Here is a 54,214-nt window from a genome sequence, read left to right as displayed (position 1 = left end):
TACACCATCGGCCGTGCGATGGGCGATCTGCAAAGCCCCGAGTGGGTGGGGCAGGAGTGCGCCCGCCGCACGCTGGCGCGTCTCGCGCCGCGCAAACTGTCGACCATGAAGGCGCCGGTGCTGTTCGCCTCCGAGGTGGCCACCGGGCTGTTCGGTCATCTGGTGGGCGCCATCAGCGGCAGCAGCGTTTACCGCAAATCGACCTTCCTGCTGGACTCGCTCGGCAAGCAGATCCTGCCGGCGTGGTTGACCGTCGAAGAGCATCCGCACCTGCTGAAAGGGCTGGCGTCGACGCCGTTCGACAGCGAGGGCGTGCGCACCCAGCGGCGCGATATCGTCAAGGACGGCGTGCTGCAAACCTGGCTGATGACCAGCTACTCGGCGCGCAAGCTGGGCCTGCACAGCACCGGCCATGCCGGCGGCATCCATAACTGGCGCATTGCCGGGCAGGGCGCCGACTTCGCCGGCATGCTGAAACAGCTTGGCACCGGCCTGGTGGTCACCGAGCTGATGGGCCAGGGCGTCAGCGGCGTCACCGGCGATTACTCGCGCGGCGCCGCCGGTTTCTGGGTGGAAAACGGCGAGATCCAATATCCGGTCAGCGAGATCACCATCGCCGGAAACCTGAAAGACATGCTGCGCAACATCGTCAGCGTCGGTAGCGATATCGAAACCCGCAGCAATATCCAGTGCGGTTCGGTGCTGCTGCCGGAAATGAAGATCGCCGGTCAGTGATCCGCGGCGCGGCCGGCGCCCGCCGGTCGCGCGTTATCCAGTCTCAACCTTGCTTACAAATCTCCGGTTTCGGTTTTTCCCGGCCTTGCCTATGGTAACGGTGGGTTAATTAAAACAATAACTGGAAGGTGAGCAAACATGCAGAATACCCTGAAAGCGCTGGCGGCGTTGACGCTGCTGGCGGCCAGCTCGCTGGCGGTCGCCGCCGATCTGGGCGACGATATGGACACCCTGGCGGAAAACTACAAAACGGTGCTGAATACCGATTCCGCCGCCACCCTCAAACAGAGCCTGCAAAACATGCGCGCCGCCGCGCAGGACGCCAAACAGGGCACCCCGCCGAAGCTGGAAGACAAAGCCGCCGACAGCCCGGAGATGAAAGATTTCCGCAGCGGGTTGGATACTCTGATCGGCCAGATCGATCAGGCGCTGGCGCTGGCTAACCAGGGCAAAGTCGCCGAAGCGAAGCAGCTGGCGCAGGGCTTCAAGCAAACCCGCGACGCCAACCACAAGAAATTCCGCTAAACCGTCAACCGTCGCGCCCGTCTTCCGTCAGATAGGAGGAGGGCGCCTGCCCCAGCACGCGGCGAAACATGGTTGAAAACGCCGCGCTGCTGTCATATCCCATCTCCATCGCCACCTGCGTTACGCTGCGCCCTTCGGCCAGCAGCGCCAACGCCAGCACCACGCAGGCGCGCTGGCGCCATTGCGAAAACGGTAGGCCGGTCTGCGCGCGAAAGAAGCGGCTGAAGGTGCGAATGCTCATGTACAGACGAGGGGCCCACCGCTGCGCGGAGTCGTGGGCATCGGGGTGCTGCAAAAAGGCGCGGCACAGCTCGCCCAGCCGGGGATCGGCGGGCAGCGGAATGTGCAGGGGCAAGGGCTGCAGCCGAGCCAGCTCATGCAGCAACAGCGTCGCCAGCGCTCCGTCGCGCCCTTCTTGTTCATACTCCAGCGGCATATCCACCGCCGCCATCAACAGCTGGCGCATCAGCGGAGTGACGCTGACCACCTGGCACACTTGCGGCCGTTCGGCGGGCAACGCGCCGGGTTCGAGGTACAGGCTGCGGGTGGTGACGCCGACCATCCTCACCGCGTGCGGCATCTGCGGCGGCAGCCACACCGCGTGCTGCGGCGGGACGACCCAATTGCCTTGCTGCGTGAAAACGTGCATGACGCCGGTGGCGCCGTACAACAACTGCGCGCGCCGGTGGCTGTGCATCGGCAGCAGGTGCCCCGGCGGATAATCGGTGCCGATGGCGATCACCGCGCGCGTTACGTGGTCGATGTCATCAATGCGGACGTTGCGCATGTGTTCCCTTTGGCGGGCAGATTGGCCGAAACGCAATGATAGTTGGCCCTTCATATAAAGCAAGCCAACGGCCGTCGCCCTACTATCGGAGCAGAAAAATAACGCTTGTTCGGGGCGCCGCTATTTTATCGGCCATATAGCCCGTGCAAGTTTTCACACCGGGGTGGGACGAAGATTTTCGTTCTCGCAATACAAGAAGTTAATAAGGAATAAAGCGTCTTTTTATTCCAACACCTGAAGCAATAGTTCTTAGCGCAGTTCAATGACTATAAGGTGATATTTCATGTATAAGTTCGGTGTGGTTGGCGGCGGAGCCGCCGGGATCGCTTTTGCGTATAACTTTATAAAAAATAAGTCGGTTAATCATTGCAAAAGGCCGCTTTCCCTGACGGTGTTCGACAAGCAGGGCTTCAAGGGCGGTATGGCATACAGCAGCGATTTTGACAGCCATATATTAAATATGTCGCCGGAAAATATGTCGGCGGATATTTTCGACGATGCGCACTTCGTCGATTGGATCGCCATGCATTTCCCGCAATTTTGCCAGGATCGTTATCCGCCGCGCTGGCTGTATCGGGAATATCTCGATTTTATTCGCGACATGACGATTTATATGGCGGCGGACAGCAACGTAGCGCTGAATTTCATGACCGCCGAAGTGAATACCATCGCGCCGCTGGAGGCCGGCTACCGGCTGACCACCACCTGTGGCGGCGCCGAACAGATGAACGCGCTGGTGCTGTGTTCGGGGCACAACCCGCCGGAATGTCTCTATCCGGTGGATGGGGTGATTGCTTATCAGGCCCACCAGGATCTGCCGCCGATCAACCCTTATTCGAGCATCGGCGTGATCGGCTGCAGCCTGACGGCGATTGACGCCATCGTTGAGCTGATGGAGCGTCTGGGGGCGACCGACATCTGCGCCCTGTCGCGCTCGGGCCTGTTCCCCAGCGTGCAGCCGGCGCTGATGCGTCCGCCGCCGGAGGCGTTTGTGGAGGGGGTTCGGCGTTTTGTCGCCGGCCGCGATTTCATTGACGCGCACCAGCTGGTGCATGCGATCAACGCCGCGCTGGCGCGCCACTATCCGGGGCCGGAGCGGTTGACGGTGCTCTCGGCGCTGGGGGAAAGGCGCGATTGTTACCGCGATCTGGCGGAAAGCCTCGATCGCGCGCGTTTTGCCCGGGAGCATATCTGCAGCTATCTGGCGGCGATCCACCCGGCGGTGTGCGCCGCCTGGGTCAAGATGGATGCCAACAACCGGCAGGTCTTCATGCGCTTTTACAACTCCTCCTGGATGCGCAATCGGCACGCCATGCCGATCAAGAACGCCAACAAGATCGTGGCGGCGCTGGAGAGCCAACGCCTGCGCGCCTGTGGCGGCCTGGCGGATATCAGCAAGGGAACGGACGGGTTTATCCTTCGTTGCCATGAGGCGCGGGTGCATGCGCAGTATCTGTTCAACTGCACCACGCCGTCCTATCAACTGCCGCCCAACCGGCTGAGCCAGCAACTGCTGCAAGACGGGCTGGTGCAAGAGAACCTGTTCGGCGGCGTGAAGTGCAACCCGCACACGCTGAAAATCGCCGACCGGCGCGGCCGCGAGCAGCATCTCTACTCGCTCGGTGCGCCTGCCAAGGGCGATCTTTTTTACACCTCGGCGATGGAGTCCATCACGCGAGATATCAGCAAGATCGTGTTCAACAACCCTATTTTCAACGCAAAGAAGGCTGAAGCATGAAAAACGTAGCGCTCTTTGTCGGCAACGACATTTTCTCCTGGCTGGTGTGTCAGGATCTGATCGCCACCCTGAAGGGCGAGTGTGCCTTTACGGTGTATTTCCCCCTGGCGAAAAGCGCCGGGCGCACGCAGGAGCCGGCGGTTCGCCGCCTGGGGCTGTATGAGCGCGAAGTGCTTAACGATTTCGTGTTCCCGTTCGTTGGCCGCAACGCCGCCGCCTGCGAGGGGGCCTATCAGCCGCCGGCCCTGTTCCTGGCCGCCGCCGGGGTCAAAGCGCATCGCGTTCTCGACATCAATGACGCCGCGTTTATCAGCAGCCTGGGGCATATGGATGGGGTGATCTCCCTGCGCTGTTATCAGAAATTCTCCGCCGACTATGTGCGCGCCTTCAGCCGACGCGGCAAGCTGCTGTGGAACCTGCATCCGGGGGACTTGCCGCGTTATCGCGGGGTGATGACGCTGTTCCGCGCGTTGATGAACGGTGACAGGGACTGTGCGGTAACGCTGCATGAAATGGATGAGCACTGGGACGCCGGTCCGGTTATCGCCCGCCTGCCCGCCGAGCTGCGTCACGATCTGTCGTTCCTGGAAAACATGATGCTGTTGGGCGTGCAGAGTGGCTCCTTCCTGGCGCGTCAGCTGATGCGGGCGGAGCACAGCGAAGCGATAGCGGCGGAAAAGCAGGGCGATTCGCGCTATTGGGGCTTCCCGGACGCGCAGACGCTGGCGCAGGCGGAACAGGCGGGCATTGAGCTGGTGGACCATGACGCCGTGCGCGAGCAGTATCTGGGGCTGTTCGTCGGCGATCGTTTCCACCCGCTGGCGGGGCAGTTCTGCGCCGGGTTCGACGACTTCGTGCGGGCGCACGGCCATGATTGAAACCTTGATTGTACTGGGTGCCGGTTTTCTGACCGGCATCACCACCATTCTGTTCGGCTTCGGCGGCGGCTTTGTGGTGGTGCCCTTCGTCTATCACCTGATCTCCGCATCGGGCGAGCAGCCCGGCCAGGCGATGCATATCGCGGTGGCGACCTCGACGGCGGTGATGATCCTCAACGCGAGTTACGCCACGCTGACCAACTGGCGCAGCGGCAACCTGCTGCGCGAAACCATCGTGCCGCTGATCTTTTTCATCGGCATTGGCGCGGCGCTGGGCGCGTTCGCCTCCTCGCTGCTGGCGGACGGCGTGATCCGCGGGCTATTCGTGGCCTATATGGCGGTGACCATCGCCGACTGTCTGTTCCGCCGGGGTTTTTTGATCAAACCGGCGCGCGCCGAACTTTCCCCCGCCACGCTGTGGGGCGGCGGGCCGCTGATCGGCGGCATCGCCACCCTGCTGGGGGTGGGCGGCAGCGTGATGACGGTGCCGCTGCTGCGCCGCCATGGCTACGACATGAAGTATTGCGTCAGCGCCGCCAACCCGCTGTCGATCCCGGTGGCGGTGATCGGCGCGCTGATGTATATCGTGTTGGGGTGGCGCGAGATGAGCGGGCCGCAGTATCTGGGCTACGTCAATCTGAAAATTCTGGGGGTGCTGGTGGCCGCGGGAATTGCGGGGATCGTATTTGCCAGGCGCTGTTTGCCTAAGGTGAGCGATGCGCTGCATGCCAAAATCTACGTGCTGCTGCTGATCGCCGTGCTGATCGCTATCTGCGTCTGAAACAGAAAGGGCGGCCGGATGCCGCCCTGAGAACCGCTTAACGGTGGTATTCGCCCGCCGCTTCCGGCTGGTACAGCAACTCCAGCACTTCAATCCGCGCTTCTTCACCGTTCGGCAATTGCCAGGAAATCTGCTTGCCGACGTGCATGCCGAGCAGCGCTGCGCCCAGCGGCGCCATCACCGACAGCTGATCGTGGCTGTCTTTCAGCGATGCCGGGTAAACCAGCGTGCGCACGTGCTCTTCATCGGTGTGCAGATCGCGAAAACGCACGCGGCTGTTCATGGTCACCACGTTGGCCGGCATTTTCTCCGGCGGCAGGATTTCCGCGCGATCCAACTCGTCGTTCAGCGCGGCGGCGACGTCGGTGTTGGCAAAGGCCGGTTGTTCCAATAGCGCATCCAGGCGTTCCGCATCCAGCTCATTAATAGTAATGATGGGTTTGGTCATTCCACTCTCCAGTCAAATCAAAGGGTGCCAGTCTGTGCACCCATAAATTCGGAAAAACAACACAAAGCAACACCCCCGCGCCAGAGGAGCGGGGGTGTGGGTAATGTCGATTTGTCCCATTGATAGTAGGCGGTTGGGACGAGAAAAGAAAGAGATCCCGATCACGAAGGCTTTTATCGTCAATTGTGGCGAAAGAAACGGTTAGCCCGGTTATCTATTTGTTATCTCATTAACTTTTTCACCGCAGCGCCGTTTTGCGAAATGGATCCCCGCGCGTCATGCGATTTCCACTTCGAACTGGAAAAAACCGGTCTACACAGAAAATCCTACCGGGGGTAGGGTAAAGACATCACAGAAAGCGGGTTATTCAGGTGATGCGCTTTACGGCTTACTGATTAATGTGGGATCTAGGGGTACTGAAAAGTGAATGATGGATCTGCTTCGATAAAAGAAATTGAACAATCCGATGTCAGCGCAGCCGGTGAGATCACCGCTCGGGTGTTGGCGGATATTGCCGCGATGCTGAATGCTGAAAATATTTATACCAATGCGGTGCAGCAACAGATGCTGGAATCGCATATTCGCGCCATGGTGCTGCGTTCAATAACCGGCGAGCCGTTGCCGGAGGTGGATAAATCGTTGTTCGACGAAATCTCCGCCGAATCCATGCAAATGGCGGAGCGCGTGGTGAATCAGTTTGGCACATTGCCTATCGAAGAAGCCTATTTATTGTCAGTGCACTTCGAAGTGGCGAAAGATAATAACGCATAGCGGTTAACGCATCGATTTCAATCAGGAGAATATACCATGGGTCAAATTACCGTAGTGATCGGCGATCGTTTGGGTAAAGGGCAAAAAGTCGGCCAGGGCGTTGAAAACGCAGGCGGAAAAGCGGTGGTTATCCCCGGCGTGGCGGCGGATATGAAGCTGGGTGACGTCATGAAAGCGGAAAACGCGCAGCTGGGCATCTCTTTTTGCGGCAGCGGCGGTGCCGGCGCGATTACCGCGCAAACCAAACACGGCTACAAAGCCAAATACGGCATGCGTTCGGTGGAAGAGGGCGTGACGGCAATTAACGAAGGCTGCAACGTGCTGGGCTTCGGCTTTATGGATAAAGAAGAGTTGGGCCAGAAATTGGTGGAAGCCTACATCAAAAAACATGGCAATCCATAATGAAAGAGCAATATACCACATCGGTAAAGGTGGAGGGTAAAGGCGACAGCAAAGCGAAAGCTTTTGCTTCCGCCTTGGCTAATGTGCAGGGTGCGGTATTAAAGTCCACCAACAATATTCTGCTGCGTATCGAGCCGCAGGACGTCAGCGTCGTGAGAGCGGAAGAGAAAATAACTAAAGAGAAATTTCTTTTCTTCTTTTTGCCGCGTGAAAGAAAGAGTTATGCCGTTTCTCTGGAAATAACCGTGAACGTAACCATTATCAATACCGAGAAGGTTGTCTTCGTCACGAAATAAAAACGTTAGCATAAATGAAAGGGTATACTGATGTTTTTAATCATCTTATTTAAATCGATTATTATCGGTGGGCTGGTGGGGGTCGGCGTAGGGGCCGGCGCCGCACGCATGTTCCACGCGCCGACAACACAGGGCATGGGGGCGTTTCGCACCCTGGGCGAGCTGAATTCCTGCGAGGGCGATCCGGCTTCCCACTTCTCATTCGGTCTGGGCTTCTTCTTCAACGCCTGGGCGTCTTCCGTGGCGGCGGGTTCCTTCACGCAGGACGTCGACCACCGCATCATCCCGCACTGGGGCGCGGCGGCCCTGATGGTCAAGAACCGCAATCTGGCGCAAACGCTGCACGATCCGAAAAAAATGGCCATCGCCTGCGGCATCATTGGCATGCTGGTGGTGGCGTTCCTCAATACCACCGCTTCCGCCGTGCCGGCCGCGCTGCAGGTCACCGCGATCAAGGTGCTGGTGCCGGCGGCCAACCTGCTGGTGAACACCGTGATGCCGGTGATCTTCTGGCTGGCGGCGATCGACGCCGGGCGCCGTTCCGGCTTCTGGGGCACCATCTTCGGCGGCCTGGCGCAGCTGATCATGGGCAACGCCGTGCCGGGCCTGGTGCTGGGCATTCTGATCGGCAAAGGCGTGGAAGAGAGCGGCTGGAACAAGATCACCAAGATCATGATGGCGGTGATCGTGCTGCTGTTCGTGCTGAGCGGCTTCTTCCGCGGCTTCGACATGAAAGTTCTCGAGTCCTTCAGCCTCGGCGTGCCGGGCTGGCTGGACGCCATTCACAACACCCTGAGCGGTAAATAAGGAGCGGGATGATGGAAGAGCAAACCCAAAAAGGCTTCTGGTACGCCGACTGGTCATTCCCGATTTTTGTTGGCCTGCTGTCCTCCGGCGTGTTCGCCGGGACGCACATGTATTACCTGTACGGCATCGGCGCCTTTAACGAAGTGGCGTTCGTTTCCATGCTGCGGGCGGGGATGGATACCGGCGTATACGGCGCGGTGGCGGCGTTCGGCGCCAGCTTCCTGTTCGCGCGCATCATCGAAGGCTCGCTGGTGGGCATCCTGGACATCGGCGGTGCGATCCAGACCGGCGTCGGGCTGGGCGTGCCGGCGCTGCTGCTGGGGGCCGGCATCGTGTTCCCGGTCGCCAACTTCGCCGCTTCGCTGGTGACCGGCCTGGTCATCGGCCTGGCGATCGGTTACGTGATCATTCTGGCGCGCAAATTCACCATCAATCAGAGCAACTCCACCTACGGGGCGGACGTGATGATGGGCGCGGGCAACTCGTCGGGCCGTTTCCTCGGGCCGTTGATCATCCTGTCGGCGATGACCGCCTCGATCCCGATCGGCATCGGTTCGCTGCTCGGCGCGCTGCTGTTCTATATCTGGGGTAAACCGATCACCGGCGGAGCGATCCTCGGCGCGATGATCCTGGGGGCGATCTTCCCGGTAGCCATTTCTTGAGAGGCCTGCGCCAGGCGCCGCCCGATGCGGCGGCGCCCGGGCTAACAGGAGCAATGCGGTATGTATGACTTAGTAATCAGAGGCGCCAGACTGGCGGACGACACGCTGATCGATCTGGCGGTGAAAGACGGCAAAATCGCCTCGGTCGGGCGGCTGGCGGCGGACGTCAGCGCCGTTCGCCAACTGGATCTGGCGGGCAACTGCCGCCTGAGCGCCGGTTGGATCGATGCGCACGTGCACTGCTATCCCGACTCGCCGATTTACCATGACGAGCCGGATCGGGTCGGCGTCGCCAGCGGCGTCACCAGCGTGGTCGATGCCGGCAGCACCGGCGCCGACGATATCGACGCCTTTTATCAGCTGGCGCGCAGCGCCAAAACCAACGTGTTCGCCTTCCTCAACATCTCGCGCATCGGCCTGCTGCGGCAGAACGAGCTGGCGGAGTTGACGGACATCGACAAGCGCGAGGCCGGCCAGGCCATCGCCAACCATCCCGGCTTCATCATCGGCATCAAGGCGCGCATGAGCAGCAGCGTGGTGGGCAAGAACGGCACCCGGCCGCTGGTGTTGGCCAAAGAGATCCAGCGGGAAAACCGCCAACTGCCGCTGATGGTGCATATCGGCAACAACCCGCCGAATCTGGACGAGATCGCCGATCTGCTGACCCGTGGCGACATCATCACCCACTGCTACAACGGCAAACCGAACCGCATTCTGACGCCGGCGGGCACGCTGCGCGAGTCGATCCAGCGCGCGCTGCGGCGCGGCGTGTTGCTCGACGTGGGGCACGGCACCGCCAGCTTCAGCTTCGAGGTGGCGCGCCAGGCGATCAAGCTGGGCATTTTGCCGCACACCATCAGCTCCGATATTTACTGCCGCAACCGCATAAACGGGCCGGTGCACAGCCTGGCGACGGTGATGTCCAAATTTTTCAGCGTCGGCCTGACGCTGCCGCAGGTGATCGCCTGCGTGACGGAGAACGCCGCGTCGGCGCTGCAGCTCAGCGGCAAAGGGCGGCTGGAGCCGGGCTATGACGCCGATTTCACGCTGTTTGAACTGCGCCGCGAACCGCAGGTGTTCGCCGACGCCGAAGGGCAAACCGCCGAGGGCGAACAGCTGTTGGTGCCGCTGGCCGCGGTGGTGGCCGGGGAAATCCTATTAACCGAACAAGGGGAGGCAAGCGATGTCTTCGATTTATGAAAAATACGGTTTGAAGCAGGTGATCAACACCTCCGGCCGCATGACCATTCTCGGCGTTTCCACGCCGCGCCAGGATGTGATCGACGCCGTTGACTACGGCCTGAATCACTATTTCGAAATCAAGGATCTGGTCAACAAGACCGGCGCCTACATCGCCGATCTGCTCAACGTGGAGGACGCGGTGATCGTTTCCTGCGCCTCGGCGGGCATCGCCCAGTCGGTGGCGGCGGTGATCGTCAAAGATAACGCCAATCTGCTGGTGAACCTGCACTCGGCGCCGATCGCCGTGCCGCGTGAGATCGTGTTGCCGCGCGGCCACAACGTCAACTTCGGCGCGCCGGTGGACACCATGGTGGCGCTGGGCGGCGGCAAGGTGGTGGAAGCGGGCTACGCCAACGAATGTTCGCCGGAGCAGATTGAAGCCTGCATCACGCCGCAGACGGCGGCGATCCTGTACGTCAAATCGCACCACTGCGTGCAGAAAAGTATTCTGTCCGTCGAACAGGCGGCGGTGGTGGCGCGCAAGCATAACCTGCCGCTGATCGTCGACGCCGCGGCGGAAGAAGATCTGATGTGTTACTACCAGATGGGAGCCGATCTGGTGATCTACAGCGGCGCCAAAGCCATCGAGGGGCCGACCAGCGGCTTGGTTATCGGTAAGAAACAGTACGTCGAGTGGGTGAAGCTGCAGTCCGGCGGCATCGGCCGGGCGATGAAGGTCGGCAAAGAGGGCATCCTCGGCCTGACGCAGGCGATCGAAAGCTATCTGACGCTTGAGAAAACCACCGGGCAACAGATGGTGGCGCGGATGACGCCGTTCCTCGACAGCCTCAACACCCTGACCGGCGTCAGCGCCAGAACCGTCTGGGACAGCGCCGGCCGCGATATCGCCCGCGCCGAGATCGCCTTCGACGAAGCGGTGCTGGGGCGGTCGACCTATGACATCGTCCAGGCGCTGAAAACCGGCGACATCGCCATCTACTTCCGCGGCTACAAGGCCAACGAGGGCAAGATTGAGGTCGACGTGCGCAGCGTCGATGAGCAACAGCTGATGACCGTCTTTGCCTGTATCAAAAACCTGTTTACGGAGAAACAAGCATGAAGCTGCAGCCTAACTACTATCGTGACCGCGTCTGCCTGAACGTGCTGGCCGGCTCCAAAGCCAACGCGCAGGACATCTACGCCGCGGCGGAAGGCCATGTGCTGGTGGGCGTGCTCTCCAAGAACTACCCGGACGTCGACAGCGCGGTGACCGACATGCTGCGCTATGCGCGCCTGATCGACAACGCGCTCTCGGTCGGCCTGGGCGCCGGCGATCCGAAGCAGTCGGCGATGGTCAGCCTGATCGCTCAGCAGGTGCAGCCGCAGCACGTCAACCAGGTGTTTACCGGCGTTGGCGCTAGCCGCGCGCTGCTGGGCCAGAACGACAGCGTGGTCAACGGCCTGGTGTCGCCAACCGGCCGCGTCGGTTGGGTGAAGATCTCTACCGGCCCATTGAGCGCCGCGGCGCCGGACGGCATCGTGCCGGTGGAAACCGCCATCGCCCTGCTGAAAGACATGGGCGGCAGCTCCATCAAGTATTTCCCGATGGGCGGCCTGAAGTGCAAGGACGAATATCAGTACGTAGCCAAGGCCTGCGCCGAGCATGACTTTATGCTGGAGCCGACCGGCGGCATCGATCTGGAGAACTACGAGCCGATCGTCGAAATCGCGCTGGCGGCCGGCGTGAAACGCGTGATCCCGCATATCTACAGTTCGATCATCGACGCCGCCAGCGGCGATACGCGCCCGCAGGACGTGAAAACCCTGCTGGCGATGACCAAAAAGCTGGTGGGCTGAACGCGCAATGGGATGAGGTATGCCCTAAATAATTGGAGTTGCTTCCCGGCGGCAAGAGCATGAGTCCCCAGGAGCTTACTTAAGTAAGTGACTGGGGGGAGTGCTTGCAGCCAACACAGAAGCAACTTCAAGTATGACGGGGATAACGCTGGGAGGCGAAGGTTTTCCCGTGGCGCGGCATGCCGCGCCGCCGTTAGCTATAGCCTATAGCTTTCAAGTTGTAGCTAGGCGGCAAGCGCAGGAGCCCCAGGAGCTTACTTAAGTAAGTGACTGGGGTGAAAAATCTGCCGGGAGCAGATTTAAACGCTGCTTGCAGCGGCCCCGAAGGGGTGAGGCCCATGGATGGGCCGAGTAACTGCGTAGCCAACAACGCTGCGGCTTGAAAGATGACGGATATATACTGAGGATAACTATGCGAAACTGGCAGGCTCCAACCCGACGCACCGCGTTGTTCCTGGCGCTGCTGGCCGTGACCGGCCCGGCGCTGCATGCTGAGGATGCAATGAATTCCACGTCATCTCATTTCGCCTATATCGGCACCTACAATCCCAACGGCGAAGGCGTTTACCGGGTGCAGGTCGATCCGGCCAGCGGCGCGCTGAGTCACACTACGCTGGTCAGCAAAGTGCCGAATCCGGCGCAGCTGACGCTGGGCGCCGATGGCAAGACGCTGTATGTCGCCAGCGAAGTGGCCGATTTCAACGGCGGCAAGCACGGCGGCATCACCGCTTACCGGGTCAATCCGGCCGACGGCGGCCTGACGCAGCTCAACCAGGTGGATTCGCAGGGAGCGGGGCCGGTGTATCTCTCATCGACGCCGGACGGGCGCCATCTGCTGGTGGCCAACTACGTCAGCGGCAGCGTGGCGGCTTTCCCGATCGAAGCGGACGGCAGCCTGGGCACCGCCAGCTCGGTGCAGCAACAGCAGGGCCCGGCGGGCGCGGCCAAACCGGCGGCGGCGGTGAACGGCAGCTTCGCCATCAGCGATCACAATGGCCCACATGCCCATATGATCGCCAGCGATCCGAGCGGCAAGTTCGTGTTCTCCACCGATCTGGGGTTGGATCGCATCTACCAATGGCGCTTTGACGCCGCGAGCGGCCGGCTGACGCCGAACGATCCGCCGTGGATCGCCGCCTCTTCCGCCGGCGCGGGTCCGCGTCACTTTGTGTTCCATCCGGACGGCGAAACCGTGCTGCTGGTGAACGAAGAGGCCTCGACGTTGACCAGCTACCGTTTTGATCGCCAAAAAGGTACTCTGAAACAACTGCATGCGGTTTCCGCGCTGCCCGCCGACTATCAGGGCACCAGCTTCGCTTCGGGGCTGGCGCTCAGCAAGAACGGCGACACGCTGTACGTCGCCAACCGGCTGCATAACAGCATTGCCCAGTTCAGCGTGGGCGCCGGCGGTGAGTTGAAACCGGTGGCGGAAACCTGGACGCGCGGCGATTACCCGCGTTCGCTGGCGCTGAGCCCGGATGGCCGCTATCTGTATGCGTTGAACCAGCGCAGCGATAACGTCACCCGCTTCAGCGTAAACCCGACGGATGGCAAACTCAGCGTTGTGGGCGGCTATCTGCCGATCGGCAGCCCCTCGCAAATGGCGTTTCTGCCGCCGCCGAAGTAACCCGTGGCCCGCCCGGTTCGCCGGGCGGGTCGCCTGATTGACGGACACAGAATGGTGCGATTTCCTTACCCGCGTTTGGCTTACTTGTTCGATGCCTTGCAAACCGAGACTTTGCCGCAGGATGAGCTGGCGAAGCGTTTCGCCGTGTCCACCCGCACGGTGCGGGCGGACATCACCGCGCTGAACGAGATTCTGGACAAATACGGCGCGCGTTTCGTGCATAACCGCGGTGCCGGCTATCGCCTGCAGGTCGATAACGCCGCGCTGTTCAGCGCCCTGCAGCATCAGGAGCGCCGCAAGCATGCCACCCCGCGCAGCGCGCAGGAGCGTGTGCATTATCTGCTGGTGCGTTTTTTGACCTCAGCCTTCTCCCTTAAACTGGAAGATCTGGCCGACGAGTGGTTCGTCAGCCGCGGTACGTTGCAAAACGACATGGCTGAGGTGAGAGAGCGTCTGGCGCACTATCAATTGACGATTGAAACCAAGCCGCGTTACGGCATGAAGCTGTTCGGCACGGAGATGGCGATCCGCGCCTGCCTGACCGATCTGCTGTTCCAACTGCAGCTGGCCGACGCCGAGAACCCGCTGCTCAACAACGAGATCCTGCTGCAGCCGCAGGTAGCGGCGTTCGCCGGATTGCTGCACCCGCTGCTGTCGCAATACGCCATTCGCCTGACCGACGAGGGCGAGCAGTACCTGATCTTCTACTGCGCGGTGGCGCTGCGGCGCATCAACGACGGCTATCCGCTGCCGGACTTCGAGGTGGAAGACGGCGACGACGCGGTGCGCCAGGTATCGACCCGTCTGGCGGCGGAACTGCGTTCGGCCTCCGGCAAAGAGATCTCGATGGCCGAAGAGGCCTATCTGCGGGTCAATATCGCCGCGCGGCGCGTGCAGGACGTGCAGCCGACCGAGATCAACGCCGACGATGAAGAAGCGCTGGTGGACTACATCCTGTCCTACATCAACGCACACTATAACTACAACCTGCAGGGCGACGAGCAGCTGCGGGCCGATCTGCTCACCCATATCAAGACCATGATTACGCGGGTGAAATACCAGATCAATATCCCCAATCCGCTGTTGGCCAACATCAAGCAGCACTATCCGATGGCTTACGACGTGACGCTGGCGGCGGTCTCCAGCTGGGGCAAATACACCCCCTATACCCTGAGCGAGAATGAGATAGGCTACCTGGTGCTGCACATCGGCGTGGGGCTGGAGCGGCATTACAACATCGGTTATGAACGCCACCCGCAGGTGATGCTGGTGTGCGATACCGGCAACTCGACGGTGCGCATGATCCAGGCGCAGATTGCGCGTAAGTATCCGCAGCTGGTGATGACGCGCATCGTCTCGCTGCGCGATTACGAGATGCTTGCGCATATCGACGAAGACTTCGTGATTTCCAACGCCCGCATCGGCGAAAAGAACAAGCCGGTGGTGGTGATGTCGCCGTTCCCAACCGATTACCAGCTGGAGCAGCTGGGCAAGCTGGTGCTGGTGGATCGCACCCGACCGTACATGCTGGAGAAGTTTTTCGACGCCGAGCATTTCATGGTGCTCAACGAGCCGCTGACGCAGGCGGAACTGTTCAGCCGAGTGTGCGGCCAGCTGGAGCGGGAAGGGTATGTCGGCGCGGACTTTTATCCGTCGGTGGTCGAACGCGAGGCGATCGTCTCCACCTTGCTGGGCGAGGGCATCGCGCTGCCGCACTCGCTGGGGCTGCTGGCCAAAAAAACCGTGGTGGTGACGCTGCTGGCGCCGCAGGGCGTCGCCTGGGGAGAAGGTGAGGTCGCGCACGTGATTTTCCTGCTGGCGATCAGCAAGAGCGACTATGAAGAGGCGATGGCGATCTACGAGCTGTTTGTCACCTTCGTGCGTGAACGCTCAATGAGCCGCCTGCTGAGCAGCGACAGCTTCGACAGCTTTAAAGCGGTGGCGCTGGACTGCCTGAGCCGGAGCTGAGTGGGAGAGGATATGGGGGATTGGGCACAAAGGTGCGCCCTCAGCGGCTAATCTTCATCAAACCCGGAGTTGAACAGCTCGACGACCGCCTCCAGCGCGTTGACTTCGTCGGGGCCGGTCGCTTCGACTTCGATATGCCGGCCCTGGGCGGAGTCCAGCATCAGCAGCGCGATGACGCTGCTGGCCTCGGCTTCGGTGCCGCTTTCGTTGCGCAGCATCACTTCGGCGTCGAAGCTTTGCACCAGCTCGAACAGTTTCATCGCCGGGCGCGCGTGCATGCCCAGCTTGTTTTTGATTTCAACCGTCTGTTTGACCGTCATTGTTTGCGCTTTTCCAGCGTGCGGTGGCGCGACTGCACGTTCTTGCCGCGCGAGCGGAAGTAATCGGCCAGCTGTTCCGCCACGTACACCGAGCGGTGCTTGCCGCCGGTACAGCCGATGGCGACCGTCAGGTAGCTGCGGTTGTTGGTTTCCAGCATCGGCAGCCATTGCTCCAGGTAGCTGCGGGTCTGGTAGATGAAGTTGTGCACTTCGGTATGGCGATCGAGGAACGACGCGACCGGCTTATCCAGACCGGTCATCGGCCGCAGCTTCGGATCCCAGTGCGGGTTCGGCAGGAAGCGCACGTCGAACACGTAGTCGGCGTCGATCGGGATGCCGTGCTTGAAGCCGAAGGATTCGAACACCATGGTCAGCTCGCGCTCACGCTTGCCCAGCAGGCGGGTGCGCAGCATTTCGGCCAGCTCGTGCACCGACATTTCCGAGGTGTCGATAATCAGGTCAGCCCGCGAGCGCAGCGGTTCGAGCAGATCGCTCTCTTCGTCGATGGCGCTTTCCAGCGACAGGTTTTTGCTGGAGAGCGGGTGCAGGCGGCGGGTGTCGCTGTAACGGCGGATCAGCGTGTTGCGATCGGCGTCGAGGAACAGCAGCTGCGGCGAGAAGCTGTCCGGCAGCTGAGTCATCGCGTATTCGAACACTTCCGGCGATTCCGGCATGTTGCGCACGTCGATGCTGACCGCCGCGGAGATATTGCGTTCCGCCAGCGTATTGGCGAGCTGCGGCAGCAGCACCACCGGCAGGTTGTCAACGCAGTAAAAACCCATGTCTTCCAGCGCCCGCAAGGCGACGGATTTTCCGGAACCGGAACGGCCGCTGACAATCATCAGCACCATGTGGCAACTCCCCTGGCATCGCGGCGGCGTTCATCGCCACCGGTGGAAACTTTGTTATTCCGGCCGAGGCCGGATCCATCATCGTGAAACAGTAACGTTATCCGGGCTGGAAGTCACGCCGGCCGGGCATTACTCGGTGATGATTTGGTAAAGTTCTTCGTCGCTTTGCGCGGCGCGCAGGCGGCGGCATACGGTTTTGTCGGCCAGGCGTTTGGCGACCAGCGACAGGGTATGCAAATGGGTTTTGCACTGATCGGCAGGCACCAGCAGCGCGAACAGCAGGTCGACCGGCTGGTTGTCGATAGCGTCGAAAGCGATGGGTTGGTCGAGACGGATAAACACGCCAACGGCCCGCAGTGTGTCCTCTTCCAGTTTGCCGTGGGGAATGGCGATACCGTTGCCGATACCGGTGCTGCCCATGCGCTCCCGGGTGAGAACCGCGTCAAACACCACCTGCGGAGGCAGATTGAGCTGTTTGGCGGCCAGTTCGCTGATAATTTCCAAAGCCCGCTTCTTGCTGGTGCAGTGTACCGAGCTTTTGGTGCACTCGATGTTTAACACCGAGCTTAATTGCATATATTCGTTGTTCATCTCATCTTCACTTAAAACCGCGCCGCCGGGCGCACCCGGCAAGGCGGTTTTTCGTCGGTTTTAACCCTGATTACCGTTCGGCGCGTCACCCATGCGGGTCACGCGCCGAAGGGCGAGGCGGCGACGGATGCCGCCTCATGGAGTGGGTTAGGGTGTCAGTGTTGTTTCAATTTGTCTTTATGTTTGTTCAATTGACGTGCCAATTTGTCGATCAGCGTATCAATTGCGGCATACATATTCTCGTCTTCCGAGGTGGCGTGCAACTCGCCTCCATTCACGTGCACCGTTGCTTCCGCAATTTGCTGCACTTTTTCCACACTTAATACAACATACACCTGATTGATGCGATCAAAATACTGTTCGAGTTTGGCGAACTTGTTGTTCACGAACTCGCGCAACGGATCGGTGATTTCGATGTGGTGTCCGGTAATGTTGAGCTGCATAGTGTCTTCCTTCTCAATAGAGGTCAAACCAACTGTTTACGCTGGTTCGACGGCGGGATGGACAAAGACTCTCGGTACTTGGCGACGGTGCGCCGCGCCACGATGATCCCCTGATCGGCGAGCAGGGTGGCCAGCTTGCTGTCGCTGAGTGGCTTGGCGGGGTTTTCCGCCGCAATCAATTTCTTCACCAACGCGCGGATCGCCGTCGAGGAGGCTTCGCCGCCGCTGTCGGTATTCACGTGGCTGGAGAAGAAATACTTCAATTCAAAAATGCCGCGCGGGCTGTGCAGAAACTTCTGCGTGGTGACGCGCGAGATCGTCGATTCATGCATCTCCACGGCCTGGGCGATATCCGCCAGCACCATGGGTTTCATAAACTCTTCGCCCTGCTCGAAGAACGCCTGCTGTTGGCTGACGATGCAGCGGGTGACCTTCAGCAGCGTCTCGTTGCGGCTCTCCAGGCTTTTAATCAGCCACTTGGCTTCCTGCAGGTTGCTGCGGATAAACTGGCCGTCGGCTTCGCTGCGGGCGCTGTTGCCCAGCGCGGCGTACTGCTGATTGATCTTCAAACGCGGCACGCTGTCGCCGTTGAGCTCGACCGTCCATTTGTTCTGCGTCTTGCGCACCAGCACGTCCGGGATCACGTATTCCGACTCGCCGGTATTGATCGACTGCCCCGGGCGCGGATCGAGCGACTGAATCAGCAGCATCGCTTCTTTCAGTGTATCTTCTTTTAGCCGGGTTGATCGCATCAGGCTGCGAAAGTCGTGGTTGGCCAACAGATCCAGATGGTCGCTGATGATCAGCCGCGCTTCGGCCAGGTAAGGGGTGTCTTTGGCGTATTGGGAGAGCTGCACCAGCAGGCAATCGCGCAGATCGCGCGCGGCGACGCCGATCGGATCGAAACGCTGCACGCGCTTCAATACCGCCTCGACTTCCTCGAGGGTCACGTTCTCGTCGCCCAGGCTTTCCAGAATGTCTTCCAGCGGCACGGTGAGATAGCCGGTGTCGTCCACCGCATCGACGATGGAGGTGGCGATGGCGGCGTCGGTATCGGAGAACGGCGTCAGATCCACCTGCCACATCAGGTAATCCTGCAGCGTTTGGGTGGTCTCGCCCTGATAGACCGGCAGTTCGTCGTCGCTGTAGTCGGTGCCGGTGCCGGACGGCGTGCCGGCGGTGTAGATCTCATCCCAGGTGGCGTCCAGCGGCAGCTCTTCCGGCATGTCTTTCTGTTCCAGCGCCTCGCGGGTATCGAGCCCCTCGGTCTCCTGGGTTTCTTTGGCGTCGATTTCGTCGTGCAGATCGGTCTGTTCAAGCAGCGGATTGCTCTCCAGCGCCAGCTGGATCTCTTGCTGAAGCTCAAGCGTGGACAACTGCAGCAGGCGGATCGCCTGCTGGAGCTGAGGAGTCATGGCCAGCTGTTGGCTGAGCCTGAGTTGCAAACCTTGCTTCATAGTTTTCTGTCTACTTCCGTTAACGGTGTCGCCCCGCAGGGCGCGCTGGCGCTTAGAGGCGGAACTCTTCGCCCAGATAAACGCGTTTAACCTGCTCGTCGGCCAGAATAGCATCCGGCGTGCCGTGGGCAATCAGTTTGCCCTGGCTGACGATGTAGGCGCGTTCACACACGTCCAGCGTCTCGCGCACGTTGTGGTCGGTGATCAGCACGCCCAGGCCGCTGTCACGCAGGTGCTCGATGATTTTCTTGATATCGATAACGGAAATCGGATCCACCCCGGCGAAGGGTTCGTCCAGCAGTATGAATTTCGGGTTGGCCGCCAGCGCGCGGGCGATTTCGACGCGGCGACGCTCACCGCCGGACAGCGCCTGGCCGAGGCTGTCGCGCAGATGGGAGATATGGAACTCTTCCATCAGCTCCTTGGCGCGGTCTTCACGCTGTTCGCTGGTGAGGTCGGGGCGAATCTCCAGCACCGCCATCAGGTTGTCGTACACGCTCAGGCGGCGGAAGATCGACGCTTCCTGCGGCAGGTAACCGATGCCGCGGCGCGCGCGGGCGTGCAGCGGCAGCAGACTGATGTCTTCTTCGTCGATCACGATGCGCCCGGCGTCGCGTGGCACGATGCCGACCACCATGTAGAAGGTGGTGGTTTTACCGGCGCCGTTCGGCCCGAGCAGGCCGACGATCTCGCCGGATTTCACTTTCAGGCTGACGTCTTCGACAACTTTACGGCCCTTGTAGGCTTTCGCCAGGTTTTCTGCGATGAGTGTTGCCATAAGTGATTAGTTACTCTTTTTCTGCTCGTTTTTGTCTTGCAACTGCGACGGTACCAGAACCGTTGTCACGCGTTTGCCTTTGTCGCTAAACGCCTGCATTTGCTGCTGTTGCACCAGATAGGTGATGCGATCGCCTTTCACGTTGCTGTCGAGCTGCTCCAGATAGGCGTTGCCCGTCAGGGTCACCAGCTGGGTCGCCACGTCGTAACGCACTTTCTGCGCGTGGCCTTTGACCGGCTTGCCGCTGTCCTGCATCTGGTAGAAGGTTACCGGGTTGCCGAACGCTTCAATATAGGTCTTATTCTGATCTCCGCCCGGGCGGGTGACCACCACCTTGTCGGCGCGAATATCGATGGTGCCTTGCTTGATCACCACGTTGTCGGTGAAGGTGCTGACGTTGCTCTGCATGTCCAACGACTGCTTGAGCGAGTCGATGCTGACCGGCTGGCTGGAGTCGGATTTCAGCGCCAGAGCGGGGGCGCTGGCGGCCAAAACTAAGCTGCCGAGCAACAGGTTACGGAGTTGGTTTTTGGTTCTGAATTTCATAGTTGGTCTTAACCTTATCAATCAGCTCAGCGGTTTTGGTCCGCAGGTTCCCACGCATTTTCATGCCGTTAGAGGTAAAATTGGTCCCGTAAATCGTGACTTCGTCATCGGAGGTGACGTCCTGGGTGACCAGGTTTACCTGAGCGTTGTCCGTCTTGATTTTTTCCAGCTGCGAGGTGGTGGTCAGGCTGTTTACCTCGACGTGACCATACAGATACAGCATCCGGTCTTTAGTCAGTTTGGCGCGATCGGCGCGAACTGACCAGGTGGCCACCGCATTCTCATCGAACAGCGTCATTACCGGCTGGGTGAACCAGCTCAGCTCGCCGGCGGTGTAATACTTCGCGTCTTCCGCCACTAGTTTGTAATTCAGCTTGCCGGCCGGGTTGTACACCACGGTGACCGTGTGCTGGCTCTGGTAGGTCGGATCCTGATCGTTGACCGGGCCAGGGGCCGTGTCGTCGCTAAAATCCGTCATGTTCCAGCCGATCAGCGCCAGAACGATCACCGTCAACAGGATGGTGATCCACAGTTTGGTTTTACTCATATCGACAGCCCTTTGGCGTCCTCCAGCTTATTTTGAGCCAAAAGAATGATGTCGCACAGTTCGCGTACCGCGCCGCGGCCGCCGGCAATGCGGGTGACGTAGTGGGCGCGCGGCGTCAGCAGCGGGTGGGCGTCCGCCACCGCGACCGCCAGGCCGACCTGCGCCATCACCGGCCAGTCGATCAGGTCATCGCCGATATAGGCGACCTGATCCGCCGTTAACGACAGTTTATCCAACAGTTCGCGGAAGGCCAAAAGCTTATCGGACTGCCCCTGATACAGATGGGTGATACCGAGCGTCTGCGCGCGGTCTTCCAGCAGCTTGGCGGAGCGACCGGTGATGATCGCCACCTCGATGTCCGAGGTTTTCAAGCAGCGGATGCCGTAGCCGTCGCGCACGTTGAACGCTTTCAATTCTTCACCGTTGTTGCCCATGAAGATCAGGCCGTCCGACAGCACGCCGTCAACGTCGCAAATCAACAGGCGGATGTTCCCGGCACGCGCCATAACCTCTTGTTCTACCGGCCCGTAGCAGGTTTCTACCATACCCATTCCGTTCTATTCCTTAATTAAACGACGCCGGCGCGCAGCATGTCATGCATATGTACCACACCCAGCAACTGGTCGCCATCGGCAACCAGCAGCGCGGTGATGTGGCGTTGTTGCATCAGGTTCAATGCATCGACCGCCAGGATGTTGGGGCGCACCCGTACGCCGCCCGGCGTCATGACGTCGGCGATCTTCGCCTCGTGCAGGTTGATGCCCATGTCGAACACCCGGCGCAGGTCGCCGTCGGTGAAGATGCCGGCGATTTTCATCAAATCGTCGCAGACAACCGTCAGGCCCAGATTTTTGCGGGTAATTTCCAGCAGCGCGTCGCGCAACGAGGCGTCGGCACTGACGTGGGGCATTTCGTCGCCGCTGTGCATGATATCGCTAACCCGCAGCAGCAGTTTGCGGCCGAGTGCGCCGCCCGGATGCGACAGCGCGAAATCTTCCTGCGTGAAACCGCGCGCCTTCAGCAGCGCGACGGCCAGCGCATCGCCCATCACCAGCGTGGCGGTGGTGCTGGTGGTCGGCGCCAGCCCCAGCGGGCAGGCTTCCTGCGGCACCTTGATGCACAGGTGGATATCCGCCGCCTTGCCCATCGAGCTTTCCGGATTGTTGGTCATACAGATGAGGGTGATCTGCTGGCGTTTCAATACCGGGATCAGCGCCAGGATCTCGCTGGACTCGCCGGAGTTGGAGATGGCGAGCACGATGTCCTGTGGGGTGACCATGCCCAAATCGCCATGGCTGGCCTCCGCCGGGTGAACGAAGAATGAGGGCGTGCCGGTGCTGGCGAAGGTCGCGGCGATCTTGCAGCCGATATGGCCGGATTTGCCCATGCCCATCACCACCACTTTGCCGCCGCAGGCGGCGATCGTTTCGCAGGCGCGGGTGAAGTCTGCGTTGATGTAGCTGTCGAGCTGAGCCAGCCCTTCACGCTCTATCTGAAGCACTTCTTTGCCGGCCTGCTGAAAATCGAAGCCCGGTTGCAACTCAATGTTCGACATACTCATTCCCGTCGGTTTAGCCGAAAGTACTGAAAGGGTTAAAGAACAGCACCGCAAGATACGCAATAAAGCCACATAATAACAGAGCGCCCGCCAGGTGACCGATGCGATGCTTGCGGCCGATGCACAGTACGCTCAGCAGCACGCTGGCCGCCAGCATCACCCAGTAATCGCGCTGGAAGGCGGCGGCGTCTACGCTGCCCGGCGACAGCAGGGCGGGGACGCCCAGCACGATCACCGTGTTGAAAATATTGGAGCCGATGATATTTCCAATCGCCATATCATCCTCGCCCTTCAGCGCCCCGGCGATGGAGGTAGCCAATTCGGGCAGGCTGGTGCCGATGGCGATAATGGTCAAGCCGACCACCAGTTCGCTCAGGCCGAAATAGTGCGCAATCACCGTCGCGTTATCGACCACCATTCTGGAAGAGAGCGGCAGAATGATAAACGCCAGCACCAGCCACAGCACCGCCACGGTGTTGCTGCTGTCCTGCGGCAGCTCGGCGATCTGCTCCATGGTCAGGCTGTCGCTGCCCTCGCGCTGCGCCAGCCGGGCGATTTTCAGCATCAGCAGGATGAAGCCGGCGGCGGCGGCCAGCAGCAGCACGCCGTCCAGCCTGCTCAGGGTGCCGTCCATCAACACGAAACCGCACAATACTGTGACCGCTAACATCAACGGCAGTTCGCGCCGCAGTATCTCGGAACGCGCGGCCAGCGGGTGAATCAGCGCCGCCACACCCAGGATCAATAAGATGTTGGTGATGTTGGAACCTAATACGTTGCCAACGGCCATATCTATCTGCCCGTTCAGCGCGGCGGTGGTGGACACGATCAGCTCCGGCAGCGAAGTGCCGATGCCGACGATGGTCATGCCGATGATCAACGGCGGGACGCCGAGCGAGCGGGAAATCACGGCAGCACCATAAACTAAGCGGTCTGCACCATACACCAGTAGAAATAAACCAACGATTAATAATGCTATCGCGAGAAACATGCAGGGTCCTTTGTCGGGTATTATCCCGGTTCGTTGGTTAAAGCCGTCAATGCGGCGGTATTGCTTGCCCTCCGTTGCGCGCGCGTGAGCCGCAGCAACGGTTTTTCCCGGCTAATAGTTGAACAGTTTCGTTTTTTTCGTTATGGCGCCAATTTTGACCGGGTGGCGCGGAAAAGTAAAACCAATGGCACCATTGGTTGCGAAATGGCAGTAAGTTTTTGTAAAGATGAGACGGATTGCGCCCATTGCTTTAACATCACGGGTAGATTCAGCAAAAGATGAGTCGTAAAGGGTCCATTAACATGCTCCAAAAGGCAGATAATTTGGTCGAAGTGCGCGACATGAGCTTCTCGCGCGGCGACCGACGGATATTTGAAGACATCAACCTGACGGTGCCTCGCGGTAAGGTCACGGCGATCATGGGGCCATCGGGCATCGGCAAAACCACGCTGCTGCGCCTGATCGGCGGCCAGCTGGCACCGGACAGCGGGGAGATTTGGTTCGACGGCGACAACATACCCGCGTTGTCCCGCCGTCAGTTATACAACGCGCGCAAAAAGATGAGCATGCTGTTCCAGTCGGGCGCGCTGTTCACCGATTTGACCGTGTTCGAAAACGTGGCCTACCCGCTGCGCGAGCACAGCAACCTGCCTGAACCCCTGCTGCGCAGCACGGTGCTGATGAAGCTGGAAGCGGTGGGGCTGCGCGGCGCGGCCCAGCTGATGCCCAATGAGCTTTCCGGCGGCATGGCGCGCCGGGCGGCGTTGGCGCGCGCGATCGCGCTGGACCCTGAGATGATCATGTTCGACGAACCTTTCGTCGGCCAGGATCCGATCACCATGGGGGTGCTGGTCAAGCTGATCGATGAGCTGAACCATGCGCTGGGCATTACCTGCATCGTGGTGTCGCACGACGTGCCGGAGGTGCTGAGCATCGCCGACTACGCCTATATCGTGGCCGATCACCGGGTGATCGCCGAAGGCACCACGCAGCAATTGCAGAACAATCCTGATGCGCGCGTGCGCCAGTTTCTGGATGGTATAGCGGATGGGCCGGTGCCGTTCCGCTATCCGGCCGGGGATTATCAGACCGAACTGCTAGGCTTAGGGAGTAAATAAGCTCATGTTATTAAGAGCGTTAGCGTCGTTGGGGCGCAGTGGCATCAACACCAGCGCCAGCTTCGGCCGCGCCGGGTTGATGCTGTTCAACGCGTTGATTGGCCGGCCGGAACCCGGCAAGCAGTGGCCGCTGTTGTTGAAACAGCTCTACAGCGTCGGCGTGCAGTCGCTGCTCATCATCATGGTCTCCGGGCTGTTCATCGGCATGGTGCTGGGCCTGCAGGGCTATATCGTGCTCACCACCTACAGCGCCGAGGCCAGCCTCGGCATGATGGTAGCGCTGTCGCTGCTGCGCGAGCTGGGGCCGGTGGTGACGGCGCTGCTGTTCGCCGGCCGCGCCGGTTCCGCGCTGACGGCGGAAATCGGCTTGATGAAGGCGACGGAGCAGATCTCCAGCCTGGAAATGATGGCGGTCGATCCGCTGCGGCGCATCGTGGCGCCGCGCTTCTGGGCGGGGCTGATCAGCATGCCGCTGTTGACCATCATTTTCGTGGCGATCGGCATCTGGGGCGGCTCGGTGGTCGGCGTGGACTGGAAGGGCATCGACAGCGGCTTCTTCTGGTCGGCGATGCAGGGCGCCGTAGAGTGGAAAAAAGATCTGCTCAACTGCCTGATCAAAAGCGTGGTATTCGCCATTACCGTAACCTGGATTGCCATTTTCAACGGGTACGACGCCGTGCCTACCTCTGAAGGGATTAGCCGGGCGACGACGCGTACCGTGGTGCATTCGTCACTGGCGGTGTTGGGATTGGATTTCGTGCTGACAGCACTGATGTTTGGGAATTGATTCGATGCAAACGAAGAAGAGTGAAATCTGGGTTGGGGCATTTATGCTGATCGCGCTGTGCGCCATCGTGTTTATCTGCCTGCAGGTGGCGAACCTTAAATCGATCGGCAGCGAGCCGACCTACCGCATTTACGCGACGTTCGACAACATCGGCGGCCTGAAACCGCGTTCGCCGGTGAAGATTGGCGGCGTGGTGATCGGCCGCGTGGCGGACATCGAACTCGATTCGAAAACCTACACGCCGCGCGTGGCGCTGGATATCCAGAAAAAGTACGACCAAATCCCGGATACCAGCTCGCTGGCGATCCGCACCTCCGGCCTGCTGGGCGAGCAATATCTGGCGCTTAACGTGGGCTTCGAAGATCCTGATATGGGCACCGCCATCCTGAAAGACGGCGGCACCATTCAGGACACCAAATCAGCCATGGTTTTGGAAGACCTGATCGGCCAGTTCCTGTATAAAAGCGGCGGTCAGGACAGCGCCAAACCGGGAGACGCGGCCGCTGAGCCGGCTGCCGGTGCCGCACCGCAACCCGCTGTTCCAAATCATTAAGAGAGGATACCTGCATGTTTAAACGTTTACTGATGGTGGCTCTGCTGGTGGTTGCACCGCTGGCGAGCGCAGCCGACCAAACCAATCCTTACAGCATGATGCAAGACGCGGCGCAGAAGACCTTCAGCCGTTTGAAGAACGAACAGCCGAAGATCAAGCAGGACCCGAACTACCTGCGCTCCATCGTGCATCAGGAACTGATGCCGTTCGTGCAGGTGAAATACGCCGGCGCGCTGGTGCTGGGGCGCTACTACAAAGAGGCGACACCTGCACAGCGCGAAGCTTACTTCACCGCCTTCCAGGCTTACCTGGAGCAGGCTTACGGCCAGGCGCTGGCGATGTACCACGGCCAGACTTATCAGATCGCGCCTGAACAGCCGCTGGGCAATGCCGACATCGTGGCCATTCGCGTCACCATCATCGACAACGGCGGCCGCCCGCCGGTGCGTCTGGATTTCCAATGGCGCAAGAACAGCAAAACCGGCTATTGGCAGGCCTATGACATGATCGCCGAAGGCGTCAGCATGATCACCACCAAGCAGAACGAGTGGGCGTCCACGCTGCGTACTCAGGGCATCGATGGCCTGACCAAACAGCTGCAGGCCGCCGCCGCGCAGCCTATCACGCTGGACAAGAAAAACTGATGTCGGCAGCGCTCAGCTTCGAATCAGAGCAGCAGACGCTGATCCTGCGCGGTGAACTGGACCGGGAAACGCTGCAGCCGCTGTGGCGGCAGCGCGACGCGCTGATGGCGGATAAAACCGCGATCGACGTGGCGCAACTGCAGCGCGTAGACTCCGCCGGGCTGGCGCTGTTGCTGCATCTGCAGGAAGAGCAGCGCGAGCGCGGCGTCGCGCTGAAAATTTTCGGCGCCACCGAGCGCCTGAAAACGCTGATTGCGCTCTACAACCTGCAGGCGATAATGCCTGTCGATACCGCCGGTTAGCGGCGTTTTACGCCGCCCTTGCGTGGTAAAACGATACAAAGCCCCTGTTATGCAGGGGCTTTTTCTTTAGTTTAAGAAAACATCGTATTCCACTAAGATACTAGGCTGTTTATGATCCTTTAGCGGCAGAACTGGATACTATGGAAACCAACGAGATTAAAGACGTGCTGATGCAGGCATTGGCACTGGATGAAGTACATGTGACGGGCGACGGCAGCCATTTCCAGGCGATCGTGGTCGGCGAATTGTTCGCCGGCATGAGCCGCGTCAAAAAACAGCAGACGGTTTACGCACCGCTGATGGAATACATTGCGGACAACCGCATTCATGCCTTGTCTATCAAGGCGTACACCCCTGAAGAGTGGCAGCGAGACCGCAAACTCAACGGATTTTAAGGCTGTTTGCCCTGCCGGGCGGGCAGCTTCAGATTAGATAACAGAGAGTAGTCAGATGGATAAATTTCGTGTGCAGGGTCGGACCCGCCTGAGCGGTGAAGTGTCTATTTCCGGGGCCAAAAACGCCGCCCTGCCGATCCTGTTCGCCGCCCTGTTGGCGGAAGAGCCGGTCGAGCTGCAGAATGTCCCCAAGCTGAAGGACATCGACACCACCATTAAACTACTCAACCAGTTGGGTACCAAGATTGAGCGCAACGGTTCGGTCTTCGTGGACGCCAGCGGCGTGAACGATTTCTGCGCCCCTTACGATCTGGTGAAAACCATGCGCGCTTCCATCTGGGCGCTGGGGCCGCTGGTGGCGCGTTTCGGCCGCGGTCAGGTTTCCCTGCCGGGCGGCTGTGCGATCGGCGCGCGTCCGGTCGATCTGCACATCACCGGCCTCGAGCAGCTGGGTGCCGAGATCAAGCTGGAAGAAGGTTACGTCAAGGCGTCCGTCGAGGGCCGCCTGAAGGGCGCGCACATCGTCATGGACAAGGTGAGCGTGGGCGCGACCGTGACCATCATGAGCGCCGCGACCCTGGCGACCGGCACCACCGTTATCGAGAACGCCGCGCGTGAGCCGGAAATTGTCGATACCGCCAACTTCCTCAACACGCTGGGCGCGAAGATCAGCGGCGCCGGCAGCGACAAAATCACCATCGAGGGCGTCGAGCGTCTGGGCGGCGGCGTGTACCGCGTGCTGCCTGACCGCATCGAGACCGGCACCTTCCTGATCGCCGCCGCGGTTTCCGGTGGCAAAGTGATGTGCCGCAACACCCGTCCGGACACGCTGGATGCGGTGCTGGCCAAGCTGCGCGAAGCCGGTGCCGATATCGAAGTGGGCGAGGACTGGATCAGCCTGGACATGCACGGCAAACGCCCGAAAGCGGTCACCGTGCGCACCGCGCCGCACCCGGGCTTCCCGACCGACATGCAGGCCCAGTTCAGCCTGCTGAACCTGGTGGCGGAAGGCACCGGCGTCATCACCGAGACCATCTTCGAAAACCGCTTCATGCACGTGCCGGAACTGATCCGCATGGGCGCGCACGCGGAAATCGAGAGCAACACCGTGATCTGCCACGGCGTTGAGCAGCTGTCCGGCGCTCAGGTGATGGCGACCGATCTGCGCGCTTCCGCCAGCCTGGTGATCGCCGGCTGCATCGCCGACGGCGTGACCGTCGTCGATCGCATCTATCACATCGATCGCGGCTATGAGCGTATTGAAGACAAGCTGCGCGCGCTGGGTGCTAACATCGAGCGCGTGAAAGGCGAGTAAGTCATTAGCGCCGGCGCGGCTGCGTCGGCAGGATGAAAATCAAAGGGCCGGCTATCAATGCCGGCCCTTTTTTAATTGTTGTCTTCCGGGAATTCGCCCACCGTCATTTTCAACGTAATGCGCTTGCCGTCGCGCAGCACGATAACCGGTATCTCGGTGCCCGGCCGGATCTCCGCCACCTGATCCATGGTCTCCAGCACGGACACCGCCGGTTTGTTATCCACGTTGATGATGATGTCGTTGATCTGGAAACCGGCGCTGCTCGCCGGGCCGTTCGGCGTGATTTCGGTCACGATGATGCCCTGCAGGCGATCGATGCCGGAATTGGAGGAACGCAGCGGAATGATCTCCTTACCCTGAATGCCGAAATAGCCGCGGATCACGCGGCCGTCGCGGATCAGCTTGTCCATGATTTTGGTGGCCAGTTCGATCGGAATGGCGAAGCCGAGGCCCTCCGGCGTTTCGCCGTCGGTGATTTTGTCATAGGTCAGGGTATTGATGCCGATCAGCTCGCCCAGCGAGTTGACCAGCGCGCCGCCGGAGTTGCCGCGGTTGATTGAGGCATCGGTCTGCAGGAATGTCTGCCGGCCGGTGGTGCTCATACTGATGCGCCCGGTGGCGCTGAGGATGCCCTGAGTCACGGTCTGCCCCAGGTTGTATGGGTTGCCGATTGCCAGCACCACGTCGCCGACGTGGGCAACGCGATTTTTGTTGGTCGGGATCACCGGCAGGTTGCCGGGATCGATCTTCAGCACCGCCAAATCGGTCAGGCCGTCGGAGCCGACCAGCAGCGCTTCGTAGCGGCGGCCATCCTGCAACACCACGGTGATCTGCTGAGCGTCTTTGATCACGTGGCGGTTGGTGATGATATAGCCGCGTTCGTTCATGATCACGCCGGAACCGAGCGACAGCACGTTGGCGGCGCCGTTCAGGTTGCGGTTGTAGATGTTCACCACGGCGGGCGCGGCGCGGCGCACCGCTTTGTTGTAGCTCACCGGCGTTTCGTCGCTGGTATTCTCGGTTTTCTCTGCAAACAGGCCGTTGGAAGAGCGCAGCACGGGCAGAGCGGCCAACAGCAGGCCGGCAACGATGAGACCGATAACGACAGAACGCAAGAGCTTAGCAAACATGGAGTTTTCGTGGTGTGGTGAACGATGTTCGGAGGATAGCATGAGTTAACCGGGCGCAGTATGTCACCGAGCCCGGTTTTTGCACAAATTAACGCAGCAGCAGATAAATGGTTTCGTTACCGCGCACGATATTGAGCGCCATCACCGGCGGTTTGGCTTCCAGCACCTTGCGCAGCGCGGTGATGCTGTCCACGCGCTGGCGGTTGACGCCGATGATCACGTCGCCTTTTTGCAGGCCGATTTGCGCCGCCGTCGAGCCTTTATCCACGTTCTCCACCTTCACGCCCTTGTCGCCGCTCGGGAGCGCGCCGTTGCTGAGGGAAACCCCCTGCAGCGCCGGAGACAGCGTTTCGGCATTGGTCGAGGCGCTCTCGCTGTTGTCCAGCGTGACCGAGACTTCCTGCGGTTTGCCGTCGCGCAGCAGGCCCACCTTGAGGGTTTTGCCCGGCGCGGTGGTGCCGACCTTGGCGCGCAGTTCGGCGAAGCTGTTCACCGGCTTGCCGTCGACGGAAACCAGAATATCCCCGGCTTTGATGCCGGCCTTGGCGGCGGCGGATTTCGGCAGCACTTCGCTGACGAAGGCGCCGCGCTGCGCGTCGGTGTTGAAGGCTTTGGCCATGTCCGGGGTCATTTCACTGCCCTTGATGCCGAGCAGGCCGCGTTTCACTTCGCCGAATTCGATCAGCTGCTGGCTCAGGTTCTGCGCCATATTGCTCGGAATGGCGAAGCCGATGCCGACGTTGCCGCCGCTCGGCGCCAGAATGGCGGTATTGATGCCGATCAGCTCGCCGTTCAGGTTGACCAATGCGCCGCCGGAGTTGCCGCGGTTGATCGAGGCGTCGGTCTGAATGAAGTTTTCCAGCCCTTCCAGATTCAGGCCGGTGCGGCCCAATGCCGAGATGATGCCGGAGGTGGCGGTTTGGCCCAGGCCAAACGGGTTGCCGACCGCCACGGCGAAGTCGCCGACGCGCAGCTGATCGGAATCGGCCATCTTGATGGCGGTTAGGTTTTTGGTGTCGCTGAGCTGCAGCAGGGCGATGTCGGATTGCTCATCGCGGCCGACCAGTTTGGCGTCCAGTTCGCGGCCGTCGTTCAACTGCACGCGGATTTTATCGGCGTTGTTGATGACGTGGTTGTTGGTCAGCACGTAGCCTTTGGCAGCGTCGATGATGACGCCGGAGCCCAGCCCTTCAAACGGGCGAGAGCTCTGCTGCTGACCGGGGAAATTGGGGCCGAAGAAGCGTCTGAACTCTTCCGGCAGCTGTTGACGCTGCACCTGGGTGCCGGCGACATGCACGCTCACGACGGCGGGCAAGACTTTTTCCAGCATCGGCGCCAGGCTCGGCAGCGGCTGCCCCTGAACGGCGACGGGCAGGGCCGCGTTGGCCACCGGTGCGGCGCTGAGCGCCAGGCCGAGGCTCATTGCCAATGCACTAAGAATTAACGACTTTTTCTTCATTGATGATAACTCTCTCAATACCTGCCGATGAAAATTTGATGATAAGGCAATCACCTTGTCATAGTGAAGGGTAAGACCGTGAATTTGCGTGCAAAGTTCAGTAAAGGTAATGCGAAGGAAGGTCAATAAGGCACAAACGGGGTTAAACCCGCGGGTGGCCCCGCGGGTGAAGAAGAGATATCAGTCGCGGCGCGCGCTTTGGCCGCGCAGCAGGCCGGAGGCCCCTTCAGAATAGTCGCGCGGCATTTCCACCGGCGCCTGATCGTTGTCCGCTTCCGCTTCGGTCAGGCGATAGCGGAACGGGTTCTCCTGCATCGGCAGATCCGGCAGCAGGTTGTTGGAGCTTTTCGCCATATGCTGATACAGCTGACGATAATCGCGCGCCATGTTGTCCAGCAGCTCGGCGCTGCGGGCAAAGTGGCCGACCAGCTCCTGACGGTACTCTTCCAGCTCGGTTTTGCTCTTGTCCAGCTCGTTCTGCAGGACTTGTTGTTGACGTAATTTACGGTTGCCAAAACGCATCGCCACCGCACCAATCACGATACCGACGACCAAACCAATCAGCGCATACTCCCAGGTCATGATGACTCCTATTTTGACTTCGTTGTTCCGCAGGGATTTTTCACTTAATAATATCCACTATAACCGTTAACCTTGTCAGAGTGGAATCCTGATGCGCTTCCACCCAGTGTTTACAGGGTTTTCAGCGGTGCCCGCAGCGGGCATTTGTGGCGATAACGGTGCGAATCGGCATCAACTTGCCGCCAACGTTGGCTAAATAATTTCTAAGCGTTCTTAGGGAACATCGAACAGATGCAGGCACTATCACCGTTATCTCGCTACCAGCAGGCGCTGGAGGCGGGGGAATATCAGGCCGATGAGGTTCAACGCCGGGCCGTCACTCAACTGGATCGCATTTATCAGGCCTTGCTGCAAAAACCGGCGGCGAGCGCGCCGGCCGGCGGGCTGCGCGGCAAGCTCAGCCGTTTGCTGGGCAAAGGCGGCGAAACGGCGCCGCAGCGCCCGGTGCAGGGGCTGTATATGTGGGGCGGCGTCGGGCGCGGAAAAACCTGGTTGATGGACATGTTCTTCCACAGCCTGCCGGGCGATCGCAAAATGCGTCTGCACTTCCACCGCTTCATGCTGCGGGTGCATGAAGAGCTGACCGAACTGCAAGGGCAGGAAAACCCACTGGACATCGTCGCCGACGGCTTCAAGGCCGAAACCGACGTATTGTGCTTCGACGAATTCTTTGTGTCCGACATCACCGACGCCATGCTGCTGGCCACGCTGCTGCAGGCGCTGTTCGCCCGCGGCATCACGCTGGTGGCTACGTCGAACATCCCGCCGGACGATCTGTATCGCAACGGCCTGCAGCGGGCGCGTTTCCTGCCGGCTATCGATCTGATCAACGAGTTCTGCGACGTGATGAACGTCGACGCCGGCATCGACTATCGTCTGCGCACCCTGACCCAGGCTCACCTCTATCTGACGCCGCTGAACGACCAGACGCGCGCGACCCTGGATCGGATGTTCGTCAAACTGGCGGGCAAGGCGGGGGAGGAGGCGCCGGTGCTGCAGATCAACCATCGGCCGCTGCAGGCCATTCGTTCGGTGGACGGCGTGCTGGCGGTGGATTTCCATACGCTGTGCGAAGAGGCGCGCAGCCAGCTGGATTACATTGCGCTGTCGCGGCTGTATCACAGCGTGATCCTGTATAATGTGCAGGTGATGGGGCCGTTGAAAGAGAATACCGCGCGCCGTTTCCTGGCGCTGGTGGACGAATTCTACGAGCGGCACGTCAAGCTGGTGATCGGCGCCGAGGCGTCGATGTTCGAGATCTACCAGGGGGAGAGGCTGAAGTTCGAGTACCAGCGCTGCCTGTCGCGCCTGCAGGAAATGCAGAGCGAAGAGTACCTCAAGCTGCCGCATCTGCCCTGAGTCCGCCGGGCCTATCGCCGGTTGCCTGCCGCCGGCGATAAATTTATTTTCCATTCAAAAACCGTTCGATCTTTGTGAGCGACTTCTCTATAATCTTGCGACCCCACGTTACAACAAAGTTTTTTTTCCCAAAAACTTTATAGTGCCGGCAATGGCTATTCGAAGGGGTAGGTTTGCTGGACTTGTATGGTCGTGTGAGCCTCAACTGTTTTCGAGCGTTTGGGTGTTCACCAACGTGTAACTAATTATTGGGTAAGCTTTCTAATGAAAACTTTTACAGCTAAACCAGAAACCGTAAAACGCGACTGGTACGTTGTTGATGCAGATGGTAAAACTTTAGGCCGTCTCGCTACTGAACTGGCTCGTCGCCTGCGCGGCAAGCATAAAGCGGAATACACCCCGCACGTGGATACCGGTGATTACATCATCGTTCTGAACGCTGACAAAGTTGCTGTAACCGGCAACAAGCGTACAGACAAAGTGTACTACCACCACACCGGCCACATCGGTGGTATCAAGCAAGCGACCTTTGAAGAGATGATTGCCCGCCGTCCTGAGCGCGTGATTGAAATCGCGGTTAAAGGCATGCTGCCAAAGGGCCCGCTGGGTCGTGCTATGTTCCGTAAACTGAAAGTTTACGCGGGCACCGAGCACAATCACGCGGCACAGCAACCGCAAGTTCTGGACATTTAATCGGGATTAATGGCAATGGCTGAAAATCAATACTACGGCACTGGTCGCCGCAAAAGCTCCGCCGCTCGCGTCTTCATCAAGCCGGGCAACGGTAACATCGTTATCAACCAGCGCAGCCTGGAACAGTACTTCGGTCGCGAAACTGCCCGCATGGTAGTTCGTCAGCCGCTGGAACTGGTCGACATGGTTGGCAAACTGGATCTGTACATCACCGTTAAAGGTGGTGGTATCTCCGGTCAAGCTGGCGCTATCCGTCACGGTATCACCCGTGCACTGATGGAATACGATGAGACTCTGCGTTCTGAACTGCGTAAAGCTGGCTTCGTCACCCGTGACGCTCGTCAGGTTGAACGTAAGAAAGTCGGTCTGCGTAAAGCACGTCGTCGTCCGCAGTTCTCCAAGCGTTAATTTTCGCTGCTTCGGCAGTGCGATTTACGCAAAAAACCCGGTGCTTCACCGGGTTTTTTTATGCCTGAAATCCGCCATCCCCGACTAAAATCTGTGGCATATCAGACAATTCAACATGAATTCGCCGCACCGCCCCCACAAAACAAGCAAAATCTGGTAAACTATCACCCACTTTTGCGCCTGTTCGCCGTGCAGTTGACCCCCTGGGCCGGTTTTTCATGGGCTCGGGTCGCGCTGCGTGCTGCCGGCCTGCGGCAAGATTATTCAGGATAGCAGCCTGTCAGTTGGCTATTCGCAGTATTTTCTAGATAACTTGGAGGTTTTCATGGCTGTCGCTGCCAACAAACGTTCGGTAATGACGCTGTTCTCTGGCCCGACCGACATTTTTAGCCATCAAGTACGCATCGTACTGGCGGAGAAAGGTGTCAGCGTCGAGATCGAGCAGGTCGAAATGGATAACCTGCCGCAAGATCTGATTGACCTCAACCCTTACCAGACGGTGCCTACGCTGGTCGATCGCGAACTGACCCTGTATGAATCCCGCATCATCATGGAATACCTGGATGAGCGTTTCCCGCACCCGCCGCTGATGCCGGTTTACCCGGTTGCCCGTGGCGAGAGCCGTCTGATGATGCTGCGCATCGAGAAGAACTGGTACTCGCTGATGGACAAGATCGAGAAGAGCAGCGGCCAGGAAGCGGAATCCGCCCGTCGCCAACTGCGTGAAGAGCTGCTGGCGATCGCGCCGATCTTCGGTCAGACGCCGTATTTCATGAGCGAAGAGTTCAGCCTGGTGGATTGCTACCTGGCGCCGCTGTTGTGGCGTCTGCCGCAGCTGGGCATCGAATTGAGCGGTGCCGGCTCCAAAGAGCTGAAAGGCTACATGACCCGCGTCTTCGAACGCGACGCCTTCCTGGCTTCCCTGACAGAAGCCGAGCGTGAAATGCGCCTGCAGACCCGGGGCTAAGCGCGATGGACATGTCTCAGATGACGCCGCGTCGCCCGTATCTGCTGCGGGCGTTCTACGACTGGCTGCTGGATAACCAGCTGACGCCGCACCTGGTGGTCGACGTGACTCGCCCGGACGTGCAGGTGCCGATGGAGTTCGCACGTGACGGCCAGATCGTGCTGAATATCGCGCCGCGCGCGGTAGGCAACCTGGCGTTGGGCAACGAAGACGTGCAGTTCAACGCGCGCTTCGGCGGCGTGCCGCGTCAGGTTTCGGTGCCGATGGCCGCCGTGTTGGCGATCTATGCGCGTGAAAACGGTGCCGGCACGATGTTCGAACCGGAAGCCGCCTACGACGAGAGCGAAGGCGTGTTCGAAGGCCTGGACAATGAGACGATCCCTTCGGAAACGCTGATGTCGGTGATCGACGGCGATCGCCCGGACACCGCGGAAGACAACGGCCCGGACGACGAACCGCCGCAGCCGCCGCGCGGTGGCCGCCCGGCGCTGCGCGTGGTGAAATAAGCCCGCGCGAACAAACGAAAAAGCACCTCATGGGGTGCTTTTTTTTGCCCGGCAGAAATGAATCAGCCTTTCAAGGCGGCAATGCAGGCATCGCGCGGCGCGCTGAGATCGCCTACGCGCACGGTGGACAAGGCGCGGGTTGCGCGCTGGCGGAAACTGGTGACGGCGGTGTCGCCTTGCACTTCCGGCGGCGCGGTGCAAATGTCATTGAGCGGCAGATCGTTGCCTTTGTTGAGCGCCCGCAACACCGCCGCCGGATTGTAGATCAGGGCGGCGGAGAGGGCCGATTTGATGCCGGCGGTAAAGCCGGCATTGCCGCCGCCGGCCAGCTTGGGCGCCAGGGCAATCCAATTGTCGTCCCCCAGCCGGATGCTGTTTTCCACGGCGTTGAACTGCCCGGCCTTGCCTAACTGAGCCACGGCCGGCCGCGCGCCGCGCGCTTCGATATTGTAACCAACCTCCTGCGAATCCAGCGCCATGGCTGAAGCGCTGAAACTGACGGCCAGCAGCGCGCCGGCCAACAGGGAAATGGAGCATTTCATGTTCGCTATCCTTATTTCGGTGTCAGGCGCAGCCGCGCCCCGCAATGGTGCCAACTCAATACTATAGCGCGTTGAGACGGTGAGGAGAGGGGGAGGGGTGACAAAGCGTGGCAGGCTAAAAACGGAGGCCCGGCAATATGCCGGGCCTCCGATGGTACGGAAGGTTTACACTTCCAGGTAGTTCATGATGCCATCTGCCGCTTTGCGGCCTTCGGCAATCGCTGTCACCACCAGGTCGGAGCCGCGCACCGCGTCGCCGCCGGCGAAAATTTTCGGGTTGCTGGTCTGGAACGCGTTGTCGCTGCCCTCCGGCGCCAGGATGCGGCCCTGTTTATCGAGCTGCACGTCGTGCGCCGCCAGCCAGTCCATGCGGTGCGGGCGGAAGCCGAACGCCATCACCACCGCGTCCGCGTCGATCACGTGTTCGGAACCCGGTACCTGCTCCGCCGCCTGACGGCCGTTGGCATCCGGCGCGCCCAGCTGGGTGCGCACCATTTTCACCCCGGCCACGCGGCCGGCGCTGTTTAGTTCGATGCTCAGCGGCTGCAGGTTGAACTGGAAATCCACCCCTTCTTCCCGGGCGTTCTTCACTTCGCGCTTGGAGCCCGGCATGTTGGCTTCGTCGCGGCGGTAGGCGCAGATGACCTGCGTCGCGCCCTGGCGCACCGAGGTGCGCACGCAGTCCATGGCGGTATCGCCGCCGCCCAGCACCACCACCCGCTTGCCCTCCATGCTGACGTAAGGCTCGTGCTGATCGGCTTCATACCCCATCAGCTGCTTGGTGTTGGCGATCAGGAACGGCAGCGCGTCGTACACGCCCTGCGCTTCCTCGTTCTCCAGGCCGCCGCGCATCGACTGATAGGTGCCGACGCCGAGGAATACCGCATCGTACTCGCTCAGCAAGGTCTCCATGCTGACGTCTTTGCCCACTTCGGTGTTCAGCTGGAATTCGATGCCCATCTCGCTGAAAATGCCGCGGCGTTTGACCATCACTTCCTTTTCCAGCTTGAAGGCCGGGATGCCGAAGGTCAGCAGGCCGCCGATCTCAGGATGACGGTCATACACCACCGCTTTGACGCCGTTGCGGGTCAACACGTCGGCGCAGGCCAGCCCGGCAGGGCCGGCGCCGACGATCGCCACGCGCTTGCCGGTCGGCTGCACGTGCGACATGTCCGGCTTCCAGCCCATTTCGATGGCCTTATCGCTGATGTAGCGCTCGATATTGCCGATGGTGACCGCGCCGAATTCGTCGTTCAGGGTGCAGGAGCCTTCGCACAGGCGATCCTGCGGGCACACGCGGCCGCACACCTCCGGCAGGCTGTTGGTCTGATGCGCCAGGTCCGCCGCTTCCATGATGCGGCCTTCGTTGGCCAGCTTCAGCCAGTTCGGGATGTAGTTGTGCACCGGGCACTTCCACTCGCAATACGGGTTGCCGCAGGACAGACAGCGGTCCGCCTGGGCCTTGGCCTGGGTTTCCGAAAACGGTTCGTAGATCTCGACGAACTCGATTTTGCGGATCTTCAGCGGTTTCTTTGGCGGATCAACACGCTGCAGGTCGATAAATTGGTAAACGTTCTGGCTCATTAATGACCTACCTCTTACTGCGCCTGCACCCGCAGCTCGGCTGCGGAACGGCTACGGTGACCCAACAGCGCTTTGACATCGCTGGACTTCGGTTTGACCAGGGCGAACTTCGGCGCCCACTCCGGCCAGTTGGCCAGGATCTCTTCCGCGCGGGAAGATCCGGTCGCCTGCACGTGTTCGGTGATCAGGCCGCGCAGGTGCTCCTCATGGATCGCCAACTGATCGACATCCAGCACTTCCACCAGCTCCGGGTTCACGCGCTTGCGGAACTCGCCGTCTTCGTCCAGCACGTAGGCGAAGCCGCCGGTCATGCCCGCACCGAAGTTGATGCCGGTTTTACCCAGCACGCAGACGATGCCGCCGGTCATGTATTCGCAGCCGTTGTCGCCGATGCCTTCCACCACGGTGATGGCGCCGGAGTTGCGCACCGCGAAGCGTTCGCCCGCGCGGCCGGCGGCGAACAGTTTGCCGCCGGTGGCGCCGTACAGGCAGGTGTTGCCGACGATGCTGGCTTCATGGCTGCGGAAGGCGGAGCCGATCGGCGGACGCACCGCGATGCTGCCGCCGGCCATGCCTTTGCCGACATAGTCGTTGGCGTCGCCGGTCAGGGTCAGCTCGACGCCGCCGGCGTTCCAGACGCCGAAGCTCTGCCCGGCGGTGCCGGAGAAGTGCGCCTTGATCGGATCGGCCGCCATGCCCTGATCGCCGTGCACGTCGGCGATTGCGCCGGACAGCATGGCGCCCACGGAGCGGTCGGTGTTGCGAATGTCGAAGTAGAAGGTTTTACCCTGCTTCGCTTCGATATGCGGCTGCGCCTGCGCCAGCAGCTCTTTGTTCAGCAAGCCCTTGTCGAACGCCGGGTTGCTGCTTTCGGTGCAGTACACCGCTTTGCCCGGATGCGGCGTGGCGGTTTTCAGCAGCGGCGCCAGATCCAGCTTGTTCTGCTTGGCGGAAATGCCGTCCAGCTCGGTCAGGAACTCGGTGCGGCCGATCAGATCCACCAGCTGGCTCACGCCCAGCTGCGCCATGATCTCGCGGGTTTCACGCGCGATAAACTGGAAGTAATTCGTCACGCGTTCCGGCAGGCCGTGGTAGTGATCGCGGCGCAGCTTGTCGTCCTGAGTCGCAACGCCGGTCGCGCAGTTGTTGAGGTGGCAGATGCGCAGGTATTTACAGCCCAGCGCCACCATCGGCCCGGTGCCGAAGCCGAAGCTTTCCGCGCCCAGGATCGCCGCCTTGACGATGTCGACGCCGGTTTTCAGGCCGCCGTCCACCTGCAGGCGGATCTTGTGGCGCAGGCCGTTGGCCACCAGCGCCTGCTGGGTTTCCACCAGGCCCAGTTCCCACGGACAGCCGGCGTATTTCACCGAGGACAGCGGGCTGGCGCCGGTGCCGCCGTCGTAACCGGCGATGGTGATCAGATCGGCATAGGCTTTCGCCACGCCGGTGGCGATGGTGCCGACGCCCGGCTCGGAAACCAGTTTCACCGAGATCACCGCTTTCGGGTTGACCTGCTTCAGGTCGAAGATCAGCTGCGCCAGATCTTCGATCGAGTAGATGTCGTGGTGCGGCGGCGGGGAGATCAGCGTTACGCCCGGCACCGAGTAACGCAGTCTGGCGATGTACGGAGTCACCTTGTCGCCCGGCAGCTGGCCGCCTTCGCCCGGTTTGGCGCCCTGCGCCACCTTAATCTGGATCACGTCGGCGTTCACCAGGTAGGCCGGCGTCACGCCGAAGCGGCCGGAGGCCACCTGTTTGATGCGCGACACCTTGTTGGTGCGGTAGCGCGCCGGATCTTCGCCGCCTTCGCCGGAGTTGGAGAAGCCGCCGAGGCCGTTCATGGCGATCGCCAGCGACTCGTGCGCTTCCGGGCTCAGTGCGCCGATCGACATCGCCGCGGTGTCGAAGCGTTTGAACAGCGACTCCGCCGGTTCAACCTGATCGACCGGGATCGGTTCGCCTTTCGGCGTGATGGCCAGCAGATCGCGCAGCATGGCGACCGGCCGCTCGTTCACCAGCTTGGCGTAGGCCTGATAGTCGCTGTATTCCCCGCTGTGCACCGCTTTTTGCAGCGAGTTCACCACGTCCGGGTTGTAGGCGTGGTATTCGCCGCCGTGCACGAACTTCAGCAGGCCGCCTTGCTCCAGCGGTTTGCGTTTCAGCCAGGCGCGCTTGGAAAGGTTCTGCAGATCCTGCTGGAAGTCGCTGAAGCTGGCGCCGCCGATGCGGCTGACCACGCCCTGGAAGCACAGATCCGCCAGATCGCGATGCAGGCCGACCGCTTCGAACAGCTTGGAGCAGCGGTAAGAGGCGATGGTCGAGATGCCCATTTTGGACATGATCTTGTACAGGCCTTTATTGATGCCGTTGCGGTAGTTCAGCATCACGTCGCGGTATTTCTTGTCGATCGCCTGGCTGTCCACCAGCTTGGCCAGGGTTTCATAGGCCAGGTACGGGTAGATGGCGGTCGCGCCGAAGCCGAGCAGCACGGCGAAGTGGTGCGGATCGCGGGCGCTGGCGGTTTCAACGATCAGGTTGGCGTCGCAGCGCAGGCTTTTCTCTACCAGGCGGGTTTGCACGGCGCCAACGGCCATCGGGGCCGGGACCGGCAGGCGGCCGGGCGCGATGGCGCGGTCGGACAGCACCAACAGCACCGCGCCTTCGCGCACCTTGCGTTCCGCTTCGTCGCACAGGGCGCGAATGGTCTGCTCCAGATCCTGTTGCTGCGGATCGAAGGTCAGATCGAGCGTCTCGGCGCGATAGTATTCGCCTTCCAGCGTGGTGAGCTGTTTGAAATCGGAGTACAGCAGGATCGGCGATTTGAAGCTCAGGCGGTGCGCCTGGCCTTCGGCTTCGCAGAACACGTTCATTTCACGGCCGATGCTGGTGGCCAGCGACATGACGTGCGCTTCGCGCAGCGGATCGATCGGCGGGTTGGTGACCTGCGCGAACTGCTGGCGGAAATAGTCGTAAACGATGCGCGGCCGGCTGGAGAGCACGGCGAACGGGGTATCGTCGCCCATCGAACCGGTGGCTTCCTGGCCGATCTCGCCCAGCACGCGGATCACCTGATCCAGCTCTTCGCTGCTGTAGCCGAACTGTTTCTGGTAGGTTTCGAGCTGTGCGTCGTCGAGTTCGCGGCTGCCGACCTGATCGTCCGGCAGATCTTCGAACGGCACCAGACGTTTGACGTTTTTCTCCATCCACTCTTTGTACGGGTGGCGGCTTTTCAGATCGTTGTCGGTTTCCGCCGAGTGCAGGATGCGGCCGCTGCGGGTGTCGATCACCATCAGCTCGCCGGGGCCGACGCGGCCTTTTTCCACCACTTCATCCGGCTGGTAATCCCAGATGCCGACTTCGGAGGCGCAGGTGATCAGCTTGTCTTTGGTGATGACATAGCGCGCCGGGCGCAGGCCGTTGCGATCGAGGTTACAGGCGGCGTAGCGGCCGTCGGACATCACGATGCCGGCCGGGCCGTCCCACGGCTCCATGTGCATCGAGTTGAAGTCGAAGAAGGCGCGCAGATCGCCGTCCATGTCCGGGTTGTTCTGCCAGGCCGGCGGCACCAGCAGGCGCATGGCGCGGATGAGATCCATCCCGCCCGCCAGCAGCAGCTCCAGCATGTTGTCCAGCGAGCTGGAGTCGGAGCCGGTTTCGTTGACGAACGGCGCGGCGGCCTGCAGATCTGGGATCAGCGGCGTTTGGAATTTGTAGGTACGGGCACGCGCCCATTGGCGGTTGCCGGTGATGGTGTTGATTTCGCCGTTGTGCGCCAGGTAGCGGAACGGCTGCGCCAGCGGCCAGCGCGGCACGGTGTTGGTGGAGAAGCGCTGGTGGAACAGGCAAATGGCCGATTCCAGGCGCAGGTCCGCCAGATCGAGATAGAAGCGCGGCAGATCCGCAGGCATGCACAGGCCTTTATAGATCGTCACCAGATTGGAGAAGCTGCAGACGTAGAAGCTGTTGTCCAGCACGCGTTTCTCGATGCGGCGGCGCGCCACGAACAGGCGGCGCTCCATATCGCGCGGGCGCCAGCCGGCCGGGGCGTTAACGAAGATTTGCTCGATGCGCGGCAGGGAGGAGAGGGCGATTTCACCCAGCACGTCCGGGTTGGTCGGCACTTCGCGCCAGCCGACGATCGACAGCGTTTCGTTTTGCAGCTCTTCTTCCACGATGCGGCGACTGAGGCGCGCTTCCTCTTCATTCTGGCTGAGGAACATCATGCCGACGGCGTAGTTCTTGGCCAAACGCCAGCCGCGCTCTTCCGCCACCATGCGGAAGAAGCGATCGGGTTTTTGCAGCAACAGGCCGCAGCCGTCGCCGGTCTTGCCGTCGGCCAGGATCGCGCCGCGGTGCTGCATGCGGGCCAGCGCGTGAATGGCGGTGCGCACCACCTTGTGGCTAGGTTCGCCTTCTATGTGGGCGATCAGGCCGAAACCACAGTTGTCCCTCTCTTGGGATTTATCGTACAACATATCGTGAACCTCCCCAGGCTCTGCGTGACTCTCACAACCTACTGCGAGGGGGCTTCCCAATTTCAGGCAGAAGTCCAATCAGCAAGTTAACCCCGCCAATCTGCTTTTCCGCCCTCCATCAATGGCCTCTCGTGACGGTCTCACAAGTGGTATAGGACTTGTTTTAAGAGGGAGTCTTCAATTACTGCATAAATATGACGAGACGTTTGCCCGTCCAGAAAGCTTCCAGCGGACTTCCAACTTAGCGAGAAAGAATTCGCAGGTCAAATGTGGGCTTAAGATAGATTCTTATCGAATTTATGGTATTTATTTATTTGAAAAATAAGGTGTTTAATGCATTTTTGCACTATCGTGGGGCAACGCCGATCCCCGCAGAAGTGTGAGCTGTCTCACTATAGTGCAACCCCTTAATCTCTGCACCATGCTAGTGCGGGGGTTAATGGCAGAGTTTTATTCTATAAGATATTGCTTAGTTGATGTTTATGACTATTTTTCACCGTGTTGTCATATTGCCGTTAACGGTTGCGTGACGATTAGAATAATTCATCAGAATTATAGTGAATTGATTTGCGTTTATGATGAATAGTTATGCCTGGTGGCGCCTTGCGGGGAAAGCGTTGATCTCTGTCATCGCGGGAAAAGCCGTTTCTTATTAGCATCGCGGCTTTGAACACAGAGAATCACCAAGATTATGCAGTTGCCGCAATTAGTCAATATGTTTGGCGCAGATCTCCAGCGCCGCCATGGCGAAAAGATCCATAAACTCACGCTGCACGGCGGATTCAGCTGCCCTAACCGCGACGGCACGTTGGGGCGCGGCGGCTGTACGTTCTGCAACGTCGCTTCGTTCGCCGATGAGGCGATGCAGCGGCAGAGTATCGCCGAACAGCTGGCGCAACAGGCCGCGCGGGTCGACCGGGCGCGGCGCTATCTGGCCTATTTTCAGGCCTATACCAGCACCTATGCGGAGGTCGAACTGCTGGCGTCGATGTATCGGCAGGCGTTGGCGCAGAGCGACATGGTCGGCCTGTGCGTCGGCACCCGGCCGGACTGCGTGCCGCCCGCCGCATTGGATCTGCTGACGGGGTATCGCGAAGAGGGTTATGAAGTGTGGCTGGAACTGGGGCTGCAGACGGCGCACGATAAAACGCTCAAACGCATCAACCGCGGCCATGATTTCCGCTGCTATCAGCAGACCGCGCAAAGGGCTCGGCAGCGCGGGCTGAAGGTGTGCTGCCATCTGATCGTCGGGCTGCCGGGAGAAACCCAGCGCGATCATCTGCTCACGCTGCAGCGGGTGGTGGAGAGCGGCGTGGATGGCATCAAGCTGCATCCGCTGCACGTTGTTACCGGCAGCACCCTGGCCCGCGCGTGGCGCGCCGGGCGCTTGCCCGAACTGGCGCTGGAAGATTACGCCGTCAGCGCCGGGGAGATGATCCGCCACACGCCGGGCGAGGTGGTGTATCACCGCCTGTCCGCCAGCGCCCGTCGGCCTACGCTACTGGCGCCGCTGTGGTGCGAAAACCGCTGGCGCGGCATGCAGGCGGTGGGCGCTTATCTGCAGCAATACGGCGGGCAGGGCAGCGCGCTGGATGCCGCCCTGCATTATTCACCGACGTTATAACTGCAGGTTGGCGCGCACCTCCACGCGGGCGCGCTGCAGATCGGCCTGCAGCTGCGGATTCGCCAGCAGTCGTGCGGCGAGCGCCGTCGCCGCCAACTTGCCGCCTTCCAGATCGCTCGGGTAGTGAACGCCGGCAATCACCCGGCTTTGCGCATTGCTTGCCGCCCGCTCAAACAGCGCGCTGCGTTTTTCCGGCACCATCTGCGCCAACAGGAGTGCCGTCAGGTAGCTGTCCATCGCGTGTCCGCTAGGGTAGGAATCGCCTTCCGGCGGCGGCAGCAGCGGTTTCACGCGGCTGTCGGCCTCATAGGGGCGCAGGCGGCCATAGAAGGCCTTGGCGGGCATCAGGCTTTGTTCAAAGTCCTGATAGACCCGGCGGAACAGGGAGGCGGTGAGCGGATGGCGTTCGACGGTAAAGGTCGGGCCGAAGATCTCGCGGGCGAAGGGGAAGGCGGCGTCTTCCAGGTGGTCGTCCCGCTTGGCTTTGGCGATTTGTTCCGCCGTGCGGTTAGCCTGAATGGCCAGAACCGCCTGCAGATCCGCCCGATTCTGCGGCGTATCCGTTGAAGGCGGCGGCGGCAACAGCGTGGCGATTTGCCGTTGCTCTGCATTCAGGTAGCCGGTCACGGCAGTGGCGGCCTTCAGGGGCAAAATAACGGTCAAAGACAGGACGAACAGGGTAATGCGATAGATGGTTAACATGGTCAATCCTCACGTCAGGGAAATGAGGAAGCCTGCCGGGCTGGCCACAACGCTGCTGCCGGTGAAAGTAAACCGCGGGATAACATCCTTTCCCTTACTTCAAGCCTCAGGGCTTCGCTATCCGTGTCTGCTAAAGCATGCGTCATGCACGGTGCATCATTAATATATTAACAGAAAGGCCTTCTCAAGCGGCTGAGGTGTGGGGTGCGTCACATAAAAAGTCTTTTAGTTACAAGTGATTAATCCCTAAGTATGAGCGGATTGATCAACGTGCTTTTCCACGGTGTCGACGGCAATGAACCGCCCGATGCACGCCAGAGCCGCTATTTTCCGTTAGCAGGACTTGACTCTCAGACACGGCGGAAAAATTTACGGTATGATTCAAAAGATTGTGTCTGATGGGAGCCGCTATGAAGCAAATCCGGGTGTTGGCCCAGTACTACGTTGATTTAATGGTGAAACTGGGGTTGGTGCGCTTCTCGCTGCTGCTGGCCTCGGCGCTGGTGGTGCTGGCGATGGTGGTGCAGATGGCGGTGACCATGCTGCTGCGCGGCGAAGTGGAAAGCATCGACGTGGTGCGTTCAATCTTCTTCGGCCTGTTGATCACCCCGTGGGCGGTCTACTTCCTCTCGGTGGTGGTGGAGCAGCTGGAGGAGTCGCGCCAACGGCTGGCGCGGCTGGTGGACAAGCTGGAAGAGATGCGCCACCGCGATCTGGAGCTCAATCAGCAGCTCAAAGACAATATCAGTCAGCTGAATCAGGAGATCGCCGATCGCATCAAGGCGGAAGAAGAGCGCCTGCAGGTGATGGAGAAGCTGACGGAAGAGATGGAACAGCGCGAGCTGGCGCAGGTTGAGCTGGGCCAGCAGTCGGCGCTGCTGCGTTCCTTCCTCGACGCCTCGCCGGACCTGGTCTACTACCGCAACGAAGACAAAGAGTTCTCCGGCTGCAACCGCGCGATGGAGCTGCTGACCGGCAAGAGCGAGAAGCAGCTGATCGGCCTGACGCCGTTCGACGTCTACGGCCAGGAGATCGCCGAAAAGGTCATTGAGACCGACGAGAAGGTGTTCCGCCACAATGTCTCGCTGACCTACGAACAATGGCTGGTGTATCCCGACGGCCGCAAGGCCTGTTTCGAACTGCGCAAGGTGCCGTTTTACGACCGGGTGGGCAAACGCCACGGGCTGATGGGCTTCGGCCGCGATATTACCGAGCGTAAGCGCTACCAGGACGCGCTGGAGAACGCCAGCCGGGAGAAGACCACCTTTATCTCCACCATCAGCCACGAGCTGCGTACGCCGCTTAACGGCATCGTCGGCCTGAGCCGCATCCTGCTCGATACCGAGCTGAACGACGAGCAGCTGAAATACCTGAAGACCATTCACGTCAGCGCCATCACCCTCGGCAATATCTTCAACGACATTATCGAAATGGACAAGCTCGAGCGGCGCAAGGTGCAGCTCGACAACCAGCCGGTGGACTTCACCGGTTTCCTGGCGGATCTGGAGAATCTCTCCGGCCTGCTGGCGCAGCCGAAAGGGCTGCAGTTCATCATGGAGCCGCAAACGCCGCTGCCGCAGCAGATCGTGACCGACGGTACGCGCCTGCGGCAGATTTTGTGGAACCTGATCGGCAACGCGGTGAAATTCACCCAGCAGGGGCAAATCGTGGTGCGCGTGCGGCGCGAGGCGCAGGAGAAGCTGGTGTTCGAGGTGGAAGACTCGGGCATGGGCATCCCGCAGGACGAGCAGGACAAGATCTTCGCCATGTATTACCAAGTGAAAGATCAGCGCGGCGGCCGCCCGGCCACCGGCACCGGCATCGGGCTGGCGGTCTCCAAGCGGCTGGCGCAGAGCATGGGCGGCGACATCACCGTGCGCAGCGAACAGGGGCACGGTTCTTGCTTCACTCTGACCATCCAGGCGCCGGCGGTGCAGGAAGCCGTCAGCGCGGCGCCGGAGGAAGAGGAGCTGCCGTTGCCGGCGCTGCACATCCTGCTGGTGGAGGATATCGAACTGAACGTGATCGTGGCGCGCTCGGTGCTGGAGAAGCTGGGCAACAGCGTCGAGGTGGCGATGAACGGCCACGATGCGCTGGTGATGTTCGATCCGGACGAGTTCGATCTGGTGCTGCTGGACATTCAACTGCCGGACATGACCGGGCTGGACATCGCCCGGGCGCTGCGTGAGCGCTACGCCGGGCAGGCGCTGCCGCCGCTGGTGGCCCTGACCGCCAACGTGCTGAAAGACAAAAAAGAGTACCTCGAGGCGGGCATGGACGATGTGCTGAGCAAGCCGCTGTCGGTGCCGGCATTGACCCAGGTCATCAAACACTATTGGGATCATCAACCTTCTCACACTTCAAAGAAAACGGAGCACAAGGCGATGCAGATTAATGAGTCGTTACTCGATACCGCGATGCTGGAGCAGTACATGGATTTGGTTGGCCCACAGCTGATCCACCAAAGCCTGGAGATGTTCGAACAGATGATGCCGGGCTATCTGGCGGTGCTGGACTCCAACATGACGGCGCGCGATCAAAAAGGCATCACCGAGGAAGGGCACAAGATCAAGGGCGCCGCCGGTTCGGTCGGTCTGCGCCATCTGCAGCAGCTGGCGCAGCAGATTCAAACGCCGACGCTGCCGGCCTGGTGGGATAACGTGCAGGACTGGGTGGATGAGTTGAAGCAAGAGTGGCGCAACGACGTGCAGGTACTGCGGGCTTGGGTAGAGAACGCTGAAAAAAAATGACCCCGACCTAAGCCGGGGTGCGCGAATATTGCGCCAACACCAGGGAAATTGTGAACCTGCGTATTGGTTTCAGTGTTCTGGTCGAGCAGGTTGTAGCGAATTCCTAAACATCATACAGCCAACAACATAGCAAATGTAAGCGCTCTTGTTAGAAGATTCATTAAAATGTGTGATGTAGATTAGTGTTTGTCAACTCCGAGCACGAACCAGTTGACAGCAGCGACAGGAGTAAGAGTGATGAAAAAGGTGGGTGTAGTCCTCAGCGGCAGCGGCGTTTATGACGGTACGGAGATCCATGAAGCGGTGCTGACGCTGCTGGCGTTGGATCGTGCCGGCGCGCAGGCGGTGTGCTTTGCGCCTGATAAACCACAACGCCATGTTATTAATCACTTATCGGGCGATGAGATGGCGGAGACGCGCAATGTCCTGATTGAGTCGGCGCGCATTGCCCGCGGCGCGGTGCAGCCGCTGGCGCTGGCGGAGGCCGCGCAGTTGGATGCGCTGATCGTGCCCGGCGGCTTTGGCGCCGCCAAGAACCTCAGCAATTTCGCCGAAGCCGGCGCGGAATGTTGGGTCGATGAAGATTTGGCGCGCCTGACGCGCGAGATGCATAAGGCCAACAAACCAATTGGCCTGATGTGCATCGCGCCGGCGCTGTTGCCGAAACTGCTGGATCAACAAGCGCGGCTGACCATTGGCAACGATCCGGACCTGGGAGAAGTGATTGACGCCATGGGCGGCGAACCGGTGATTTGCCCGGTGGACGACATCGTGGTGGACAGCGATCACAAGATCGTGACCACGCCGGCCTATATGCTGGCGCCGTCGATCGCGCAGGCGGCCCTCGGCATCGATAAGCTGGTGGCGCGGGTGCTGGAACTGGCCGAATGAGAAAATCGCTCGGCGGATGGCGGCGGCTGCGCCCGTGGTATTGGCTGAAGCGCGGCGTCATCGCGATCCTCGGTCTGTGGGCGTTGGGCATTGTGCTCTTCGCCTTCCTGCCGGTGCCGTTTTCCGCCGTGATGGCGGAGCGGCAAGTCAGCGCCTGGCTGAACGGCGACTTCGGCTACGTCGCCCATTCGGACTGGGTGTCGATGGACGACATCTCGCCGCAAATGGCGCTGGCGGTGATGGCGGCGGAGGATCAGAAGTTTCCAGACCATTGGGGCTTCGACGTGGCGGCCATTGAAAAGGCGCTCAGCCACAACGAGAAGCGCCCGACGCGTATCCGCGGCGCGTCCACGCTGTCGCAGCAAACCGCCAAGAACCTGTTTCTGTGGGATGGCCGCAGCTGGCTGCGCAAAGGGCTGGAGGCCGGATTGACGTCGGGCATCGAGCTGGTGTGGACCAAACGGCGCATTCTGACGGTGTATCTGAACATCGTCGAGTTCGGTGACGGAGTATTCGGCGTGGAGGAGGCTTCACAGCGCTTTTTCCATAAGCCGGCTAAACGGCTGAGCGCGGCCGAGGCGGCGCTGCTGGCGGCGGTATTGCCGAATCCGCATCGTTTCAGGGCCGATGCGCCGTCCGGCTATGTGGTGCAGCGTCAACAGTGGATCATGCGCCAGATGCGGCAGCTGGGCGGGGAAGCGTTTTTACGCGAGAACTCGCTGGATTAAACGGGCGGGAACGGCAGGGCGCCGTTCCCGCCAAGCGGATTACTTCACATAGGTAAAGGCGGTGGTGACGTGCTTCACGCCGCTGACCTGGCTGGCGATCTGCGCCGCCGACTGCCCTTCCTGCTGCGTGACCAGGCCCAGCAAGAACACTTCGCCGTTTTCGGTAGTGACCTTCACGTTGGACGATTTCACCGTATCGCTGGTCAACAGCTGCGAACGCACCTTGGTGGTGATCCAGGTGTCGGAGGACGCGGTGCTCAGGCTGACCGGCGTGCCCTGACGGATTTCGTTATACACTTCGCTCGTGCCTTCCACGCCCATGGCGATCTGCTTGGCGCGCGCGGTGAGATCGGCGTTAGGCGACTGGCCGGTCAACAGCACCTTGCCCTGATAGGCGGTGGCGACCACCCGGGCATCTTTCTTCAACTGCTGGTCTTTGCTCAGGGCGTTTTCGACCCTGGCTTCCAGCGTGCCGTCATCCACCTGGGTCCCGACGCTGCGCGGGTCGGTGGCGGTTTTGGTGGCGACGGCCGCACTGCCGACGACGACGCCGGCGATACAGCCTTGCAACAGCAGGGCGCTGGACAGCACTGCAAATGTGGCTTTTAGCTTCATCTCAGTTCCTTAATCGTCCTGGTGGGGGAATAACGTGTTGTCTATCAGGTCGCACAGGCAGTTTACGGTCAGCATATGCATTTCCTGAATGCGTGAGCTGCGGTGCGACGGGATGCGGATCTCGACGTCCTGCTGGCCGAGCAGCCCGGCCAGCTCGCCGCCGTCGTAGCCGGTGAGCGCGACGATGGTCATATCGCGCGTGACGGCCGCCTCGACCGCTTTCACAATATCACGGCTGTTGCCGCGGGTGGAAATCGCCAGCAGCACGTCGCCGGTGTGCCCGAGCGCGCGCACCTGCTTGGCGTACACTTCGTCGTGCAGCCGATCGTTGCTGATTGCCGTCAGCACCACGTTGTCGGCGTTGAGGGCGATGGCCGGCAGGCTGGGGCGCTCGGTTTCAAAACGGTTGATCATGCTGGCGGCGAAGTGCTGCGCGTTGGCCGCCGAGGTGCCGTTGCCGCAGCACAGGATTTTATTGCCGTTGAGTAAGGATTGAACCAGCGTCATCGCAGCGCGGGAAATGGCGTCCGGCAATGCTTCCGCCGCCGCGATCTGGGTTTGGATGCTTTCGGTAAAACAGACTTTAATTCTATCCAGCACGTTGTATTAATCCACTAAGTCAAAGGGCCGGTCTGCGCCGCAAAACCCCGATTAATCCGCATTGAAGGCGTTGGGTATCCATTCTAACTGGCTACCGGTAATGGCCAAAACATCAAAACGGCAAGATGATGTGTCAAAACTGGCTCCGCGCCCCGCTAGCCAAACGGCGGCGGCGTGCAGCAACCGCCGTTGTTTGCGAAAGGTGACGCTGGCGGCCGCGCCGCCGAAGGCGTCGTTGCGGCGGTAGCGCACTTCGACGAATACCCAGGTAGCGCCGTCGCGCATGATGAGGTCGAGCTCACCACCGCGCACCGCGACGTTGGCGGCGCAGAAGGTGAGCCCGGCGTGTTCCAGGTGACGGCGGGCCAGTAACTCATAGCCCGCCCCTGAGGCGCGTGGGTTCAAGAGACCGGAACGACCGTGCCCTGACGGTATTGCAGCCAAGGCAGCTTACGGTTGATCACGCAGTTCGGCGACGCGCTCAGCATACCGGTGGTGCCGGAAACCTGGAAGCCCGGCAGCTGGCGCATTTCAGCAAAGTGGTTGGCCAATGTCCAGGCATCCATCCCCATCGCATACAGGCGCACCAGCGAGTAGTCGTTGCGGAAGCGCGCGCTGGCCTGCTGCAACAGCTGAGGGTTTGAACCGGCCAGCAGCGGGATATCGCTGAACTGCAGGCCTTCCATTTCCAGACGGAAGTCCGGGCCGGCGCCGGCCTGGTAGCTGCGCGAGCTGGCGTACATCGCCGGCTTGCCGCGCGAGCTGGTGGCCATGTCGATCATCGGTTTGATCAGCGTCAACTGAGACTGCGTGGCGACGATATACACCGCGTCGACGCCGCCGGTTGCGGCGGGCACGTCGCTCGGCGGCGCCGGAATGGTCAGCCCGGCGATGGTCACGCTCTGCGGCGCCGGGGCGCTCGACATCGGCGTGCCGGTCATGCGGATGCCGCCGCTGTTCACCATCTGGCGCAGCTCGCCGGCGGAGCCGATGTCCTGACGCAGCACGGTTTGCCCGCCTTGCTTCTGCCATTCCTGGTTAAAGGCCTTGGCGACGCGATCGCCGAAGGCGCCGCGCGGCACCAGCAGCAGCGGTTGACGCTTCTGCTGTTCCCAGATGTGGCGAGCGGCGTCGCGCGCTTCATCTTCCGGCGACAGGGCGAAGTAACAGATGTTCAGGTTGTCCTTCGGCGTTTCCGGCTGGTTGAGCGCCAGCACGTTCAGCGTGGTGGTGCTGGCGGACAACTGATCGACGTTCTCTTTCAGCAGCGGCCCGACCACCAGGGTGGCGCCATCCTGCTGCGCCTGGCTCAGCAAGGCGGCCAGCGGCTGGCTGGTGGTGTCGTACACTTTGACTTGCGCGTTGGCGGCCTGCAGCGGCGTTATCGGCGCGCTGGACGGCGCAGCGGGTTGCGCGGCGGTCACGGCAGGCTGGCTCTCTTGCGCCGAAGGGCTGACCGCGCCGTTGGCGTTGATGTCGCCCGTGGCGGCCTGATCGGCCGGCGCCGTTTGGGCCGGCGCGTTGGCCGGTTGCGCGGCTTGAGGCTGCGGCGCCGGCATGGAACCGCCGTTTTTCGCCGCTTCGAAGCCTTGCTGGATGGCGTCGGCAAACACTTTCGCCTGGCCGTTCAACGGCAGCAGCAGGGCGATTTTCGAGGTGGAGGCCTGGGTGAAGTTCAGCACCTGGTTCAGGCGAGCCGGCAGCGTTTTGGCCGCCGGGTTCTTCGGATAACGGTTCTGCCAGTCTTTGATGCCGGCCTTCAGCAGATCGGGATCCTGCTTGTTGTCCTGATAGACGCGCAGCAGATCCAGCCAGCCTTGCAGCACGTTCTCGTCGGCGTTGATCACCAGGCTGTTCATCTCCTGCGGCGTCAGCTGCAGCAGCGCCTGCCAGGTCTGATCCAGGTTGTCCTGGTGCGGTTTGCCGGTCAGCAACGGCTCCTGAGCGATATAGGCGCGGATCAAGGGCAGCGACGCTTTGCCCTGATTGGCGGCGATTTGCGCCTGGTAGTAGCGCACCTTCTGATTCGGCGACAGCGAACCGCTGTCCAGGTGGCCCAGCGTGCTGCGGGCGCTGACGTAGCTTTTGTTGGCGATCTGCAGTTCGGCAGTCAGCAACTGGCGTTCAGTCTGCTGCGCGCCGCTGAGATTTTTCGGCAGTTGACTCAACTGGTCGCCGGCCTGCGGCAGTTTTCCTTCACGCAGCAAGGCGCGAATAGCAAGTAATTGCCAGTCAGCCTTGTTATCATCGCTGCTTTGCTGCAACTGCTGCAGGTAGTAATCGGAGCTGGCGCTCGCTTCGTCCTGTATATTGGCGGGCGGCGTTTGCGGGGCCCGACTTGGACAGCCTGCCAGGAAAAGGGCGGCCGCGATGACTGCGGTAAGTCGGACAGGCTTGGAACGCCCTGCTTTGGTACGAACGAATGTTGAGGAAAGCATACTGTATCCAGTGATGTTTTTTTCAAGATGCTCAATATTAAATCGGCAACCCGGATGAAACAATGAATCAACACCAACAATCAGTCATTTCTGCATCAACGCTGTATGTGGTGCCCACCCCCATCGGCAATCTGGGCGATATCACCCACCGTGCGTTAGAGGTACTGAAAAGCGTTGATCTGATCGCGGCGGAAGACACGCGCCATACCGGATTGCTGCTGCAACACTTCGCGATCAACGCGCGTCTTTTCGCGCTGCACGATCACAACGAACAGCAAAAGGCCGATCAATTGTTGGCGAAACTGCAGGAAGGCCAGAGCATCGCGCTGGTGTCCGACGCCGGCACGCCGCTGATCAACGATCCCGGTTATCACCTGGTGCGCCGCTGCCGCGAGGCCGGCATTCGCGTGGTGCCGCTGCCGGGTGCCTGCGCCGCCACTACCGCGCTGTGCGCCGCGGGCGTCGCTTCCGACCGCTTCTGCTATGAAGGCTTCCTGCCGGCGAAAACCAAGGGGCGCAAGGATACGCTGATGGCGCTGGCGGAGGAACCGCGCACGCTGATTTTCTACGAATCCACTCACCGCCTGCTGGAAAGCCTGCAGGACATGGTCACCGTCTGGGGCCCGCAGCGCTATGTGGTGCTGGCGCGCGAGCTGACCAAAACCTGGGAATCTATCCACGGCGCACCGGTGGGCGAACTGCTGGCGTGGGTGCAGGAAGATGAAGTGCGCCGCCGCGGCGAGATGGTGCTGATCGTCGAAGGCCACAAGGCGCAGGAGGATGCGCTGCCGCTTGAGGCGCTGCGCACGCTGGCGCTGCTGCAAAAAGAGCTGCCGCTGAAAAAGGCGGCAGCGCTGGCGGCCGAAATCCACGGCGTGAAGAAAAATGCGCTGTATAAGCACGCGCTGGAGCAACAACAGCCGTAAAGCGGTTGACCTGCCGCTGCCGCGACGCTACTATCCGCGCCGGAGTTGACCAGACAGTCGCCGCTTCATTGCCGTCCTCTTCGGGGAGACAGATGGAGGGGAGGAAAGTCCGGGCTCCATAGGGCAGGGTGCCAGGTAACGCCTGGGAGGCGCAAGCCTACGACTAGTGCAACAGAGAGCAAACCGCCGATGGCCCGCGCAAGCGGGATCAGGTAAGGGTGAAAGGGTGCGGTAAGAGCGCACCGCGCGGCTGGCAACAGTTCGTGGCACGGTAAACTCCACCCGGAGCAAGGCCAAATAGGGGTTCACATGGTACGGCCCGTACTGAACCCGGGTAGGCTGCTTGAGCCAGTGAGCGATTGCTGGCCTAGAGGAATGACTGTCCACGACAGAACCCGGCTTACCGGTCAACTCCCTCGACAAAAGAAAACCCCGCGCAACGCCAGTTGCGCGGGGTTTTTCGTTGTAAGCCTTAAACCACCTCCTAAGGAGGTGGTGATTGAACCTGTGAGGCTCTAGCCTGAAGGAAACCCATGCCGGAATATTCCAGCTTACTCACCACAAGTAAGAAGGAA

General features: G+C 60.6%; 56 protein-coding genes and 1 other RNA gene (1 of these 57 cut by a window edge). 33 read left to right on the top strand and 24 right to left on the bottom strand.

What is annotated here, in order from left to right:
• Positions 1-735, top strand: partial view of a metalloprotease PmbA gene (pmbA, locus tag ACJ8HB_RS22855; RefSeq protein ID WP_033648986.1) — the 3' portion only. The gene continues 606 nt to the left of window position 1, outside the view; the window shows 735 of its 1,341 coding nt (coding positions 607-1,341); its start codon lies beyond the left edge, outside the window; the stop codon is at positions 733-735.
• Positions 736-873: 138 nt separating this feature from the next.
• Complete coding sequence (gene cybC / locus ACJ8HB_RS22850) at positions 874-1,260, top strand: cytochrome b562 (protein ID WP_015379185.1); 387 nt, start codon at positions 874-876, stop codon at positions 1,258-1,260.
• A gap of 4 nt (positions 1,261-1,264) precedes the next feature.
• Here the strand turns inward: cybC and ACJ8HB_RS22845 are convergent, their stop codons facing one another.
• Positions 1,265-2,047 carry an AraC family transcriptional regulator gene (locus tag ACJ8HB_RS22845; protein WP_025304388.1) on the bottom strand — a complete coding sequence of 261 codons (783 nt, stop codon included), beginning with the start codon at positions 2,045-2,047 and terminating at the stop codon, positions 1,265-1,267.
• 283 nt (positions 2,048-2,330) lie between these two features.
• On the opposite strand from ACJ8HB_RS22845, the gene ACJ8HB_RS22840 reads away from it, so the two are divergent.
• The 3 genes from ACJ8HB_RS22840 to ACJ8HB_RS22830 are packed head-to-tail and all read left to right on the top strand — an operon-like array spanning position 2,331 to position 5,444.
• The gene (locus tag ACJ8HB_RS22840; protein WP_047570413.1) at positions 2,331-3,785 is read left to right on the top strand and encodes an FAD/NAD(P)-binding protein; all 1,455 of its coding nucleotides are present in this window, start codon (positions 2,331-2,333) and stop codon (positions 3,783-3,785) included.
• Positions 3,782-4,663: a formyltransferase family protein gene (locus tag ACJ8HB_RS22835; protein WP_033648989.1), complete on the top strand. Its 882-nt coding sequence runs from the start codon at positions 3,782-3,784 to the stop codon at positions 4,661-4,663. The genes ACJ8HB_RS22840 and ACJ8HB_RS22835 overlap by 4 nt, the downstream gene beginning before the upstream one ends.
• The gene (locus ACJ8HB_RS22830) at positions 4,656-5,444 is read left to right on the top strand and encodes a sulfite exporter TauE/SafE family protein (protein WP_047570414.1); all 789 of its coding nucleotides are present in this window, start codon (positions 4,656-4,658) and stop codon (positions 5,442-5,444) included. Before ACJ8HB_RS22835 ends, ACJ8HB_RS22830 begins: the two co-directional genes overlap by 8 nt.
• A gap of 37 nt (positions 5,445-5,481) precedes the next feature.
• On the opposite strand, the gene rnk is transcribed toward ACJ8HB_RS22830, so the two are convergent.
• The gene (rnk, locus tag ACJ8HB_RS22825) at positions 5,482-5,892 is read right to left on the bottom strand and encodes a nucleoside diphosphate kinase regulator (RefSeq protein ID WP_004936993.1); all 411 of its coding nucleotides are present in this window, start codon (positions 5,890-5,892) and stop codon (positions 5,482-5,484) included.
• Positions 5,893-6,336: 444 nt separating this feature from the next.
• Here rnk and ACJ8HB_RS22820 point away from each other — a divergent pair, with 444 nt between their 5' ends.
• From ACJ8HB_RS22820 to ACJ8HB_RS22775, 10 genes are all read left to right on the top strand, one after another.
• Entirely contained in the window at positions 6,337-6,663 is a 327-nt protein-coding gene (locus tag ACJ8HB_RS22820) for a glycine dehydrogenase (RefSeq protein WP_089185451.1), read from the top strand.
• A gap of 36 nt (positions 6,664-6,699) precedes the next feature.
• Entirely contained in the window at positions 6,700-7,065 is a 366-nt protein-coding gene (locus ACJ8HB_RS22815; RefSeq protein WP_033636151.1) for a glycine-rich SFCGS family protein, read from the top strand.
• Positions 7,065-7,361, top strand: a complete 297-nt coding sequence (locus ACJ8HB_RS22810; RefSeq protein WP_033636150.1) for a DUF4312 family protein — start codon at positions 7,065-7,067, stop codon at positions 7,359-7,361. Before ACJ8HB_RS22815 ends, ACJ8HB_RS22810 begins: the two co-directional genes overlap by 1 nt.
• 30 nt (positions 7,362-7,391) lie before the next feature.
• The gene (locus ACJ8HB_RS22805; protein ID WP_004937006.1) at positions 7,392-8,168 is read left to right on the top strand and encodes a DUF4311 domain-containing protein; all 777 of its coding nucleotides are present in this window, start codon (positions 7,392-7,394) and stop codon (positions 8,166-8,168) included.
• An 11-nt stretch (positions 8,169-8,179) separates the two neighbouring features.
• Entirely contained in the window at positions 8,180-8,830 is a 651-nt protein-coding gene (locus ACJ8HB_RS22800; RefSeq protein WP_033636148.1) for a DUF4310 family protein, read from the top strand.
• 60 nt (positions 8,831-8,890) lie between these two features.
• Positions 8,891-10,030 (top strand): amidohydrolase/deacetylase family metallohydrolase, encoded by a 1,140-nt coding sequence (locus tag ACJ8HB_RS22795; protein WP_047570416.1) that lies wholly within the window; start codon positions 8,891-8,893, stop codon positions 10,028-10,030.
• Positions 10,014-11,132: a DgaE family pyridoxal phosphate-dependent ammonia lyase gene (locus ACJ8HB_RS22790; RefSeq protein ID WP_047570418.1), complete on the top strand. Its 1,119-nt coding sequence runs from the start codon at positions 10,014-10,016 to the stop codon at positions 11,130-11,132. The genes ACJ8HB_RS22795 and ACJ8HB_RS22790 overlap by 17 nt, the downstream gene beginning before the upstream one ends.
• Positions 11,129-11,869: a 2-dehydro-3-deoxy-phosphogluconate aldolase gene (gene dagF, locus ACJ8HB_RS22785; RefSeq protein WP_004937022.1), complete on the top strand. Its 741-nt coding sequence runs from the start codon at positions 11,129-11,131 to the stop codon at positions 11,867-11,869. The genes ACJ8HB_RS22790 and dagF overlap by 4 nt, the downstream gene beginning before the upstream one ends.
• 412 nt (positions 11,870-12,281) lie before the next feature.
• A complete protein-coding gene (locus tag ACJ8HB_RS22780; protein ID WP_047570420.1) occupies positions 12,282-13,496 on the top strand; it encodes a lactonase family protein in 1,215 nt (404 codons plus the stop codon).
• A gap of 51 nt (positions 13,497-13,547) precedes the next feature.
• Positions 13,548-15,464, top strand: a complete 1,917-nt coding sequence (locus tag ACJ8HB_RS22775; protein WP_033648995.1) for a BglG family transcription antiterminator — start codon at positions 13,548-13,550, stop codon at positions 15,462-15,464.
• 47 nt (positions 15,465-15,511) lie between these two features.
• Here the strand turns inward: ACJ8HB_RS22775 and npr are convergent, their stop codons facing one another.
• The 11 genes from npr to ACJ8HB_RS22720 form a co-directional block, all read right to left on the bottom strand.
• On the bottom strand, positions 15,512-15,784 hold the full coding sequence (gene npr / locus ACJ8HB_RS22770) for a PTS phosphocarrier protein NPr (protein WP_033648996.1): 273 nt from the start codon (positions 15,782-15,784) through the stop codon (positions 15,512-15,514).
• The gene (gene rapZ / locus ACJ8HB_RS22765) at positions 15,781-16,635 is read right to left on the bottom strand and encodes an RNase adapter RapZ (RefSeq protein WP_015379177.1); all 855 of its coding nucleotides are present in this window, start codon (positions 16,633-16,635) and stop codon (positions 15,781-15,783) included. The genes npr and rapZ overlap by 4 nt, the downstream gene beginning before the upstream one ends.
• 129 nt (positions 16,636-16,764) lie before the next feature.
• Complete coding sequence (gene ptsN, locus ACJ8HB_RS22760; protein ID WP_094860184.1) at positions 16,765-17,226, bottom strand: PTS IIA-like nitrogen regulatory protein PtsN; 462 nt, start codon at positions 17,224-17,226, stop codon at positions 16,765-16,767.
• A gap of 155 nt (positions 17,227-17,381) precedes the next feature.
• Positions 17,382-17,669 carry a ribosome hibernation promoting factor gene (gene hpf / locus ACJ8HB_RS22755; RefSeq protein WP_004937038.1) on the bottom strand — a complete coding sequence of 96 codons (288 nt, stop codon included), beginning with the start codon at positions 17,667-17,669 and terminating at the stop codon, positions 17,382-17,384.
• A gap of 23 nt (positions 17,670-17,692) precedes the next feature.
• Positions 17,693-19,126, bottom strand: coding sequence for an RNA polymerase factor sigma-54 (rpoN, locus tag ACJ8HB_RS22750; RefSeq protein ID WP_033648997.1), 1,434 nt, complete (start codon positions 19,124-19,126; stop codon positions 17,693-17,695).
• Positions 19,127-19,178: 52 nt separating this feature from the next.
• Complete coding sequence (gene lptB / locus ACJ8HB_RS22745; RefSeq protein WP_004937040.1) at positions 19,179-19,904, bottom strand: LPS export ABC transporter ATP-binding protein; 726 nt, start codon at positions 19,902-19,904, stop codon at positions 19,179-19,181.
• Between the two features lie 6 nt (positions 19,905-19,910).
• Positions 19,911-20,450 (bottom strand): lipopolysaccharide ABC transporter substrate-binding protein LptA, encoded by a 540-nt coding sequence (gene lptA / locus ACJ8HB_RS22740; protein ID WP_004937045.1) that lies wholly within the window; start codon positions 20,448-20,450, stop codon positions 19,911-19,913.
• A complete protein-coding gene (lptC, locus tag ACJ8HB_RS22735) occupies positions 20,419-20,997 on the bottom strand; it encodes an LPS export ABC transporter periplasmic protein LptC (RefSeq protein WP_033654803.1) in 579 nt (192 codons plus the stop codon). The genes lptA and lptC overlap by 32 nt, the downstream gene beginning before the upstream one ends.
• Positions 20,994-21,548, bottom strand: a complete 555-nt coding sequence (kdsC, locus tag ACJ8HB_RS22730) for a 3-deoxy-manno-octulosonate-8-phosphatase KdsC (protein ID WP_021505108.1) — start codon at positions 21,546-21,548, stop codon at positions 20,994-20,996. Before kdsC ends, lptC begins: the two co-directional genes overlap by 4 nt.
• Positions 21,549-21,565: 17 nt before the next feature.
• Entirely contained in the window at positions 21,566-22,552 is a 987-nt protein-coding gene (gene kdsD / locus ACJ8HB_RS22725; protein ID WP_033648998.1) for an arabinose-5-phosphate isomerase KdsD, read from the bottom strand.
• A gap of 16 nt (positions 22,553-22,568) precedes the next feature.
• Complete coding sequence (locus ACJ8HB_RS22720; protein ID WP_025160120.1) at positions 22,569-23,546, bottom strand: calcium/sodium antiporter; 978 nt, start codon at positions 23,544-23,546, stop codon at positions 22,569-22,571.
• Between the two features lie 302 nt (positions 23,547-23,848).
• Here ACJ8HB_RS22720 and mlaF point away from each other — a divergent pair, with 302 nt between their 5' ends.
• The 7 genes from mlaF (at position 23,849) to murA (ending at position 28,660) form a co-directional block, all read left to right on the top strand.
• A complete protein-coding gene (gene mlaF, locus ACJ8HB_RS22715) occupies positions 23,849-24,664 on the top strand; it encodes a phospholipid ABC transporter ATP-binding protein MlaF (protein ID WP_047570422.1) in 816 nt (271 codons plus the stop codon).
• A 4-nt stretch (positions 24,665-24,668) separates the two neighbouring features.
• Complete coding sequence (mlaE, locus tag ACJ8HB_RS22710; RefSeq protein WP_004937059.1) at positions 24,669-25,451, top strand: lipid asymmetry maintenance ABC transporter permease subunit MlaE; 783 nt, start codon at positions 24,669-24,671, stop codon at positions 25,449-25,451.
• A gap of 4 nt (positions 25,452-25,455) precedes the next feature.
• Complete coding sequence (gene mlaD, locus ACJ8HB_RS22705; protein WP_033636129.1) at positions 25,456-26,004, top strand: outer membrane lipid asymmetry maintenance protein MlaD; 549 nt, start codon at positions 25,456-25,458, stop codon at positions 26,002-26,004.
• A 14-nt stretch (positions 26,005-26,018) separates the two neighbouring features.
• On the top strand, positions 26,019-26,648 hold the full coding sequence (gene mlaC, locus ACJ8HB_RS22700) for a phospholipid-binding protein MlaC (protein ID WP_047570424.1): 630 nt from the start codon (positions 26,019-26,021) through the stop codon (positions 26,646-26,648).
• Complete coding sequence (mlaB, locus tag ACJ8HB_RS22695) at positions 26,648-26,950, top strand: lipid asymmetry maintenance protein MlaB (protein ID WP_016930202.1); 303 nt, start codon at positions 26,648-26,650, stop codon at positions 26,948-26,950. Before mlaC ends, mlaB begins: the two co-directional genes overlap by 1 nt.
• A gap of 140 nt (positions 26,951-27,090) precedes the next feature.
• Complete coding sequence (gene ibaG, locus ACJ8HB_RS22690) at positions 27,091-27,345, top strand: BolA family iron metabolism protein IbaG (protein WP_004937066.1); 255 nt, start codon at positions 27,091-27,093, stop codon at positions 27,343-27,345.
• Positions 27,346-27,400: 55 nt separating this feature from the next.
• On the top strand, positions 27,401-28,660 hold the full coding sequence (gene murA, locus ACJ8HB_RS22685) for a UDP-N-acetylglucosamine 1-carboxyvinyltransferase (RefSeq protein ID WP_094860183.1): 1,260 nt from the start codon (positions 27,401-27,403) through the stop codon (positions 28,658-28,660).
• 71 nt (positions 28,661-28,731) lie between these two features.
• Here murA and degS read toward each other — a convergent pair whose 3' ends face one another.
• The 3 genes from degS to zapG form a co-directional block, all read right to left on the bottom strand.
• Positions 28,732-29,790: an outer membrane-stress sensor serine endopeptidase DegS gene (degS, locus tag ACJ8HB_RS22680; protein ID WP_033636127.1), complete on the bottom strand. Its 1,059-nt coding sequence runs from the start codon at positions 29,788-29,790 to the stop codon at positions 28,732-28,734.
• Positions 29,791-29,878: 88 nt separating this feature from the next.
• Entirely contained in the window at positions 29,879-31,249 is a 1,371-nt protein-coding gene (degQ, locus tag ACJ8HB_RS22675) for a serine endoprotease DegQ (RefSeq protein ID WP_033636125.1), read from the bottom strand.
• 180 nt (positions 31,250-31,429) lie between these two features.
• Positions 31,430-31,831 (bottom strand): Z-ring associated protein ZapG, encoded by a 402-nt coding sequence (gene zapG / locus ACJ8HB_RS22670; RefSeq protein ID WP_004937074.1) that lies wholly within the window; start codon positions 31,829-31,831, stop codon positions 31,430-31,432.
• A gap of 231 nt (positions 31,832-32,062) precedes the next feature.
• Here zapG and zapE point away from each other — a divergent pair, with 231 nt between their 5' ends.
• The 5 genes from zapE (at position 32,063) to sspB (ending at position 35,764) form a co-directional block, all read left to right on the top strand.
• Positions 32,063-33,190: a cell division protein ZapE gene (zapE, locus tag ACJ8HB_RS22665; RefSeq protein WP_047570427.1), complete on the top strand. Its 1,128-nt coding sequence runs from the start codon at positions 32,063-32,065 to the stop codon at positions 33,188-33,190.
• A gap of 264 nt (positions 33,191-33,454) precedes the next feature.
• The gene (gene rplM / locus ACJ8HB_RS22660; protein WP_004937079.1) at positions 33,455-33,883 is read left to right on the top strand and encodes a 50S ribosomal protein L13; all 429 of its coding nucleotides are present in this window, start codon (positions 33,455-33,457) and stop codon (positions 33,881-33,883) included.
• A gap of 15 nt (positions 33,884-33,898) precedes the next feature.
• The gene (rpsI, locus tag ACJ8HB_RS22655; RefSeq protein ID WP_004937080.1) at positions 33,899-34,291 is read left to right on the top strand and encodes a 30S ribosomal protein S9; all 393 of its coding nucleotides are present in this window, start codon (positions 33,899-33,901) and stop codon (positions 34,289-34,291) included.
• 325 nt (positions 34,292-34,616) lie between these two features.
• Positions 34,617-35,258 carry a stringent starvation protein SspA gene (sspA, locus tag ACJ8HB_RS22650; RefSeq protein ID WP_025304366.1) on the top strand — a complete coding sequence of 214 codons (642 nt, stop codon included), beginning with the start codon at positions 34,617-34,619 and terminating at the stop codon, positions 35,256-35,258.
• Between the two features lie 5 nt (positions 35,259-35,263).
• Positions 35,264-35,764: a ClpXP protease specificity-enhancing factor gene (sspB, locus tag ACJ8HB_RS22645; RefSeq protein ID WP_004937084.1), complete on the top strand. Its 501-nt coding sequence runs from the start codon at positions 35,264-35,266 to the stop codon at positions 35,762-35,764.
• A gap of 62 nt (positions 35,765-35,826) precedes the next feature.
• On the opposite strand, the gene ACJ8HB_RS22640 is transcribed toward sspB, so the two are convergent.
• The 3 genes from ACJ8HB_RS22640 to gltB form a co-directional block, all read right to left on the bottom strand.
• Positions 35,827-36,306, bottom strand: coding sequence for a hypothetical protein (locus ACJ8HB_RS22640; RefSeq protein WP_047570428.1), 480 nt, complete (start codon positions 36,304-36,306; stop codon positions 35,827-35,829).
• A gap of 165 nt (positions 36,307-36,471) precedes the next feature.
• A complete protein-coding gene (locus ACJ8HB_RS22635) occupies positions 36,472-37,890 on the bottom strand; it encodes a glutamate synthase small subunit (RefSeq protein WP_033649001.1) in 1,419 nt (472 codons plus the stop codon).
• Between the two features lie 14 nt (positions 37,891-37,904).
• A complete protein-coding gene (gltB, locus tag ACJ8HB_RS22630; RefSeq protein ID WP_047570429.1) occupies positions 37,905-42,365 on the bottom strand; it encodes a glutamate synthase large subunit in 4,461 nt (1,486 codons plus the stop codon).
• Between the two features lie 691 nt (positions 42,366-43,056).
• On the opposite strand from gltB, the gene ACJ8HB_RS22625 reads away from it, so the two are divergent.
• Entirely contained in the window at positions 43,057-43,989 is a 933-nt protein-coding gene (locus tag ACJ8HB_RS22625; RefSeq protein WP_047570430.1) for a TIGR01212 family radical SAM protein, read from the top strand.
• Here the strand turns inward: ACJ8HB_RS22625 and ACJ8HB_RS22620 are convergent.
• Positions 43,984-44,691 carry an acid phosphatase gene (locus tag ACJ8HB_RS22620; protein ID WP_047570431.1) on the bottom strand — a complete coding sequence of 236 codons (708 nt, stop codon included), beginning with the start codon at positions 44,689-44,691 and terminating at the stop codon, positions 43,984-43,986. The genes ACJ8HB_RS22625 and ACJ8HB_RS22620 overlap by 6 nt on opposite strands.
• A 410-nt stretch (positions 44,692-45,101) precedes the next feature.
• Here ACJ8HB_RS22620 and arcB point away from each other — a divergent pair, with 410 nt between their 5' ends.
• From arcB to mtgA, 3 genes are all read left to right on the top strand, one after another.
• A complete protein-coding gene (gene arcB, locus ACJ8HB_RS22615) occupies positions 45,102-47,441 on the top strand; it encodes an aerobic respiration two-component sensor histidine kinase ArcB (protein ID WP_094860182.1) in 2,340 nt (779 codons plus the stop codon).
• 237 nt (positions 47,442-47,678) lie between these two features.
• A complete protein-coding gene (gene elbB / locus ACJ8HB_RS22610) occupies positions 47,679-48,332 on the top strand; it encodes an isoprenoid biosynthesis glyoxalase ElbB (protein ID WP_047570433.1) in 654 nt (217 codons plus the stop codon).
• The gene (gene mtgA, locus ACJ8HB_RS22605; RefSeq protein ID WP_047570434.1) at positions 48,329-49,060 is read left to right on the top strand and encodes a monofunctional biosynthetic peptidoglycan transglycosylase; all 732 of its coding nucleotides are present in this window, start codon (positions 48,329-48,331) and stop codon (positions 49,058-49,060) included. The genes elbB and mtgA overlap by 4 nt, the downstream gene beginning before the upstream one ends.
• A gap of 39 nt (positions 49,061-49,099) precedes the next feature.
• Here mtgA and dolP read toward each other — a convergent pair whose 3' ends face one another.
• The 4 genes from dolP to ACJ8HB_RS22585 are packed head-to-tail and all read right to left on the bottom strand — an operon-like array spanning position 49,100 to position 52,713.
• Positions 49,100-49,675 carry a division/outer membrane stress-associated lipid-binding lipoprotein gene (gene dolP, locus ACJ8HB_RS22600; protein WP_033636114.1) on the bottom strand — a complete coding sequence of 192 codons (576 nt, stop codon included), beginning with the start codon at positions 49,673-49,675 and terminating at the stop codon, positions 49,100-49,102.
• Between the two features lie 9 nt (positions 49,676-49,684).
• Positions 49,685-50,275, bottom strand: a complete 591-nt coding sequence (diaA, locus tag ACJ8HB_RS22595) for a DnaA initiator-associating protein DiaA (RefSeq protein WP_004937103.1) — start codon at positions 50,273-50,275, stop codon at positions 49,685-49,687.
• 51 nt (positions 50,276-50,326) lie between these two features.
• Entirely contained in the window at positions 50,327-50,680 is a 354-nt protein-coding gene (locus ACJ8HB_RS22590; RefSeq protein WP_086556960.1) for a YraN family protein, read from the bottom strand.
• Positions 50,677-52,713: a penicillin-binding protein activator gene (locus tag ACJ8HB_RS22585; RefSeq protein ID WP_047570436.1), complete on the bottom strand. Its 2,037-nt coding sequence runs from the start codon at positions 52,711-52,713 to the stop codon at positions 50,677-50,679. The genes ACJ8HB_RS22590 and ACJ8HB_RS22585 overlap by 4 nt, the downstream gene beginning before the upstream one ends.
• Positions 52,714-52,775: 62 nt before the next feature.
• Between ACJ8HB_RS22585 and rsmI the strand changes: the two genes are divergently transcribed.
• Both rsmI and rnpB read left to right on the top strand, forming a co-directional pair.
• Positions 52,776-53,639: a 16S rRNA (cytidine(1402)-2'-O)-methyltransferase gene (gene rsmI, locus ACJ8HB_RS22580; protein ID WP_004937108.1), complete on the top strand. Its 864-nt coding sequence runs from the start codon at positions 52,776-52,778 to the stop codon at positions 53,637-53,639.
• Between the two features lie 41 nt (positions 53,640-53,680).
• An RNA gene (gene rnpB / locus ACJ8HB_RS22575) (RNase P RNA component class A) lies at positions 53,681-54,058 on the top strand.
• Positions 54,059-54,214 lie beyond the last annotated feature (156 nt).

This window comes from Serratia sp. CY27727, assembly GCF_052169275.1.
In the GTDB taxonomy this organism is placed as follows: domain Bacteria; phylum Pseudomonadota; class Gammaproteobacteria; order Enterobacterales; family Enterobacteriaceae; genus Serratia; species Serratia sarumanii.
This window is presented reverse-complemented; position numbering and strand designations above follow the sequence as displayed.

What these genes read in the sequence shown, in the direction of transcription:
- dagF (WP_004937022.1), top strand. Translation starts at nt 11,129, where the DNA reads ATGAAGCTGCAGCCTAACTACTATCGTGACCGCGTCTGCCTGAACGTG.
- mlaF (WP_047570422.1), top strand. Translation starts at nt 23,849, where the DNA reads ATGCTCCAAAAGGCAGATAATTTGGTCGAAGTGCGCGACATGAGCTTC.
- ACJ8HB_RS22810 (WP_033636150.1), top strand. Translation starts at nt 7,065, where the DNA reads ATGAAAGAGCAATATACCACATCGGTAAAGGTGGAGGGTAAAGGCGAC.
- rpoN (WP_033648997.1), bottom strand. Translation starts at nt 19,126, where the DNA reads ATGAAGCAAGGTTTGCAACTCAGGCTCAGCCAACAGCTGGCCATGACT.
- gltB (WP_047570429.1), bottom strand. Translation starts at nt 42,365, where the DNA reads ATGTTGTACGATAAATCCCAAGAGAGGGACAACTGTGGTTTCGGCCTG.
- ACJ8HB_RS22815 (WP_033636151.1), top strand. Translation starts at nt 6,700, where the DNA reads ATGGGTCAAATTACCGTAGTGATCGGCGATCGTTTGGGTAAAGGGCAA.
- ACJ8HB_RS22620 (WP_047570431.1), bottom strand. Translation starts at nt 44,691, where the DNA reads ATGTTAACCATCTATCGCATTACCCTGTTCGTCCTGTCTTTGACCGTT.
- ACJ8HB_RS22795 (WP_047570416.1), top strand. Translation starts at nt 8,891, where the DNA reads ATGTATGACTTAGTAATCAGAGGCGCCAGACTGGCGGACGACACGCTG.
- arcB (WP_094860182.1), top strand. Translation starts at nt 45,102, where the DNA reads ATGAAGCAAATCCGGGTGTTGGCCCAGTACTACGTTGATTTAATGGTG.
- ACJ8HB_RS22800 (WP_033636148.1), top strand. Translation starts at nt 8,180, where the DNA reads ATGGAAGAGCAAACCCAAAAAGGCTTCTGGTACGCCGACTGGTCATTC.
- ACJ8HB_RS22585 (WP_047570436.1), bottom strand. Translation starts at nt 52,713, where the DNA reads ATGCTTTCCTCAACATTCGTTCGTACCAAAGCAGGGCGTTCCAAGCCT.
- mlaC (WP_047570424.1), top strand. Translation starts at nt 26,019, where the DNA reads ATGTTTAAACGTTTACTGATGGTGGCTCTGCTGGTGGTTGCACCGCTG.
- ACJ8HB_RS22840 (WP_047570413.1), top strand. Translation starts at nt 2,331, where the DNA reads ATGTATAAGTTCGGTGTGGTTGGCGGCGGAGCCGCCGGGATCGCTTTT.
- ACJ8HB_RS22625 (WP_047570430.1), top strand. Translation starts at nt 43,057, where the DNA reads ATGCAGTTGCCGCAATTAGTCAATATGTTTGGCGCAGATCTCCAGCGC.
- mlaB (WP_016930202.1), top strand. Translation starts at nt 26,648, where the DNA reads ATGTCGGCAGCGCTCAGCTTCGAATCAGAGCAGCAGACGCTGATCCTG.
- degQ (WP_033636125.1), bottom strand. Translation starts at nt 31,249, where the DNA reads ATGAAGAAAAAGTCGTTAATTCTTAGTGCATTGGCAATGAGCCTCGGC.
- rapZ (WP_015379177.1), bottom strand. Translation starts at nt 16,635, where the DNA reads ATGGTGCTGATGATTGTCAGCGGCCGTTCCGGTTCCGGAAAATCCGTC.
- hpf (WP_004937038.1), bottom strand. Translation starts at nt 17,669, where the DNA reads ATGCAGCTCAACATTACCGGACACCACATCGAAATCACCGATCCGTTG.
- mlaE (WP_004937059.1), top strand. Translation starts at nt 24,669, where the DNA reads ATGTTATTAAGAGCGTTAGCGTCGTTGGGGCGCAGTGGCATCAACACC.
- ibaG (WP_004937066.1), top strand. Translation starts at nt 27,091, where the DNA reads ATGGAAACCAACGAGATTAAAGACGTGCTGATGCAGGCATTGGCACTG.
- rsmI (WP_004937108.1), top strand. Translation starts at nt 52,776, where the DNA reads ATGAATCAACACCAACAATCAGTCATTTCTGCATCAACGCTGTATGTG.
- dolP (WP_033636114.1), bottom strand. Translation starts at nt 49,675, where the DNA reads ATGAAGCTAAAAGCCACATTTGCAGTGCTGTCCAGCGCCCTGCTGTTG.
- npr (WP_033648996.1), bottom strand. Translation starts at nt 15,784, where the DNA reads ATGACGGTCAAACAGACGGTTGAAATCAAAAACAAGCTGGGCATGCAC.
- rpsI (WP_004937080.1), top strand. Translation starts at nt 33,899, where the DNA reads ATGGCTGAAAATCAATACTACGGCACTGGTCGCCGCAAAAGCTCCGCC.
- lptC (WP_033654803.1), bottom strand. Translation starts at nt 20,997, where the DNA reads ATGAGTAAAACCAAACTGTGGATCACCATCCTGTTGACGGTGATCGTT.
- rnk (WP_004936993.1), bottom strand. Translation starts at nt 5,892, where the DNA reads ATGACCAAACCCATCATTACTATTAATGAGCTGGATGCGGAACGCCTG.
- degS (WP_033636127.1), bottom strand. Translation starts at nt 29,790, where the DNA reads ATGTTTGCTAAGCTCTTGCGTTCTGTCGTTATCGGTCTCATCGTTGCC.
- lptB (WP_004937040.1), bottom strand. Translation starts at nt 19,904, where the DNA reads ATGGCAACACTCATCGCAGAAAACCTGGCGAAAGCCTACAAGGGCCGT.
- sspB (WP_004937084.1), top strand. Translation starts at nt 35,264, where the DNA reads ATGGACATGTCTCAGATGACGCCGCGTCGCCCGTATCTGCTGCGGGCG.
- mlaD (WP_033636129.1), top strand. Translation starts at nt 25,456, where the DNA reads ATGCAAACGAAGAAGAGTGAAATCTGGGTTGGGGCATTTATGCTGATC.
- ACJ8HB_RS22640 (WP_047570428.1), bottom strand. Translation starts at nt 36,306, where the DNA reads ATGAAATGCTCCATTTCCCTGTTGGCCGGCGCGCTGCTGGCCGTCAGT.
- cybC (WP_015379185.1), top strand. Translation starts at nt 874, where the DNA reads ATGCAGAATACCCTGAAAGCGCTGGCGGCGTTGACGCTGCTGGCGGCC.
- mtgA (WP_047570434.1), top strand. Translation starts at nt 48,329, where the DNA reads ATGAGAAAATCGCTCGGCGGATGGCGGCGGCTGCGCCCGTGGTATTGG.
- ACJ8HB_RS22835 (WP_033648989.1), top strand. Translation starts at nt 3,782, where the DNA reads ATGAAAAACGTAGCGCTCTTTGTCGGCAACGACATTTTCTCCTGGCTG.
- ACJ8HB_RS22780 (WP_047570420.1), top strand. Translation starts at nt 12,282, where the DNA reads ATGCGAAACTGGCAGGCTCCAACCCGACGCACCGCGTTGTTCCTGGCG.
- lptA (WP_004937045.1), bottom strand. Translation starts at nt 20,450, where the DNA reads ATGAAATTCAGAACCAAAAACCAACTCCGTAACCTGTTGCTCGGCAGC.
- rplM (WP_004937079.1), top strand. Translation starts at nt 33,455, where the DNA reads ATGAAAACTTTTACAGCTAAACCAGAAACCGTAAAACGCGACTGGTAC.
- ACJ8HB_RS22790 (WP_047570418.1), top strand. Translation starts at nt 10,014, where the DNA reads ATGTCTTCGATTTATGAAAAATACGGTTTGAAGCAGGTGATCAACACC.
- sspA (WP_025304366.1), top strand. Translation starts at nt 34,617, where the DNA reads ATGGCTGTCGCTGCCAACAAACGTTCGGTAATGACGCTGTTCTCTGGC.
- ptsN (WP_094860184.1), bottom strand. Translation starts at nt 17,226, where the DNA reads ATGAACAACGAATATATGCAATTAAGCTCGGTGTTAAACATCGAGTGC.
- zapE (WP_047570427.1), top strand. Translation starts at nt 32,063, where the DNA reads ATGCAGGCACTATCACCGTTATCTCGCTACCAGCAGGCGCTGGAGGCG.
- ACJ8HB_RS22845 (WP_025304388.1), bottom strand. Translation starts at nt 2,047, where the DNA reads ATGCGCAACGTCCGCATTGATGACATCGACCACGTAACGCGCGCGGTG.
- ACJ8HB_RS22775 (WP_033648995.1), top strand. Translation starts at nt 13,548, where the DNA reads ATGGTGCGATTTCCTTACCCGCGTTTGGCTTACTTGTTCGATGCCTTG.
- ACJ8HB_RS22830 (WP_047570414.1), top strand. Translation starts at nt 4,656, where the DNA reads ATGATTGAAACCTTGATTGTACTGGGTGCCGGTTTTCTGACCGGCATC.
- zapG (WP_004937074.1), bottom strand. Translation starts at nt 31,831, where the DNA reads ATGACCTGGGAGTATGCGCTGATTGGTTTGGTCGTCGGTATCGTGATT.
- ACJ8HB_RS22805 (WP_004937006.1), top strand. Translation starts at nt 7,392, where the DNA reads ATGTTTTTAATCATCTTATTTAAATCGATTATTATCGGTGGGCTGGTG.
- kdsD (WP_033648998.1), bottom strand. Translation starts at nt 22,552, where the DNA reads ATGTCGAACATTGAGTTGCAACCGGGCTTCGATTTTCAGCAGGCCGGC.
- murA (WP_094860183.1), top strand. Translation starts at nt 27,401, where the DNA reads ATGGATAAATTTCGTGTGCAGGGTCGGACCCGCCTGAGCGGTGAAGTG.
- kdsC (WP_021505108.1), bottom strand. Translation starts at nt 21,548, where the DNA reads ATGGGTATGGTAGAAACCTGCTACGGGCCGGTAGAACAAGAGGTTATG.
- ACJ8HB_RS22635 (WP_033649001.1), bottom strand. Translation starts at nt 37,890, where the DNA reads ATGAGCCAGAACGTTTACCAATTTATCGACCTGCAGCGTGTTGATCCG.
- ACJ8HB_RS22720 (WP_025160120.1), bottom strand. Translation starts at nt 23,546, where the DNA reads ATGTTTCTCGCGATAGCATTATTAATCGTTGGTTTATTTCTACTGGTG.
- elbB (WP_047570433.1), top strand. Translation starts at nt 47,679, where the DNA reads ATGAAAAAGGTGGGTGTAGTCCTCAGCGGCAGCGGCGTTTATGACGGT.